This is a genomic window from Streptomyces sp. NPDC041124 (assembly GCF_055592385.1).
In genome coordinates, this window is record NZ_JBVIYR010000005.1 from 335,701 (window position 1) to 393,175 (window position 57,475).

Here is a 57,475-nt window from a genome sequence, read left to right on the forward strand (position 1 = left end):
CGCCACCCTCGGCAAGAGCATCGTGCAGGCCCAGCAGATGTGGGCCGACGAGGTCAACGCCGACGGCGGCATCTGCGACCGCAAGATCGAGATCGTCGTCAAGGACCACGGCTACGACGTGCAGAAGGCCGTCACCGCCTACGCCGACATCGCCCCCGACGTCGTCGCGCTGCCCCAGGTCATCGGCTCGCCGGTGGTCGCGGCGCTCCTCGACGACATCCAGCGGGACAAGGTGCTCACCTTCCCGCAGGCGTGGGCCGCCTCGCTGCTCGGCAAGGACGCCATCCAGGTGCTCGGCACCACCTACGACGTCGACATGATCGCCGCGGTCGAGTTCCTCACCCGCACCAAGGGCCTGAAGAAGGGCGACACCATCGGCCACGTCTACTTCGAGGGCGACTACGGCGCCAACGCCCTGGAGGGCTCCACCTGGGCGGCCGGGCAGGCCGGCCTGAAGGTGACCGGACAGAAGATCAAGGCGACGGACACCGACCTGTCCGCCCAGGTCTCGGCCCTGAGCAAGGAGGGTGTCAAGGCCGTCCTCATCAGCGCCGGGCCCGCCCAGACCGCCTCCCTGGTCGGCGTCGCCGCCTCCCGTGGACTGAAGGTCCCCGTCGTCAGCAGCGCCCCCGGCTTCGCGCCCCAGCTGATGAAGACGCCGGCCGCGCCCGCTCTCGCCGCGATGCTCAACGTCGTGAGCGCCGCGCCCGCCGTCAGTTCCGACCTGCCCGGGGTGCGGCGCATGGTGGCGTCGTACCAGAAGAAGTACCCGGGCTCGCCGGTCGACTCCGGCGTGCTGTCCGGATACAACGCCGCCCAGCTGATGGGCGCCGACCTGAAGAAGGCCTGCGAGTCGGGCGGCCTCACGCGGGAGGACGTCGTCAAGGCGCACCGTGCGCAGACGAACGCCGACACCGGGCTCGGCACCCCGCAGAACTTCTCCGACGTCGACCGTCCCGCCAGCGTCAGGACCTACGTCCTCAAGCCCGACGCCAAGGCGGTCGGCGGCGTGGTGAACGCCGAGGACGCGCACGAGGCGCCGGGAGTGGAGGACTACCTGTCCGGGCGGTGACGGACGGCCGCCCGGGCGGGCGGCCCCGGCGGGCCCTCCGGGGCGGGCCGCGGCCGCCTCCGGATCGGGGTCAGCCTCCGGCCGCTTCCGGATCACGGTCGGACGACGGCCAGACGTACGGCAGGTCGTCCGGCTCGCCCGGGAACCGCTCCGCGTACATGTCCGGGTCCTTGCGCAGCAGCGCCGAGCGGTGACTGCGGTGTACGGCCTCGTCCCCGAGCCAGGGCGGCAGCTCGCCCGCCCCGGCCAGCTCCCGCTGTTCGCGCACCGGCGCGCCGGGCCGCACACGCGCCAGGTCGGCCACCAGGGTGGCGGCGCAGCTGTCCTGGTGGCCCAGGTCGCGCCACACCCGGCAGATGTCCAGGCCGTAGCGGACCAGTGCCTCCTCGTACCCGGTCCACATGCGCACCGCGGGATGGCGGCGCCACCCGTACCCCGGCACGATCAGCCCGCGCAGCACCTGGATCGCCTCGACCCGCTGCTTGCCGAGCCTGCGCCGGTCGAGGACCAGCGCCGACTCCTGGAAGTCGGGGTACGGCAGAAAGGTCTGCATACGTCCGTCCCTACGGGCCGGGGACCGCCGCGCCGTCGGAACACGGCTCACCGCACCGCAGTTCCCCGTGCCCGGCGGCCCACACCCCGAGGGGATCGGACGGCTCAGCCCATCGTGCCCAGACGCGCCTCGCGCCACAGGTCGACGCCGCCCTCGGTGGCGTACGTGTCGATCTCGGCCAGCTCCTCGGCGGAGAAGTCGAGGTTCTCCAGCGCGGCCACGTTCTGTTCCAGCTGCTCGGTGCGGGAGGCACCCATCACCAGTGAGGTGACCCGCCGGTCCCGCAGCGCCCAGGCGAGCGCCATCTGCGCGAGGGTCTGCCCGCGCCGGGCCGCGATGGTGTTCAGGGCGCGCAGCCGGCCCAGCATCTCCTCGGTCAGCCACCCGCTGTCGAACGACGTGCCCGCCGCCGCCCGGGAGTCCCGCGGCACGCCGTCCAGGTAGCGCCCGGTCAGCAGTCCCTGCGCGAGCGCCGTGAACCCGATGACCCCGAAGCCCTCCTCCTGGGCCGCGTCCAGCAGACCGTCCGTCTCGATCCAGCGGTTCAGCATGCTGTACGACGGCTGGTGGATCAGCAGGGGGGTGCCGAGGTCGCGCAGGACGGCCGCGGCCTCCCGGGTGCGCTCGGCGTCGTACGAGGAGATGCCGACGTAGAGCGCCTTGCCCTGGCGGACCGCGGTGTCCAGGGCGCCCATGGTCTCCTCCAGGGGCGTGGTGGGGTCGAGGCGGTGCGAGTAGAAGATGTCGACGTACTCCAGGCCCATGCGCTTCAGCGACTGGTCCAGGGAGGCCAGCATGTACTTGCGGGAACCGCCGCCCTGGCCGTACGGGCCGGGCCACATGTCCCAGCCGGCCTTGGTGGAGATCACCAGTTCGTCCCGGTAGGGAGCGAGGTCCCGCCGCATCAGCCGGCCGAAGTTGATCTCGGCGGAGCCGTAGGGCGGACCGTAGTTGTTCGCCAGGTCGTGATGGGTGATGCCGAGGTCGAAGGCGCGCAGGGCGATCTCGCGCTGCGTCTCGAAGGACCGGTCGTCGCCGAAGTTGTGCCAGTAGCCCAGCGACAGCAGGGGGAGGTCGAGTCCCGAGCGGCCGGTGCGCCGGTAGCGCATGGTGCCGTCGTAGCGCTCGGGGCGGGCGACGTGGTTCATCGGCTGGTCTCCGGTGGTGCGAGTGGGTGCGTCCCGTGGGATGGTGTTGATCCTCGCCCACACTGCCCCCGCGTGATCCGGAAGTCCAACCGATCCCTTCCATGGAATTCAGCAGTGCCGATTCTGAATCCCAGGAGGTCTTCCATGCGCGTCCGTACCCTGACCGGCGCCCTGGCCGCGGCACTGCTGATGTCCGGCCCCGTGCTGACCGCACCCACCGCGGCCGTCCCCTCTCCCCGCGCCGCCCAGCCCCTGGACGCCGACCGGGTGCTCACCTACGACGCGAGGGCCGCCGCGGAGTTCAGGGCCGCCGTCGACCGCGGCGCGGCGATCTGGAACGCGAGCGTGGACGGCGTCGAGCTGCGCCCGGCCGCGGCCGGACAGCGCGCCGACATCCACATCGTGGCGGACGGCGGATGGCCGCGCTCCCTGCCCGACTCCCTGGGCCGGGGCACCGTCTACATCGGGCGCCAGGCCATCGAGCAGGGCCACTCCGCGGTCCGCGTCATGGCTCACGAACTCGGGCACATGCTGGGCCTGCCGGACCGCAAGCCCGGCCCCTGCTCCGATCTGATGTCGGGTGCGAGTGCCGGGACCTCCTGCGCGAACGCGTACCCGAGCGCCGCGGAGAAGGCGCAGGTGGAGACGAACTTCGCGGGAGCCCGCACGGGGGTGTCGCTGTAACCGATGTGACAACTGAGGCGATCGCCGCTACGGTTGTCACAGGTCAGGGCGAGAGAAACCTCCCACCCCGACCGTGCGTTGGTGGTCCAAGGAAAGACGCCCCGCTTCCTGCGGGGAGATGCAGGTGCAAGGCCTGCCCGGCGCTCTGTCCGCGAGCCCCGTCCCGAAGCTTCGGGACGGGGCTCGCCGCGTTGTCACCGGGCTCAGCGCTGCATCGGCATGGTCCAGCAGTTGGAGCGCGTGGGCTCGCCCTCGAGCCGGTCGGTCAGCCACTCCACGGCGTCGCCCTGGTCGGTGAGGAGCGGCGCCAGGTGGTTGGTGAGGATCTTGTCGCCGAGGTTGGGCAGCTGGACGGCCTTGTAGGTCACGTCGCCGCCCTTCTTGCACCAGTCCACGGCCAGCCGGCGCGCCTGCTCGTGGGGGACGATGTCGTCCTGGACGCCGGTGACGAGGCGGACCGGCCCGGTGGGCCTCATCGTGCCGATGCGCTGCTTGTCGAGGGCGGTCTGGGCGGCGGGCTCCGCGGCGATGATCTCGGCGAGGGACTTCCCGCTCGTGGTCCACTTGGTGCTCTTGGTGAAGCCGTAGCCGAGGATCGCGTCACCGACGCAGGTGGTGGAGATGTCCTTCAGCGCGGCGCGTCCGGTGGCGTTGACGTTCGCCTCGACGACCCGGCGCAGTGCGGGTTCGGCCTGCGCGAAGCCGTTGATCGACCAGCCCAGAGCGCCGGCCAGCGCGCTGCCGTCGATGCCCTTCATGACGGCCGTCAGATCGGCGGGGGGCGCCCCGCTGTAGGTGCCGACGAGCGGCACGTCGGGCGCGTAGGTGCTCTGGAGCTCGGCCGCGGACGCGCTCGCCCCGCCGCCCTGGCTGTAGCCGTACATGCCCACGCGGGAGGCGGCCGTGACCGATGCGCCCGGGACGGAGCGCGCGACGCGGGCGGCGTCCAGCATGGCGTGTCCCTCGTCGACGCGGTTGACGTAGGTGTGCAGCCGGTCCGTCGCGCCGAGGCCGACGTAGTCGGTGACGACGACGGCCGCACCGGTGGCGAGCAGCCGGTAGACGGCCAGCGTCTCGTACCCGAACGACACGGTCTCGCCGTTGAGCGTCAGCGGGTTCTGGAGGGCCAGCGAGGGGGCGCACTGGTCGCCCTGGCCCATGGTCCCGGAGCCGACGACCACCAGGGGCCGGGGTCCGGCGCCCTTCCAGGCGGCGGACGGCTCGATGTAGGCCCCGGTGACGGCCACCGGCCGCCCGGCCGAGTCGGTGGAGGTGTACATGAGCCGCGTCGCGGTGCCCGGCAGGGTGCGGCCGTCCAGACCGGGCAGGCTCAGGCCGAGGCGCAGCGGTTCGTGACGGACCAGGACGCCGTTGCCCGCGGGGAGTCCGGCGGGCGGGGTGTAGAAGGCGGGGATGGTGACGCCTCGCGAGACCACGGGGTCGCTCGCGGCGGCGGGCGGTGCGCTCACGCACACACAGGCCGTCGTGGCGACGACGGTGGTCAGCACGCTGCTGATACGGCTCACGGCTCACTCCTCGCTCTGCTTCAGAAGGTGAAACGTGAAACTAACAGCGCTTACTTACCGTCGGTAACCCGTCAGTAAGTTACGGCACGGTAACTTTTGGTCGAGTCGACGCGGCGCGCACGGGAGCGGGCCCCGCCGGTCGCCCGGCGGGGCCCGCTCGTCGTCTGTCGGTCGGTCAGGCCGTGTGCAGCGTCAGCCCGTAACGGTTCAGTATCTCGTTGACCGGCTGGAACCAGGTCTCGCCCCCGCCGGAGCAGTTGCCCCAGCCGCCGGAGGTGACGCCCTGCGCCTGGTCGCCGCTGATGAACGAGCCGCCCGAGTCGCCGCCTTCGGCGCACACGCTCGTCTTCGTCATCTGGTGCACCGCGCCCTGGCTGTAGTTGACGGTCTCGTTCTTGGCCAGGACCCGGCCGCAGTGCCAGCGGGTGGTGGAGCCCGAGCGGCAGATCGAGGCCCCGACCGGAGCCTCCGCCGAACCGCGCACGAGCTGGTCCGACACCGTCCCCCAGCCGAGCACCACCGGTACCGTCCACCAGCCGCTGCCCACGTTCACCCAGGCGTAGTCGTTGCCCGGGAACGAGGAGCCCTGGAAGTTGCCGATGTAGGAGCCGTCCCAGCCCCTGACCTGCTGGCCCACCCCGCCGCAGTGCCCTGCCGTGACGAAGCCGCCGTGCACCGAGAAGCCGATGGAGCAGCGGACGTTGCCGGTGTAGTAGGGGTCGCCGCCCACGGTTCCGGCGGCGAACGTCTCGGCCTGCGCGGGGACGGTCCGCACGGTGACCGGGCCGGCCTCCCGGGCCTTGCCGACGAAGGCCCGGACATCGTTGTCGGACCGCTCGCCGTCGACGACGTTCACGACGACCGTGTTGGCGGCCGGGTCGACGGACCAGCTGCTGACGCCCGACGGCGCGTCGAGGCGGTCGATGCGGGCCTTGGTCGCGTCCAGTTGCCTGGCGGTGTGCTCGACGGTGCGCACCGTGGCGCCGGACGCGCGCAGCGCCTCGATCGTGGCGGCCCGGGCGTCCGCGGTGACGGCGACCGTCAGTTTCTCGCTCCCCGCGTCGAACCAGGCGCCGCCGTAGGCCGGTCCGGCGGTCTTGCGCGCCTCGGGCGCGAGGTCGGTGGCCCGGCGTTCGGCGGCCAGCCGGTCCTCCGCCTCGGCGCGGGTCAGGCCGAAGTCCCGCTGCATCGCGTCCAGCAGGGCGGTGGATGCGGGCGCGGAGCCGGTGGCGCGGGCGGCGGGGGAGCCGGGCGCGTCCTGCGCCGAGGCGGACGGGGTGCCGGCCGCGGTCCAGCTGCCGATCAGGAGCAGGGCGGCCACGCCGGCACGGGTGAGTCCGATACGTCTCATGGAGGGTTGCCCTTCGTCGTTCCAGCAAGGTGGGGGCGGAACAACCGCGCGTGAGAGCGCTCTCACCGCGAGGTGAGCAGAGCGTAGCGATTCAGTGGGTGTCAGGTCTATGCCAATGCACCGTCCACATTCGGCCAACGAGCCGTCCGTCACGCGACCCCGCTGCCCAGCCGTCGGCGAGTCGTCTCAACCGGCCTGCCCGGCCGCCCCGTTCAGCGCGCGTCCTGCTCGGCCCGCCCGGCCTCCGCGGTGGCCTCGTCCGCTTCCCGCCGGGCCCGGGCCAGCGAGCCCGCGGCCGCCCGGACCCGCTTCTCCGCCTCCCGCTGCTCCCGTTCGGCCCGCTCCATGGCCGCGCGTTCCTCCCGGAGCTGCTCCTCCAGCGCCGACACCCGCTCCCCGGCCTCCCGGCGGCGCTCGCGCGCCGCCTCCAGCGAGGCCTCGGCGTCCTCCTGCTCCACACGCCGGGCACGCAGCCCCTCCTCGGCGGCCCGGGCCGTCTCCCGTGCGCGGGCGAGCCGTTTCGCCCGCTGCTCAGCCAGCCGGTCCTTCCTCCCTTCCGGTACCGACGGGGCGCGAGGCGCCTTCCGCGCCGGCGCCTTCCTGCCGGGCGCCCCCGCCGGGAAATCCGACGGCGGGGTGAGCACACTCTCCACGCGCCCCTCCGCCCACACGCCGGCCGCCTCGGGATCGGCGAGCACGGCACGCAGGGTCGTCTCGACGTCCCGCCGCACCGACTCCGACAGCGGATGGCCGGTCTCCCGCGCCAGCTCCGCCGCCTGCCGGGACAACTCGGAGACGACGCGCCGCCGCTGGGCCGACAACTCCTTCAGCCCGCTCGGATCCAGCGTGGCGTGGGCCTCGCGCAGCGCCCGTCCCAGTTCCAGGAACCGCTCCGCCTCGTCGGGCCGGGAGCGCCGGAGCAGATTGGCCGCCCAGGCCGCGAGGGTGGGGCGGCGGGCGGCGTGGATGCGACGGGCGTCACCGGCCCGTCCGGCCGTCCGGGCGGCCGCGGCCCGCTCCTCGCGCCGGGCGACGAAACCGGACGGCGGCAGCGCGTAGAGCTCGTCGAGGACGGCCTCCACGTCGTCGTCCCCACCGTCCCTCACGCCCTCGCGCCGCATGATCCCCAGACTCCACCGAACCCGGCACCCGCGCATGCGGGACGGTGCCCCAGGGGCACGGCCCGGACCGGGCCCGACGGCGAAGGACGCCTCATGTCACGGCCCGGCGGAGTCACCCCGCCCTCCGAGGCCCGGCAGCCGAACACGCCGGGGACCCGCCGCCGACCGGAGCGCCGCCCGCGGCGGCCCGCGCGGGCGACGACGCACCCGTCTGCCGCACCCGTCAGGATTGAATGCCACGTCAGCGGGCACTATGGGCCGGCGACCGGGGTACACCCCCACGACCGAGCGGGCCGCTGCCGACGGCCGGGTTCCACGAAGGAGTTGGTGTGGTGCTGTTCCTGCTTGCCGCCCATGCGGGAGTCGCGGCGGCGATCCCCTGGTGGCAGCGGCGGCTCGGCCGTGCCGTGTGGATCGTGGCGGCCCTGGTGCCGCTGGCGACGGTGGTCTGGGCGAGTACGCGGGCGGCGGCCGTCCTGGACGGCGGGGACTACCAGGAGGCACTGTCCTGGGCTCCGTCACTCGGGCTGACGATCGACCTGAGGCTGGACGCCCTGTCCCTGCTGATGCTGTGGATCGTCGCCGGCGTCGGAGCCCTGGTCCTGCTGTACTGCCGGTACTACGTCGAACGGGACGCGGGCCGCCAGGCCGCCCTGCTGCTGGCCTTCGCCGGGACGATGGCGGGACTCGTGCTGGCCGACAACCTCTTCCTCCTGTACGTCTTCTGGGAACTGACCACGGTCGCGTCCTTCCTGCTCATCGAGGGCCGCGGTGAGCAGGAGGAGGAGCGCCGCGCCGCCCGGCAGGCGCTGCTGGTGACCACGGCCGGCGGCCTGGTCATGCTGCTCGGATTCATCATGCTCGGACACTCCGCGGGCACCTACCGCGTCTCGGAGATCCTGGCCGACCCGCCGCGCGGCGCCGCGGTGTCCGCCGCGGTGGTGCTCGTCCTGATCGGCGCGTTCGCCAAGTCCGGGCAGATGCCGCTGCACGGCTGGCTGCCCGCCGCGATGGTGGCCCCCACACCGGTGAGCGCCTACCTGCACGCGGCCGCGATGGTCAAGGCCGGGGTCTACCTGGTGGCCCGGCTGGCACCCGCCCTGGCCGAGGTGCCCCCGTGGCGGCCGATGGTGCTGGCCGTGGGCCTGACGACGATGGTGCTGGCCGCCTGGCGCGCCCTGCGCGCGACCGACCTGAAGCTGCTCCTGGCCTACGGCACGATCAGCGAACTCGGCCTGCTGACGGCCCTGCTGGGAGCCGGCACGCGGACCGCCGCGCTCGCCGGCACGGTGATGCTGCTCGCCCACGCGATGTTCAAGGCGGCGCTGTTCCTCACGGTCGGCATCCTGGACCACCAGGCGGGGACGCGGGACGTCCGGGAGCTGTCGGGGGCGGGACGCCGCATGCCGGCGCTGTGCGCGGTCGGCGTACTCGCCGCCGCCTCGATGGCCGGTCTCCCGCCGCTGGTGGGATTCGTCGGCAAGGAAGCCGCCCTGGAGGCGTTCTGGAACGGCACCGGCATCGGCGGCCACGAACTGCTGGGGGTGGCCCTGGTCATCGGCTCCGCCCTGACCGTGGCGTACGCCGCGCGGTTCGTGTCGGGCGCCTTCGGGGGACGTCCGAACGCCGTGGTGGACCGGGCGGAGCGGCCCGCGACGGGATTCCTCGCACCGGTGGCCGTCCTGTCGGCCGCGGGCCTGGTGTTCGGTGTGGGCCACGCGGCCACCGCGGCCGTCGCCACCGCCTACGCGGACGTGTATCCGCCGGGACCGCACGGCCCGTACGAACTCTCCCTGTGGCACGGCTTCACACCCGTGCTCGGCCTGTCGGCGCTGACCCTGCTTCTCGGCGCTCTCGTGCACGCGGTGGGCCGCGACAGGTGGGCGGTGCCCCGGCTGCCGGACGTACAGCGCGCCTTCGACCGCGCGACCGCGGGACTGGACCGGCTGGCCACGGTCGTCACCGGGCACACCCAGGTCGGGTCGCTGCCGGTCTACCTGACCGTGCTGCTGGCCACCCTGGTGGCGGTGCCGGGCGTCGCGCTGGCGGCCGCGGCGCCCTCGCCGGGCACCCCGCCGCTGTGGTGGTCCCCGGTCGAACCGTTCCTCGCGGTGGTGATCCTCGGGGCCGCCGCGGCCGTCGTCGCCGCCCGGCACCGGCTGACCGGAGTGCTCCTCGCCGGTGCCGTCGGCTACGGGGTGGCGGCGGTGTTCGTGGTGCGGGGCGCGCCCGACCTGGCACTCACCCAGTTCCTCGTGGAGACCATGACGTTGGTCATGGTGGTGTTCGTACTGCGCCGGATGCCGCCCCGGTTCAGCCCGGGCCGGGTCCGGCGGCGCGCGCGCCTCGTGCGGGCCGGGGTGGCCGGCGCCGTCGGTGTCCTCGTCACCTGCTTCGCCCTGGTCGCGTCCGCCGCCCGCACGGCCCCGGCGATCTCGGCGGAGTACGCGGGGCGGGCCGCGGAGGCGGGCGCCAAGAACATCGTCAACGCGATCATCGTCGACTTCCGCGCACTGGACACCGTGGGGGAGATCTCGGTGCTGCTGGTGACGGCGGTCGGTGTCATCAGCCTGGTACGGGTGCACGGGGCGAAGCAGCGGATCCCGGGCGGCGGCGCGGGCGGCACGTTCCCGACCGCGCACTGGGACGAACCGGTGCGGACCTGGCTGCCGGGCGCCGACGAACGGTCCGGCGGTGAACGGTCGGTGCTGCTGGAGGTGGCCACCCGTCTGCTGTTCCCCTCGATCCTGCTGCTGTCGCTGTTCCTGCTGTTCTCCGGCCACTACCGCCCGGGCGGCGGCTTCTCCGGCGGCCTGGTGGCGGGCCTCGCCTTCGTGCTGCGGTACCTGGTGGGCGGACGGGCCGACCTCGGGGCGGCCGCACGGGTATCCGCGGGCGTGGTCGCCGGCACGGGACTGCTGCTCGCGTCCGCAGTCGGCCTCGTCCCGCTCGCGTTCGGCGGCGTGCCGCTGGAGAGCGCACTGGTGACGGTCCGTCCGCCGGTGCTGGGCACGGTCGAGATCGCCACCAGCCTGTTCTTCGACATCGGGGTCTACCTGCTCGTCGTGGGAGTCGTGCTCAAACTGCTGTCGGGGGTGGGCGTCTCGCTCGAACACGACGGCACCCCGGCGGACGGGACGAGGGAGGGAAGCACCCGGTGAACTCGGTCGACGTGACGATGGCCCTGGTGGTCGGCGGCCTGTTCACGGCAGGTTTCCACCTCATGCTCCAGCGGTCGCTGATGCGGATCGTCTTCGGCTTCATCCTCCTCGGTCACGGCACCAACCTGTTGCTGCTGGTCGCCGGCGGCAGCCCCGGACGGCCGCCCGTACTGACGGGGGAGGAGGGCGCGGCGACGGCCGACCCGCTGCCGCAGGCCATGGCGCTCACCGCGATCGTGATCACCTTCGGGCTCACCGTCTTCCTCGTGGCCCTGGCCTACCGGTCCTGGCGCCTGTCCGGGCATGACGAGGTGCGCGACGACGTGGAGGACCGGCGGATCGGCACCGCCCGGGAACGCGCCGGGAACGACCCCCGGCCGGAGCACGGCGCGGACGGCACGACGAACGGGGGAGACCGATGACGGGGGCACTGCCGGCCCTTCCCGTCCTGCTGCCGATCCTGGGCGCGGGCCTGACCCTGCTCCCCCTGCCCCACGCCGTGGTGCGCGCCCTCAGCACGGGCGTGCTGACCGTCGTCCTGGTCTGCGAGGCCGCGCTCCTCGTCCTGGCCGACACCCGCGGACCGCAGGCGCTGCACGTGGGCGGCTGGCCCGCGCCCCTGGGCATCACCCTCGTGGCCGACCGGCTGTCGGCCCTGCTGCTCACCGTGTCGACACTGGTCGCCCTGGCCGTGCTGGTCTTCGCCATCGGCCAGGGCTCCGCCGGGGACCGCCCCCGCTCGGCGGGCATCTTCCACCTGGCCTACCTGCTGCTCGTCACGGGCGTCAGCCTGGCGTTCCTCTCCGGCGACCTGTTCAACCTCTTCGTCGCCTTCGAGGTGATGCTCGCCGCGTCCTACGTCCTCATCACCCTGGACGCCGACGAGAGCCGCACCCGCGCGGGGATGACGTACACGATCGTCAGCCTGACGTCCTCCCTGCTGTTCCTCTCCCTGATCGCCCTGGTGTACGCGGCCACCGGCACCGTCACGCTGGCCCAGCTCGGCCCGCGGCTCGCCGAGCTCCCGGACGGGCTGCGCGGCGCGTTCGCCCTGCTGCTCCTGACGGTCCTCGGCATCAAGACGGCCATCATCCCGATGCACTTCTGGCTGCCCGACAGCTACCCCACCGCGCCCGCGCCGATCACCGCCGTGCTCGCCGCACTGCTGACCAAGGTCGGCGTGTACGCGCTCCTGCGCACCCAGACACTGCTCTTCCCCCGCACCGACGTGTGGACCCTGCTGGCCTGCGCCGCGATCATCACCATGATCGTGGGGATCCTCGGCGCCATCGCCCAGGACGACCTCAACCGGCTGCTGTCCTTCACCCTCGTCAGCCACATCGGCTTCATGCTGTTCGGGCTGGCCCTCTTCGACACCCGGGGCCTGACCGGTTCCATCCTCTACGTCGTCCACCACATCGTCGTCCAGGCGGCCCTCTTCCTCGCCGCCGGTCTCGTCGTGGGCCGCACCGGCACCTCGGCGCTGCACCGCATGACGCGACGGCCGCCGCCGGGCGTCCTGGTCGTCGCGCTGTTCGCGGTCCCGGCCATGAGCCTGTCGGGGATCCCGCCGTTCTCCGGCTTCATCGCCAAACTGGCCCTCCTCCAGGCCGGAGTCGCGCAGGGCGGCCCGGCGGCGTACGCCCTCGCCGCAGCGGCGCTCCTCACCAGCCTGCTGACGCTGTACGCCATGACCCGGGTGTGGACCGCGGCCTTCACCGCGCGGGCGCCCGACCACGATGAGGCGCCGCCGCCGAAGCCGGACATCCGCACCGCCCGCACGAGCGGGACGGGGCGGCTCATGCCCGCCGCCGCGGCCGGCATGACGGTGGCCGGGCTCGCGATCGCCGTGTGCGCGGGCCCCCTCGCCGGCCTCGGCGAACGAGCGGCCGAGGACCTGCTGCACCCGCACGCCTACCGCTCCGCCGTCCTGGGGGGAGCCCGGTGACCACCAGCCCGTCGAACGCTGCGGGACGTGCCCGCCGGGCAGTGCGCCATCTGCCGCTGATCGCCTGGCTGTGGATCCTGTGGATCCTGCTGTGGGGATCCACGGGGCCGGTGGTCCTCGTGGGCGGCCTGCTCATGGCCGTCGCCGTGGTCCTGTCCTTCCCCCTGCCTCCCCTCCAGCCGGGAGCGGTGCCCCGGCCGCTGCGGATCGCGCGACTGGTGGCCCACGTGCTCACGGACATCGTCGGAGCCGGAGCAGCCGTCGCCTGGCAGGCCCTGCGCCACGGCGAGCACACCTCCACCGCGATCATCGAGATCCCGCTGCGCGTCGACACCGACCTGCTGATCACCCTGGTGGCCGAGGTCGTCACCATCAGCCCGGGCACCGTGGTCACGGAGATCGACCGCCGCCGCGGGGTGCTGTACGTGCACGCGCTGCCGACACGCGACGAACGGGACGTCGCCCGCCGCCGCGAGGAGGTGCGGGCCGTGGAACGCCGGGTCGCGCGCGCGGTCGGCCACCGTCACCGTACCGACGCCCAGGAGCCCCCCTCCGGCCGACCGGACGGGCCGGAGGAACAGCCCCGGGAGGAGGAACGATGACCGTGCTCTACGGGATCACGCTGACCGTGCTGGCGGTGGCCGGCCTGCTGACACTGGTGCGCCTGGTCCGCGGCCCGGCCGCACTCGACCGCATCATGGCACTCGACGTCCTGGTGACCATGGTCCTCGCCGGGACAGCCGTGGGCATGGTCGCGCGGGACGACACGACGTCCACGCCGGTGCTCGTCGTCGTCGCCCTCCTCGTGTTCATCGGGTCGGTGACGGCGGCCCACCTGATCGAGAAGCGGAAGGGAATGCGATGACCGTCGTACGGGACGCGGTCACGGCGGTACTCCTCCCGGCCGGGGCCGTCTTCTGCCTGCTGGGGGCGCTGGGACTGCACCGTTTCCCCGACACCGTGAGCCGTCTGCACGCCGCCGCCAAGGCCCAGACGCTGGGAGTGCTGCTCATCCTGGTCGGCGCGGCCGCGCAGATGTCCCTGCGCCACGCTCCGGTGCTGCTGCTCGTCGCCCTCTTCCAGCTGTTCACCGTCCCGATCACCAGCCAGATCATCGCCCGCACCGCCTACCGCACCCACGGACTCGACCGTGACCGACTGCTGTGCGACGAACTCGCGGACCGACTCGCCCGGGACGGCACCCCCGTGGACGCGGAGGACGGCGCCGGACGGGACGACGACGCGGAGCGCTGACCGTGTGCCCGGGCCACCGGGGGTGCGGCTGCCTCGCCGAGACGCGTGCGGCCCCGGCCGGCGGTCACCGGGCCCCGCCCGTGTCCGATCACGGGCGGGGCCCGGCGTCACCTCACAGGGTGCGCTCCAGGCGGTCCGCCATCTGCTGCACGAAGCGCGCCGGGTCCTTCGGCCGGCCGCCCTCCGCCAGCACGGCCAGCGTGTGGAGCAGTTCGGCGGTCTCGGTGAGTTCCGCGCGGTCCCCGCGCTCCCCGTACGCCTCGTTCAGGCCCTTCACCAGGGCGTGGTCCGGGTTGAGTTCGAGGATGCGCCGGGCGCGCGGCACCTCCTGGCCCATGGCCCGGTACATGCTCTCCAGCGCCGGCGTCAGATCGTTCGCGTCGGCCACGAGACAGGCCGGCGACACCGTCAGCCGCGTCGACAGCCGCACCTCCTTGACGTCCTCCTCCAACTGCCCCCGCATCCAGCCGAGCAGGCCCGCGTACGCCTCCGCCTGCTTCTCCCGCTCGTCCTCGCCGCGGTCGTCCTCCCGGGCGGCGAGGTCGATCTCGCCCTTGGCGACCGACCGCAGCCGCTTGCCCTCGAACTCGCCCACCGCGTCGGCCCACACCTCGTCGACCGGGTCGGTGAGCAGCAGCACCTCGATACCGCGCTCCCGGAAGGCCTCCATGTGCGGGGAGCTGTCGACGCTCTCCCGGGACTCGCCGGTGATGTAGTAGATGTCGTCCTGCCCGTCCGGCATCCGCTCCACGTACTGCTTCAGCGTGACCGTCCCCCCGTCCCCGTGGGTGGTCTCGAACGACGCCACCGCGAGCAGCGCGTCACGGTTGTCGGGGTCGGTGACCAGCCCTTCCTTCAGCACCGGGCCGAACTCCCGCCAGAACGTGGCGTACCGCTCGGCGTCACCGGTCAGCATGCTCTTGACCGACGCCAGCACCTTCTTCGTCAGCCGGCGCTGCATCATCCGGATGTGCCGGTCCTGCTGGAGGATCTCGCGGGACACGTTCAGCGAGAGGTCCTGGGCGTCGACCACTCCCTTGACGAAGCGCAGGTACGGCGGCAGCAGCGCCTCGCAGTCGTCCATGATGAACACGCGCTTCACGTACAGCTGCAGCCCGTGCCGGAAGTTCTGGTGGAACAGGTCGTGCGGGGCGTGCGAGGGCAGGAACAGCAGGGCCTGGTACTCGAAGGTGCCCTCGGCCTGCAGCTGGATGGTCTCCAGGGGTTCGCGCCAGTCGTGGCCGATGTGCTTGTACAGCTCGTGGTACTCCTCCTCGGACACCTCCTCGCGAGAGCGCGCCCACAGCGCCTTCATCGAGTTCAGCGTCTCGGGCTCCGCCGCACCGCCGTCCTCGTCCTTCTCGCCGACCAGCTTCACCGGCCAGGTGATGAAGTCCGAGTAGCGCTTGACGATCTCCTTGACCTTCCACACCGAGGTGTAGTCGTGGAGCTGGTTGTCGGGGTCGGCCGGCTTGAGGTGCAGGACGACCGAGGTGCCCTGCGGCGCGTCGTCGACCCGTTCCAGGGTGTACGTGCCCTCACCGCGGGACGTCCAGCGGGTGCCCTGCGGCTCCCCGGCCCGGCGGGTGAGCAGGGTGACCTCGTCCGCGACCATGAAGCCCGAGTAGAAACCGACGCCGAACTGGCCGATCAGTCCCTCCGCCCCGGCCGCGTCCTGCGCCTCCTTCAGCTCCCGCAGGAACTCGGCGGTGCCCGAGTTGGCGATGGTGCCGATGAGCTGCCCGACCTCGTCGTACGACATCCCGATGCCGTTGTCCCGCACGGTGAGGGTGCGGGCGTCCCGGTCGATCTCGAGCTCGATGTGCAGGTCGGAGACGTCGGCGTCGAGCGAGTCGTCCCGCAGCGCGGCCAGACGCAGCTTGTCGAGCGCGTCGGAGGCGTTGGAGACGAGTTCACGCAGGAAGACGTCCTTGTTCGAGTAGACCGAGTGGATCATCAGCTGGAGCAGCTGACGGGCCTCTACCTGGAACTCAAACGTTTCGGTCGGCATGGTTCGCGATTACCTCACTGGTCCATGAATCGCCGGATACGGGCGCGCCCACTCTAATCAACGCGCCGTTCCCTTCCGGCTGGACGTCCCGGCTCGCGCTCACGAACCGGGCTCATGAGCGCGCCGAGGGGAGCGGCGCGCCCGGCGGGCGACGCCCCGGTCCGTCGGGGCCCGGGCAGCCTGCGCGTCCCCTGCCGGTCCGTCTCCGCGAACACCCCGCCGGGCGCCGGCCCGGGCAGCGCGGCCAGGAAGGATCACTGGCGCGGCGTGCGAGCATGGGCGGATGAGCATCCACCGCAGGAACAACATCCGCGTGACCGGGCGCACGTCCGGCCGCACGGTGGTGCTGGTGCACGGCTTCGGCTGCGACCAGAACATGTGGCGCCTCGTGGAGCCGGCCCTGGCCGAGGACTATCGCGTGGTCCTCTTCGACTACGTGGGCGCGGGCGGCTCCGACGCGTCGGCCTGGCGGGAGGAGCGCTACTCGGCCCTGGACGGCTACGCCCGTGATTTGGTGGAGGTGTGCGAGGAACTCGACCTGCGCGACGCCGTCGTGGTCGGGCACTCCGTGAGCGCGATGGCCGGTGTGCTGGCCCTGGCCATGGCCCCGGACCGCATCGGCTCCCTGGTCATGGTGTGCCCCTCACCGTGCTACATCGACGAGGCCGGTTACCGCGGCGGCTTCACCGCGGAGGACATCGACGAACTCCTCGAGTCGCTCGAATCCAACTACCTGGGCTGGTCGGCGGCCATGGCTCCGGTGATCATGGGCAACCCGGACCGGCCCGAGCTGGGCGAGGAGCTCACCAACAGCTTCTGCGCCACCGACCCCCGGATCGCCCGGGTCTTCGCGCGCACCACGTTCCTGTCCGACAGCCGCGAGGACCTCGGCGACGTCACCGTCCCGACGCTGATCCTGGACTGCGAGCAGGACGTCATCGCACCGCCGGAGGTCGGCGCCTACGTCCACGCCGCGATACCCGGCAGCGAGCTGGTCACCCTGCCCGCCACCGGCCACTGCCCTCAGCTCAGCGCCCCGGAGGCCACCGCGGCCGCGATCCGGTCGTTCGTGTCGGCCCTGGGACGATGAACCGCACCGGGAGCGGGCCGGAGGAGCCCGGCGCGGGCGTCCCCGGCACGCACGCCGCCTTCAGCGCCCTACTGGAGGACTCGGTGGAAGAGCTCTACGACTCGGCTCCGTGCGGCTACCTGTCCACCCTGCTGGACGGCACCATCGCCAAGATCAACGCGACCCTGCTGGACTGGCTCGGCCTCACCCGCGGCGAGGTGGTGGGCCGGATGCGCTTCAGCGATCTGCTCACCGTCGGCGGCAAGCTCTACCACGAGACGCACTTCGCCCCCCTGCTGCGCATGCAGGGACACCTCAACGGCGTCGCGCTGGAGCTGAAGACCGCGACCGGCTCCCGGCTGCCGGTACTCCTCACCTCGACCCTCAAGAAGAGCCACGACGGCGAGCCGCTGCTGATCCGCACCACCGTCTTCGACGCCACGGACCGGCGCGCCTACGAGCAGGAACTGCTACGGGCCCGCCGCGCCGCCGAAGAGGCGCACCGGCAGGCGGAGGCCGACCGCGAGCGGCTGTGCGAAGCGCTGGCCGTGCTGCAGCACAGTCTGCTGCCCGAGACCCTGCCCGACATACCCGGCGTGCTGGCCGCCTGCCACTACCACACGGCCTCCACCCTGCAGCTGGGCGGCGACTTCTACGACCTCTTCGCGCTCGACGACACACGGACCGCCTTCTTCCTCGGCGACGTCTGCGGCAAGGGACCGCAGGCCGCCGCAGTGACCTCCCTCACCCGCTACACCCTGCGGACCGCCCTGCTCCACGACGTCGATCCCGTCGCCAACCTGAACGTGCTGAACACGGTCCTGCTCGACCGGTACACCGGCGACGACCCCCGCTACTGCACCGCCGTGGTCGGTGTCATGGACCGCGTCGGCGACACGCTGGAGGTCCGCCTGGCCTCCGGCGGCCACCCTCCCGCACTGGTGCTGCGCGCGGACGGCCGGGTGGAGACCCTCGCCACCCGCGGCGGCATGCTCGTCGGCGCCTTCCCCACGGCGCACTTCGTCCCGGCCCGCACCACCCTGCGACCGGGTGACACCCTGCTGCTGTACACCGACGGCCTCACCGAGGCCCGCGTCGGCCCCCACCAGGAGCTGTACGGTGACGAGGCCCTGGAGTCCTTCGCCGCAGGGCTCGCTCCCACCGGCCCGCACCACCTGGTCGACGCCCTCGAGGACCTGCTGCGGGGATTCGGGGACGGACTGGACGACGACACCGCGCTCCTCGCCCTCGGCCTCCCCGCCCGCACCGACACCGGATCCAGAAGCACGAGATGACACCCCTGACGATCACAGAGTCACCGACGTCCGCCGGCCTCGACCTGGAGGTCGCCGGCGACCTCGATCACACCAGCGCCCCACGGCTGCGCCAGGCCGCGCACACCGTGGCCCTGTCCGCCGGACGGCGGCTGACCGTGGACCTCGGCAGGCTGGAGTTCTGCGACTCCAGCGGCATCACCGCGCTGATCGCCGTGCGCAACCACGCCGTCTCGGCCGGTGCCGAGGTCGTCCTGGTCGCCGTTCCCGCCCATCTCCGGCGCCTGCTGACCCTCACGGGACTTGACCAGGTGTTCGACATGCGCGACCGCCTCTAGGCAGGCCCCGGACGGCCCTGCCGCCCCGAGCGGCGCGCGGGCTGCGCCCCGCTCATCCGAGCGGGAGAGGGCCGTCACCCGATTGCGCCCGCCGCTATCGGGGCACCCGGGACGTGCCGCATCCACCGCCGGTGACCTCGGGGCCCGAGCGGGGACGGCTCGGACTACGGGCAAGGGGACCAGCAGTGACGGTGCGCATCGGAGCAGAGGAAGAATTCCACGTGGTGGACGTGGAGAGCGGCCGGCTCGTACCGCGGGCCGACACGCTGCTCGGACGGCTCGAGGGATCAGGGTTCAGCCGTGAGCTGCAGCAGACGACCGTCGAGACCAACAGCGGCGTCCACGACACCCTGGACGCCCTCTTCACGGACCTGTCCGCCACCCGGCGCCGGCTGGACGCCGCCGCCTCCTCGGCCGGCCTGGCCGTCGTGGCCGCCGGTACCGTCCCGCTGGCCCGTGTCACCTCCCACGACGTCACCGCGGACTCCCGTTTCCGGCGCATGGCCGACGACTACCGCCGGCTCGCCGACGAACAGCTGATCTGCAGCGCACAGATACACGTCGACATACCCGACCGGGACACCGCGGTGCGCGCCATGTGCCTGGTCTCGCCCTGGCTGCCGCCGCTGCTCGCCCTGTCGGCCAGCTCACCGTTCTGGCTCGGCTCCGACACCGGCTACGCCAGCTGGCGCACCATGCTGTGGCAGCGGTGGCCGACCGCCGGACCCGCCGGCTGCTACCGGAACGCCGCCGAGTACGACGCCGCCATGGAGGAGCTGATCGGCGCGGGCGTCATCAGCGACCCCGGAATGCTCTACCAGGACGTACGGCCGTCGGCCCACCAGCCCACGCTGGAACTGCGCGTCTGCGACGCCTGCCCGCGCACCGAGACCGTCGCGCTGGTCGCCGGACTCTTCCGCGCCCTGGTGATCGACGCCCTGCACCGTCTGGAGAGCGGGGAGTACACCGGATGCGACGGACACCACGAGTGGCTGCGCGCCGCCACCTGGCGGGCCGCGCGCTCCGGCCTCGAAGGCCCGCTCGTCGACCCGGCCACCCGGCGCGCGGCCCCCGCCCCCGCGGTGCTGCGCGCCATGCTGCGCAGGCTGCGCCCCGCCCTGGAGCAGTCCGGCGACTTCGCCACCGTGCGCGCCCTCCTCGAAGAGGCCCTCGCGGCCGGCAGCGCGGCGCACCGGCTGCGCCGGACGGCGGAGGACGAGGACCTGCTCGCCGGCGTCGACCTGCTGGTCGCCGAGACCCGCGGCGACCCCCTCACGGCCGGCACCCCTGGCGGCCGCCGCCGGCGGCGCCCGGCCGGCCGGCGCGGCACGGGCCGGACTCCGGCCCACGTCCACTCGGCCCCGGTCCCGGGCGCCCCCGGCTGATCCGGACGGGCCACCCGACCCCGGGTTCACCCTCATGCACGACCACACCACCCCTGACCAAGGAGAGTGTCACAGCGCCATGCCCAGGAGCACGCACGCTTCCCCGCCCCGGGAGCGGAACCAGGACCAGGACCGGGACCACGACAAGGGCCTTGATCCGGCCCCGAGGGACAGGAGGACCCACTGATGTGCGGCCTCAGCGGGGAGATACGGTTCGACGGCGGGCGGCCGGACATCGCGGCGGTGGAGCGCATGACCGACCGGCTCGCGGCCCGCGGTCCTGACGGACGCGGCCTGTGGTCCCAGGGGCCGGCGGCCCTGGGACACCGCCGGCTCAAGATCATCGACCTGTCGGAGAGCGGCGCCCAGCCCATGACCGACCCCGGGGCCCGCCTCGCCGGAGTCTTCAACGGCTGTGTCTACAACTACCGCGAGCTGCGCGACGAACTGCACGCCCTCGGCCACCGCTTCTTCTCGCACTCCGACACCGAGGTGGTGCTCAGGGCCTACCAGCAGTGGGGCACGGCCTGTGTCGAGCACTTCCACGGCATGTTCGCCTTCGTGATCGTCGAGCAGGACACCGGCCGCGTGGTCCTGGCCCGCGACCGGCTCGGCATCAAGCCGCTCTACCTCTCCGCCACGCCCGAACGCCTCAGGTTCGCCTCCTCCCTGCCCGCGCTGCTCGCGGCCGGCGGCGTCGACACCTCGCTGGACCCCGTGGCGCTGCACCAGTACTTCTCCTGGCACGCCACCGTCGCCGCGCCCCGTACCGTCCTCAGCGGCGTGCGCAAGCTGCCCCCGGCCACCGTGCGGGTCGTCCAGCCCGACGGCAGCCACCACGACCGCCTCTACTGGAACCCCGTCCACACCCGCCGCCCCGAGTACGCCGGCCTCGGCGCCGACGACTGGACCGACGCCGTCCTCGACGCCCTGCGCACCGCCGTACGCCGCCGCATGGTCGCCGACGTGCCGGTCGGCGTGCTGCTCTCGGGCGGCCTCGACTCCAGCCTGATCGTGGCGCTGCTGGCCGAGCAGGGCCAGGACGACCTCGCGACGTTCAGCGTCGGATTCGAGTCGGAGGGGGACGAGGAGGGCGACGAGTTCCACTACTCCGACCTCGTCGCCCGGCACTTCGACACCCGCCACCACCAGCTGATGGTCCCCTCCGACCGGGTCGCCGGGGCCCTCGACGGGGCGGTCCGCGCCATGAGCGAGCCGATGATGAGCCACGACGTGGTGGCCTTCCACCTGCTGTCGGAACAGGTGGCGAAGGAGGTCAAGGTCGTGCAGAGCGGCCAGGGTGCCGACGAGGTGTTCGCCGGGTACGACTGGTATCCGCGGATGGCCGACGCGCCGCGCTCCCGCGCCGCCGAGGCGTACATCGACACCTACTTCGACCGCTCGCACGCCGACCTCGCGGCCATGCTCCACCCGGACCTGCTGCCCGCCCGGGACACCTCCGCCGACTTCGTGCGCACGCACATGGCGGCCGAGGGCGCCGAGACGGCACTCGACGCCGATCTCCGACTCGACACGCTCGTGATGATGGTCGACGACCCGGTCAAGCGGGTCGACAACATGACGATGGACTGGGGCCTGGAGGCCAGGGTGCCGTTCCTCGACCACGAACTCGTCGAACTGGCCGCCGCCTGCCCGCCCGAGCTGAAGCTCGCGGACGACGGCAAGGGCGTCCTGAAGGCCGCAGGCCGCCGGGTCCTGCCGCGCCAGGTCGTCGACCGGCCCAAGGGTTACTTCCCCGTCCCCGCGATCAAGCACATGGCCGGCCCCGTCCTCCAGCGGGTCCGCGAGACCCTGACCGCCCCCGAGGCCAGGGCCCGGGGCGTCTTCCGCGAGGAGTTCGTCGACGCACTCCTCGCCGCGCCCAACGAGCACCGCACCAGGCGAGGAGCGAACACCCTGTGGCAGACCGCGCTGCTGGAGACATGGCTGCAGGCGCACGGGATCCGCTGACGGTGAGGGAGACCCGTACCGACGCCACCACACGGGCGCTGCCCGCACCGGAACCCGTACCACTCGCCGACACCTCCACGCCGTACGACGTCCCGCCCCCCGCCGTCCACGGCTGCTGGTACCCCTCCGCCGACCCCGAAGGACGACACGTCGCCTTCATCTGCGACCGGGCCGGGGTGCCGCAGCTGTGGACCGCCCCGGTGGCAGGCGAGGAGGTGCGCCTGCTCGACGCCGGGCCCGATCCGGTCACGGAGGTGTCCTGGTCCCCGGACGGCCGCTGGATCGCCTACACCGTGGCGCCGGACGGCGGCGAACTCACCAGCGTCCTGTGCGTACGCCCCGACGGCACGGGACGGCATCTGCTGGCCGGCGGTGAACCGGGCACCTCCGCGCGCCTGGGCTGCTGGCAGCACGACGGTTCGGCGGTCGCGGTGACCGTCACCGACTCCGCCCCGGCCGGGCAGCCGTTCACCCCGCACCCCGGGGCGAACGGCGCCTCCCACCCCGCCCGCGCGGGGTGGGACCCCCGGGCCGTGCTGCTGGAACCCGGCGCGGCGAGGCCGGGCCGGGGAGCGGAAGCCGACGGAGACCTGACGCTGTCCGCCGAGGAGCCGGAAGCCAGGGCCCTGTCCGCCTACCTGGTCGACCCCGAGGGCATGGCGGCGCCCGTGCTGCTGGCGAGCGAACGCGGCGCGGCCAACCAGCGCGTCTGCGACCTCAGCCGGGACGGCGGGCTGGCCCTGGTGTACCGGGGCCCCCGCGGACACCGCGAGGCCCTCGTCGTCCGCACCGGCGACCGGGTGGTGACCTGCGCGCTGCCGGTGGCCGACGGCGACCCCTGGATCGGCGGCTTCTCACCGGACGCCGGCACGGTGTGGCTGCGCAGCGACGGCGGCCGCGAGCACGCCGCCCTTCTCGCCGCGCGCCTCGATCCGCTGGGACACCTGCTCGACACCACGGTGGTCGCCGAGCGCCCCGACTGCGGCCTGGAACTGCTGGCCCTGGGCCGGGACGGGCGGAGCGCGGTCCTGGCGTGGAACGTGCGCGGAGTCAGTGAGCTGGAGGTGACCGAGCTGACCGCGGCCCGGTCGCCCCGCCTGTCGGCCGGACTCGCGTCGTCCCGGCCCGCCTCCGCCGGCCCCGCACGGACCGTCGACCTGCCCCACGAGGTGGTCACGCGCATCGCGCCGACCCCTGATCCCGACATCACCGTCGTCGCGCTGTCCGGCTCCCGGCGGCATCCAGGTGTGTGGTGGCTGCCGCACGGTCTGCCCCTGCTCACCCCCTGGTCCTCACGCGACGAGGACGCCCTCCCGGCCGGCCTCACGCCCGTACGGCCGATGCCCATGAGCCCCAGGGCCCGCGACGGACTCACCCTCGGCGGCTGGTACTACCGGGCGCCGGGCCGCTCACCCGGTGAACCGGCACCGTGCGTCCTGCACCTGCACGGCGGACCGGAGGAACAGGAACGTCCGGTGCTCGAACCGCTCTACCTCGAACTGCTCGGCAGGGGACTGGACGTGTTCGCGCCCGACGTGCGCGGGTCGTCCGGGCACGGCCGTTCCTTCGTCGACGCCGACCTGGGCACGGGACGTTTCGACGCCATCAACGACGTCGCCGACTGCGCGGCGCACGTGATGGTGCGCGGCCTGGCGGATCCGCGCCGGATGGCGGTGATGGGCCGCTCGTACGGCGGCTACCTGGTGATGGCGTCCCTGGTGTGGCACCCGGACCTGTTCCGCACCGGTGTGGCGGTCTGCGGCATGTCGGACTTCGCCACCTTCTTCGCCGGGACCGAACCGTGGATCGCGCAGTCCGCCGCCCACAAGTACGGGCACCCGGACCACGACCGGGAACTGCTGCGCTCGCTGTCGCCGATGAGCCGCATCGACGCTCTTCGCGCCCCGGTCCTCGCCGTGCACGGCGAGCATGACAGCAACGTGCCGCCGGGCGAGTCCGAGCAGTTCGTGCGGGCCGCGAGAGAGCGCGGACTGGAGGCCGAACTGCTCCTGCTGCGTCACGAGGGCCACGACTTCCGGCGCGCCGACAACCGCCGCCGGTTCCGCCGGACCGCCGCCGACTGGATGGAACGGCACCTGGCCGGCTGAGTTGTCCGAGGTACCTGTCACACTTCTGTGGCGTGCGGGGGAGCGATGCGGGTAGTCGCGCGGTGTGATCGGTGAGTAAAGGCGGACCGGATGGAACCAGTTCCTGTCGACGAGGGGGGCACGGTGCCCCGGGCACCCGGGAGGCGGGCTTCCTACGCCCTGGAGGGGGACGGCGCCTGGATAGCCCAGGCCCGCCATCTCGCGGCCGCGTTCCTCACCCGGGCCCGGGCGGAGGACGGCCTGCCGGTGTCGACCCGGGCGGTCGAGATCACCCAGCTCGTCGTGAGCGAGTTGGTCACCAACGCCCGCAAGTACGCGCCGGGCCCCGTCGGACTGGACCTGCGGCTCTCCGACGACGCCGTCGAGGTGGTCGTCCACGACGGCAACCCCGAGGCGCCCGTGGCGCGCCGCGCCGATCCCGACCGGGTGGGCCAGCACGGACTGGAGATCGTGATGGCCGTCGCCCAGGCCCTGGACGTACGCCAGGGAGAAGCCGGCAAGAGCATCACCGCCCGCATCTCCCTCCTCGCGTGATCCCTCCTCCGGAGCGGGCCCCGCGCGTTCAGCCGTACCGTTCGAGCAGGGCCTCCAGGTAGTCCTCCAGCCGCTGCGTCAGGACGCCGGGCGTCAGATCGGTGCGGCCCAGTTCCCGCCAGGCAGCGGCGACCTTCTCCGCGTCGGGAGCGAAGGCCAGGGCGTCGAGCAGCCGCCAGTGGAGGTGCGCGCCGGGATCCTCCTCCAGCGTGCCGCCCCCGGCGGCGTACAGGTCCGCGAAACGCATGCCCTCGGGGACTCCGTGCAGCAGCGCGAGGGCCGTGGCACAGTGGGCGACGTCCAGGTCGGCCGGTCCCCAGGAGGTCTCCACCCAGTCGACGACCCCGCTGATCCGCGGCCCCGCGCCGTCCCCGGAGAACAGCACGTTGCCGGGGTGGAAGTCACGGTGCAGGAAACACCCCCGGTACGGCGGCGGCTCCCGGCGGATGACGTCGACGGCGCGCCGCCACAGCTCCGGGCGCCGGGTGTTCACCGGCGGACTCACCCGCTCGGGGGAGGTCCAGGCCTGGTAGGCGCGGGGCCGGCGCCGTTCGGGCACGGGTACGCGGTGGATGCGCGTCAACTGCCGGGCGAGCAGTGCGGCACGTGCACCGGCGGCCTGGTCGTCCACCCGTACCGTCCCGGGCAGCAGCGACATCAGCAGCGAGGGCCGGTCGCAGTGCCGGGCGGTCGCGTCCACCGCGACGAGCGCGGCGGCGGGCACGTCCGTGTCCCCGAGCAGGGTCAGTACGGCGGCCTCACGGTTCAGCAGCCCCTCCGCATGCCGTACGAAGAACGGCTTGACGAACGACCGCAGCACCAGCGACCGCCGCCCCGCGGGCCCGCGCAGATCCAGTCTGCGCATCTCCGACGTCCAGCCCCCGCGCAGCGGTACCACCCCCTCCACGCGTTCACCCGTCGACAGCTGCCTCTCCACCCAGGTCCGCGTGTTGGTCAGCACGGGGGCAGAGTAGCCAGCCCGCCCCACGGCCGTCCGCGGAAGCCCGGAACAATGGGGCCGACGACGGGGTTCCCACTGAGGAACGTCGCAGGACACCTGGGAGAAGGGCGGGACGAGATGACGAGGACCGAGGAGAGGGCACTGCTCGCGGGCGGCTGCTTCTGGGGCATGCAGGAGCTGATCCGCACCTTCCCCGGCGTGCTGAGCACGCGCGTCGGATACAGCGGCGGTGACGTGCCCGACGCGACCTACCGCAACCACGGCACCCACGCCGAGTCGATCGAGATCACCTTCGACCCGGCGGTGACCGACTACCGCAGGATCCTGGAGTACTTCTTCCAGATCCACGACCCGAGCACCAGGAACCGCCAGGGCAACGACATCGGCACGAGCTACCGCTCCGCCATCTTCTACTTCGACGACGAGCAGAAGCGCGTGGCCGAGGAAACGATCGCCGACGTCGACGCCTCGGGGCTGTGGCCGGGCAAGGTGGTGACCGAGGTCGCGGCGGCCGGGCCCTTCTGGGAGGCCGAGCCGGAGCACCAGGACTACCTGCAGCGCTACCCCGAGGGGTACACCTGCCACTTCGTACGCCCGGACTGGCGTCTGCCCAAGCGCGCGGAGTCCTGAGCCGGCGGCACGGACCACAAGGGGCGCACTCGCCGAGTGCGCCCCTTCGTCATGGGCGGGCGTCGTCTCAGCCGAACTGGCCGGGCCGGTAGTCGCCGGCCGGCTGCCGGTTGATGACGTTGATGCGGTTGTAGGCGTTGATGACGGCGATCAGTGAGATCAGCGCGGCGAGCTGGTCCTCGTCGTAGTGCTGGGCGGCGTTCGCCCACGCCTCGTCCGTGACACCGCCGGCGGCGTCCGCGATGCGGGTGCCCTGCTCGGCGAGCTCCAGTGCCGCGCGCTCGGCGTCGGTGAACACCGTGGCCTCGCGCCACGCCGCCACCAGATTGAGGCGCAGGGGAGTCTCCCCGGCCGCGGTGGCGTCCTTGGTGTGCATGTCGGTGCAGAATCCGCATCCGTTGATCTGGCTGGCGCGGATCTTCACCAGTTCCTGGGTGGCGTGCGGCAGACCGGAGTCCGTCACCGCCCTGCCCGCCGAGTTGATGTGCCGCAGCACCTTGGCGGCGAGGGAGTTGCCGAAGAAGTCGAGGCGCGGGTCCATGAGGTCTCCTGTGTCGAACGCGTGGTTGCACCCCACTGACGGACCGGGTCCCGGTGGTGTGACGGAACGCGGATGTGACCTGCGTCTCTTGATCGCGCGTCACCGTGCGGCTCCTCGTCCGCGGGGCACCGTACGGCCGATAGCCTGGCCGGGTGGACGGGGAGCGGAGCGCCGGTGAGTGAGCGTCGGGAACGCGACTGGACGGACATGACGCCCGGGGACTTCGACCGCGACGCCCCCCTGTGCCTCAACGTGGGCACGGGGCCCGTCGTGGTACCGGCCGAGCCCGACGAGTACGGCACCGAGCCGCTGTTCGGTGAACAGGCCCCGGTGCGGCAGCCCGCCCCGCCCCGCCCGCAGCGCCGCGCCACCCCCGCCGAGCAGGGGCACCTTTTCTGACCCTCCGGCGGACGCCGCGCCGAATCTCCATGCCTTGACTCCGCGCCCAGGGGTACGCGGGCTGGGCGGTCGATCCGGTGGAGAAGGGGGAGGGCCCGGGGTGCGGGTGGTGCGGGCGGGGGTTCACTCCGTCGCTCCGCGCCCGCTGCGGGGTGCACCTCACCGTGAGAGGTTGACGGAACCCGATGCCCTTTTCGAGTGCTTTGCGCCGTCGGATCGCCCGCAATCGGCAACCGAACACACGGCCACCGTCCTTCCGTGGCCGGTCCCGAGCGGAGGAGTGTCACCCCCCATGAGCGAGGCCAACCCCGTCAAGCGGGCAGCGAAGAAGATTACCGAGACCCTTCAGGGCGACGCCTCGGCCCCGGCCGACGGGATCCCCGGCCGGCCGAACTCCGAGCCGCCCACCGTGGCCGAACCGACCGAGCCCCGCGAGCCGCTGCCGCCGAAGCCCGACCAGAGCGGCCCGGACACGGTGTCGCCCACCGGCTCGCCGACCGGGGCCGACCAGGCCAGGATGGCCCAGTCCGGCAGCTACCTGACGAACGCGCAGGGCACACGGCTGTACGACACCGACCACTCGCTCAAGGCGGGCCCGCGCGGCCCCGTCCTGCTCCAGGACCACCACCTGCGCGAGAAGATCATGCACTTCGACCACGAGCGCATCCCCGAGCGCGTGGTCCACGCCCGCGGCGCGGGCGCGCACGGCGTCTTCCAGAGCTACGGCACCGCGGCCTCCGTCACCAAGGCGGGCTTCCTCGCGCCCGACGTCGAAACACCGGTGTTCGTCCGGTTCTCCACGGTGGTCGGCTCGCGCGGCTCCGCCGACACGGTGCGCGACACCCGGGGGTTCGCGACGAAGTTCTACACCAGCGAGGGCGTCTTCGACCTGGTCGGCAACAACATCCCGGTCTTCTTCATCCAGGACGCCATCAAGTTCCCCGACGTGGTGCACGCCGCCAAGCCGCACCCCGACCGGGAGATCCCGCAGGCGCAGAGCGCGCACGACACCTTCTGGGACTTCGTCTCGCTGCACACCGAGGCCACCCACCACACCCTCTTCTTCATGGGCGACCGCGGCATCCCGCGTTCCTACCGGATGATGGAGGGCTTCGGCGTCCACACCTTCCGCCTGGTGAACGCCGAGGGCGGCACGACCCTGGTGAAGTTCCACTGGAAGCCCAAGCTGGGCGTGCACTCCCTGGTGTGGGACGAGGCCCAGCTCATCAACGGCAACGACCCCGACTTCCACCGCCGGGACCTCGCCGACGCCATCGAGACGGGCGCGTACCCGCAGTGGGAACTGGGCATCCAGACCTTCCCCGACACCCCCGACCAGACCTTCGAGGGCATCGACCTGCTGGACCCGACGAACATCGTCCCGGAAGAGCTCGCGCCGGTGCAGCCCATCGGGCTGATGACCCTCAACCGCAACCCCTCCAACTTCTTCGCCGAGACCGAGCAGGTCGCCTTCCACGTCGGGCACCTCGTGCCGGGCATCGACGTCACCGACGACCCGCTGCTCGCCGGCCGGCTCTTCTCGTACCTGGACACCCAGATCACCCGCCTCGGCGGCCCCAACTTCCCGCAGCTGCCCATCAACCGCCCCCACGCGCCGGTGAACGACATGCTGCGCGACGGCATGCACCAGACCGCCGTGCACCGGGGGGTGGCCCCGTACCGGCCCAACTCCCTCGACGGCGGATGCCCGTTCACCGCGGGCGCGGACATGAGCGCCTTCATCGAGACGCCGGTGACCGTCCCGGAGGGGCGGAAGGTGCGCGAGGCGCCGGAGTCCTTCGCCGACCACTTCAGCCAGCCCCGCCGGTTCTGGCTGAGCATGAGCCCGGTGGAGCGCGAACACATCATCGGCGCCTACACCTTCGAACTGGGCAAGTGCTACGAGGAAGCCATCAGGGTCCGGACCCTGCAGGTCCTGGCCAACATCGACCCCGAGCTGTGCGCCGGCGTCGCCGAGGGGCTCGGGCTGCCGGCGCCGGAACCCACCGTGCCGCTCGCCGACGTCGAGCCGAGCCCGGCGCTCTCGCAGATCGGACGGACCTGGCCGCTGGACGGCCGCGTCATCGGCATCCTCACCGCCCCGGACGGCGACCTCGACGGGGTGCACGCGGTGCGCGACGCGGTGCTCGAGGCCGGCATGGTTCCGCTGGTCGTCGCGCCGAACGGCGGCACGCTGGGAACGGGCGACGGCACGCTCACGGCCCAGCGCAGCTACGTCACCGCGCGCTCCATCGAGTTCGACGCCGTCCTGGTGGCGGGCCCGCCGGCCGTCAGCGGCGACGCGCCCGGCGTGCGCGACGGCAAGGGCGCGCCCGCAACGCCCCGGCCGTCGAGCGACCCGCGGGTCGACCAGTTGCTGGCGGAGGCGTTCCGGCACGGCAAGGCGATCGGCGCGTGGGCGGGCGGTGAGACGGCCCTCACCGCGGCCGGCGTCCCCGCCGACGCCCCCGGCGTCGTCGTCGCCGACTCCGGTGCCACCGTCCTCGCTCAGGTCCGTGAGCTGCTGGGCTCGCACCGCGTCTGGGAGCGCTTCACCACCGGGGGCTGACCTCCCCGGTCCCTGCGGGGACGGGACGCGGACGAACGGCCGCCGGTGCCCCCGGCGGCCGTTCGGCGTGGACGGCGACGGGCAGGCGCCGCGCGGGCGCGGATGCCGCCGGCGACGCACGGCGGACCGACCTCCGCCGGCAGGGCGGCCCGGCCCCCCCCGGCGCGTCCAGGACGGACGTTGACCGGTCCACGCGCCCGTGGCGGCCCCGCACCGTGGATCGCCGGCCACCCGGGCCGCACCCCGCCACGCGGTGACGTGGGCGCCGGTCGCGCGGCCTGTCACCCGCCCCGGTCGCATGACCATGTACGCGCCGGTCGCACGGCCCTTCACCCGCCCGCCCGGGGGGAGTCGCGAGCGGCCGGTCGAGCCGGTGACGGCGGGAAGCCGGGCGACGGGCCCCGCCCGGTGGGCGCACGGACCGCCGTCACCCCGGTGACCTGCGGTGCCGTCGGCGGCGCCGGGTGGCCCGGCGCCGTACAGTGGGCAGGGAGACCGGGTTCCACCCGGCGGCGGACACTCCGTACCGTCACCCCGTCCGAGCAGCCGGTCAGGACATGAGCCACCACTCCTCCTCCTCCTCCTCCCACGGCCCCCAGGAGCCGCTCTTCGGACTCGACGAGCTGGCTCCGGGGCCCGCGACCGGTCAGGAAGAACCCACCACCCCCGCCTTCCGGGACTCCGCGCAGGCGCGCCGACTCCTGGCGATCCGGGAGATCCACGCCGAACCGGCCGCCGCCGTCTCACCCCGCGGCCGGGAGATCCTCGCCCGGTTCCCCCGGGCCCGGCTGATCGAGGTGGCTTCCCACTGGCGCATCCCCGAACTGCACGGCAACGAGGGAAGCGCGGACCGCTGGATGCGGATCAAACGCGAGACCCTCGTGCTGGGCGTGAAGAAGACCCTCACCACACGCCCCAACGGCCGCTCCGCCGACTGGATCGCCCCCGGCCCCTCCAACGGCTGCGCGCTGTCCTGCGTGTACTGCTACGTGCCCCGCCGCAAGGGCTTCGCCAATCCGATCACCCTCTTCACCAACATCGACCGGATCATCGCCCACCTCGGACGCCATGTCGCCGCGCAGGGCCCCAAACCGGAACCCAACCAGTGCGACCCCGAGGCGTGGGTGTACGACATCGGGGAGAACGGCGACTGCTCCGTCGACGCCCTCGTCTGCGACAACACCGCCGACCTGGTGCGTGCCTTCCGCGACTGGCCCACCGCCAAGGCGTCCTTCGCGACGAAGTTCGTCAACCCCGACCTGCTGGACCTCGACCCGCGCGGCCGTACCCGTATCCGCTTCTCGGTGATGCCGGCGGGGGACTCCCGCCTGCTGGACCTGCGCACCAGCCCGGTGGACCGGCGGATCGCCGCCGCCGCGGACTTCCTCGACGCCGGCTACGAGGTGCACTTCAACCTCTCGCCCGTCGTCGTCCGCCCCGGCTGGCAGGAGTCCTGGGCGGAGCTGCTGCGGCACATGGACGACGTACTGCCGCAGCGCGTCAAACGGCAGGCGCTCGCCGAGGTCATCATGCTCACCCACAACGCGGACCTGCACGAGGTCAACCTCCGCTGGCACCCGCGCGGCGAGGACCTGCTGTGGCGGCCCGCCGAGCAGGAGACCAAACGCTCGCAGAACGGCGCCCTCAACCTCCGCTACCGCGCGGACATCAAACGCCGCGCCCTCGCGGACCTGCGTGAACTCCTCGCCCGCCACGCGCCGTGGCTCGGTGTGCGCTACGCCTTCTGACAGCCCGCCATCACCGCCCGGCCCCGGCGCGGGTCACCCCGCGATCACGTTAGTTAAGGGTAGGCTAACCTTGGTTCGTGATTCCTGGTGAAGAGGCGGCCCTGGGCCCGCGTGGTCACGAACTGTCGGCCACCGATGTGACCGTCGCGTACGACGGCACGGACGTCGTGCACGACGCGGCGCTGACCCTGCGGCCCGGCGAAGTGACAGCCCTGGTGGGCCCGAACGGCAGCGGCAAGTCGACCCTGCTGCGCACGGTCGCCCGGCTGCAGCGGCCCCGCAGCGCCGCGCTCACGCTCGACACCGCCACCGACGCACTCGCCCTCAGCCCGCGGGAGTTCTCCCGCCGCGTCGCCCTGCTGCTGCAGGGACGCCCCACCCCCAGCGGACTGACCGTGCGCGACGTCGTCGAGTTCGGCCGCTATCCGCACCGCGGCCGGTGGGGCGGCACGGACCCCGGCGGACGCGCGGCCGTGGACCGGGCACTCGCCCTGACCGGCGTCTCGGAACTCGCCGGGCGCGGAGCCGAACACCTCTCCGGAGGACAGCTCCAGCGCGTGTGGCTGGCCGGCTGCCTCGCCCAGGAGACCGGCGTCCTCCTCCTCGACGAACCCACCACCTACCTCGACCTGCGCTACCAGGTCGAACTCCTCGACCTCATGCGCGACCTCGCCGAGGACCACGGCATCGCGGTCGGTGTCGTCCTGCACGACCTCGACCAGGCGGCCTCCGTCGCCGACCGGATCGTGCTGCTCGCCTCTGGCCGCGTCGTCGCCGAGGGACTGCCCGAGGAGGTCCTCACCCCGGAGCGCCTGACCGAGGTCTACGGCATCCGGATCGACGTCGACACCGACCCCCTGACCGGCCGGCTGCGCACCCGCGCCATCGGCCGCCACCACACCCGAAGCGAAAGGCTCCGTACCACCTCATGAGACGCCTCCTGCGCACCGCGCCCCTGGCCGCCGCCGCCCTCCTGCTCGCCGCCTGCGGGACCACCGAACCCGCCGCCGACGACGCCAAGGAGTCCACCGAGGCGATCACCCTCACCGACGCCTCCGGCGCGAAGGTCGCACTGGACGGCCCCGCCAAGAAGGTCGTCGGCACCGAGTGGAACGTGGTCGAGCACCTGGTCTCGCTCGGTGTCGACCCGGTCGGCGTGGCCGACGTCAAGGGTTACCAGGCCTGGGACTCCGCCGTCCCGCTCAAGAACGAGCCCAAGGACATCGGCACCCGCGGCGAACCCAGCATGGACACCATCGCCTCCCTCGAGCCCGACCTCATCGTCGCCACCAGCGACCTCCAGCCGGCCGCGGTCGAGCAGCTGCGCAAGGTCGCCCCGGTCGTCACCGTGAAGTCCGCCGACGCCGCCGACCCCATCGGGCAGATGCTGAAGAACCTCGACCTCATCGCCGAGGCCACCGGCACCACCGAGCGCGCCGCGACGATCAAGAAGGACTTCGACGCCAAGCTCGCCGAGGGCAAGAAGGCCCTCGCCGACGCCGGACTGAACGGCGCGGAGATCGCCTTCGCCGACGGCTACGTCACCTCCAACCAGGTCTCCGTCCGCCCCTACACCTCCGGTTCGCTCGTCGGCGGGGTCAACGAGCGTCTCGGACTGAAGAACGCCTGGAAGCTGAAGGGCGACGAGGCCTACGGCCTGGCCGCCACCGACGTGGAGGGCCTGACCGGCCTCGGCGAGGTGCAGTTCGTCTACATCGGCAACGAGGGCGACGCCAACAGCGACCCCTTCGGCAAGGAACTCGCCGGCAACTCCGTATGGAAGTCCCTGCCGTTCGTGAAGTCCGGTGACGTGCACCGGCTGTCCGACGGCATCTGGATGTTCGGCGGCACCGGCTCGATGGAGGCGTACACCGACGCCCTCGTCGCCTCGCTGACGAAGTAGCGCGATGGCCGTCACCGCCACCCCTCCCACCGCCCGTCCGGCGACGGCGTCGTCCCGGACGGGCGCGGCCGCGGTGACGACCGCGCTCGTGCTCCTGGTCGCCGCGCTCGCCGTCGTCGACATCACCCAGGGCACGGCCGCGGTCGGCCCGGCCGAGGTCCTCAAGGCCCTCACCGGCCGGGCCGACCCGGCCGACGCGTCCGTCGTCATCGCCTCGCGGCTGCCCAGGATGACCGCCGGGCTCCTCGTCGGCGCGGCCCTCGGCATGGCCGGCGTCGCCCTGCAGGCCGTCAGCCGCAACGTCCTGGCCTCACCGGACACCCTCGCCGTCAACGCCGGCTCCTACCTCGCCCTCGGCATCGCAGCCGTCACCGGCGTGTCGCTGCCGCTGGTCGCCTCCTCCGGCATCGCCTTCGCCGGCGGGCTCGCGGCGGCCGCCGTCGTCCTCGGACTGTCGGGCCTCGGCGCGGGCACCGTACGCCTCGTCCTCGCCGGGACCGCGCTCGCCCTCGGACTGACCGCCGTCACCGAGGGGCTGCTCCTGCTGTTCCCGGAGGAGACCGAGGGCCTCTACCAGTGGAACCAGGGCAGCATCGGCCAGAACGGCTTCGACGGCGTGCTGCGGATGCTGCCCGTCGCCGTCGTCGGCTTCGCCGGACTGATGCTCATCGCCCGTCGGGTCGACGCACTGGCGCTCGGTGACGACTCCGCCCGCGGGCTCGGCGTCCCGGTGCGGGCCACCCGGATCACCGCCGTGGTGCTCGCCACGCTGCTCTCGGCGGCGGCCGTCACCCTCGCCGGACCCATCGGCTTCGTCGGCCTGTGCGCCCCGGCCCTCGTCCGCCCGCTCGCCCGCTGGGTCCGGGGAATCACCAAGTTGCGGACCGGGGTGCCGCTCGCGGGCCTGGTCGGCGCCGCGCTGGTCCTCGGGGCGGACGTGCTGCTGCGCGCGCTCATCGACTCCGACACCGCGGTGGCCGTCCCGACCGGAGTGGTCACCAGCCTCGTCGGCGCGGTGTTCCTGGTCGTGATGGCGGCCCGGCTCCGAGACGGCGCCCAAGCCGCCGCGCCGGACCGGCTGCGCATCCGCAGCCGCGCCGTGTTCGTCACCACCCTCACCGTGCTCTCGCTCGCCCTGGTCGGCATCACCGTCGCCGCCGTCCTCGTCGGCGACAGCAAACTGCTGCTCGGCGACGTGGCCAACTGGCTGCAGGGCAGGGCCGGCCGCACCGTCTCCTTCGTGCTGGAGACCCGCACTCCCCGGGTGTTCGCCGCGCTCCTCGCCGGTGCCGCGCTCGCGCTGGCCGGCACCCTGGTGCAGGCCGTCACCCGCAACCCGCTGGCGGAACCCGCCGTCCTGGGAGTGTCCGGCGGCGGCGCGCTCGGCGCCGTGATCCTCGTCACCAGCGTCCCCGTCGCCGGCGCGTGGGGCGTCGCAGGGGCTGCCTTCGCGGGGTCCGCCGTCACCGCGGTCGTGGTGTTCGGCCTCGCCGCGCGCGGAGGCTTCCAGCAGAACCGGCTGGTGCTCGTCGGTGTCGGTGCGGCGGCCGGTACGACGGCCCTGATCAGCCTGCTGATCGTGCTCACCGACCCGTTCAACGCCACCAAGGCCCTCACCTGGCTCTCCGGTTCCACCTACGGCCGGACCCTCCCCGACGTCCTGCCGCTGGCCGGGGTGCTCGCCGCCGCCGTCGTGGTGGCCGGCGTGAGGCACCGGGAACTCGACCTCGTCTCCCTCGACGAGGACACCCCCCGGCTCCTCGGACTCGACCTGACGCGGGGCAGGCTGGGCTTCCTGGTGGTCAGCGTGCTGCTCACCGCCACCGCCGTGGCCGCGGCCGGCACCATCGGCTTCGTCGGCCTGGTCGCCCCGCACGCGGCACGCGCCCTCGTCGGACGACGGCACACCCGGGTCCTCCCGGTCGCGCTGCTGCTGGGCGCCGTACTGGTGTGCACGGCGGACCTGCTGGGCCGCACCGTCATCGCCCCCGCCCAGCTGGGCGCCGGCCTCATGACGGCCGTGATCGGAACCCCGTACTTCCTGTACGTGCTGGTCCGCAGCCGCCGCTGACGGACCGGCCCGACCAGCCGCGGGCCCCGCCGCGAGAGCCACCACCGCTCCGCCGCGCGGCCCGCGGCGCTGTGGTGAAGGACACACACCGGTGCGCCCCGGCGCCCTGCCCCGCCGGCCCCGGGAGCGGCCCGGGCGAGGCATCCCGTTGTACGGGTCCGAACGCCCCGTGCTACTGTCGATCTCGGTTGTAGTCGTGGTGATCATCGCAGTCGCGGTGATCGGAAAGCCGCAGGCCGGAAACACCGCCCGTGCGCCCTACCGACGTCTACGTCGCAACTGGGGCCGGCACCAGAAGGTGCGGGTTCCGGTTCGCTTTTCAGGGGTCTCGTCTCATGAACCGGGCGGAACAGCCGACGTGACCACTTCGATCCGGCTCGTTCTTGCAATTCCCTGCATTGTTCCACTGCGGCGGACATTCCTTGATACGTGCCACATCAGGGAAGGTTCCACTTGACACAGGCTCGTGCGAACAATCGAACGACCCGCGCCCGCTCCGGCGGACAGGGATTCACCAAGGGAGGCCGCCGCACGGGAGCCGCGGCCGACCGCGTCGGCGCGCAGCGGCGCCCCAAGGGCTCCGGCGGCCGGCGCACCCCGGTGACGGGCGAGTTCGCCCTCCCGGTGACGACCACCCCCGCGCTCCCCGCGGTGGACGCCTTCGCCGAACTGCCCCTGCCCGCCGAGATCCTGGCCACCCTCGGTCAGGAGGGTGTGACGCTGCCGTTCCCCATCCAGGCGGCCACGCTGCCGAACTCCCTGGCCGGCCGGGACGTGCTCGGCCGCGGCCGCACGGGTTCGGGCAAGACCCTCGCCTTCGGCCTGGCGCTGCTGGCCCGTACGGCGGGCCGGCGTGCCGAACCCCGCACGCCGCTCGCCCTGGTCCTCGTCCCCACCCGCGAACTGGCCGGGCAGGTCACCGACGCGCTGACGCCCTACGCCCGCTCGGTGCGGCTCCGGCTGGCCACCGTGGTCGGCGGGCTGTCGATCGGCAAGCAGGCGTCCGCGCTGCGGGCCGGCGCCGAGGTCGTCGTGGCGACGCCCGGGCGGCTCAAGGACCTGATCGAGCGCGGGGACTGCGTCCTCGACGAGGTCGGCATCACCGTCCTCGACGAGGCCGACCAGATGGCCGACATGGGCTTCATGCCGCAGGTCACCAGGCTCCTCGACCAGGTGCGTGCCGACGGCCAGCGGATGCTCTTCTCGGCCACCCTCGACCGCAACGTCGACCAGCTGGTACGGCGTTACCTGACCGACCCGGTGGTCCACTCCGTCGACCCGTCCGCGGGCGCGGTCACCACGATGGAACACCACGTCCTCCACGTCGACGACACGGACAAGCGCCGGACGACGACCGAGATCGCGGCGCGCGACGGCCGGGTGATCATGTTCCTGGACACCAAGCACGCGGTGGACCGGCTCACCAAGCACCTGCTGAACAACGGCGTGCGCGCGGCCGCGCTGCACGGCGGGAAGTCCCAGCCCCAGCGCACCCGGACCCTCACCCAGTTCAAGGACGGACAGGTGACGGTGCTGGTGGCGACGAACGTCGCGGCCCGGGGCATCCACGTCGACAACCTCGACCTGGTCGTCAACGTCGACCCGCCCAGCGACCCCAAGGACTATCTGCACCGTGGCGGACGCACCGCCCGCGCCGGCGAGTCCGGCAGCGTCATCACCCTGGTGACCCGCGACCAGCGGCGCGAATTCAGCCGGCTGATGACCCAGGCCGGCATCACACCGAGCATCACCGAGGTGCGGTCGGGCGACGCGGAACTGAACCGGATCACCGGCGCCCAGGCCCCCTCCGGTGTTCCCGTCGTCATCGCGGCGCCGGTCGTGGAGCGCCCCCGCCGTGCCGCGGCCTCCTCGTCCCGCAACCGCCGGGGCGGGCGCACCGCCCAGGGCCGTTCCGGGCAGGGCCGCAACACGCAGGCCCGCACGGCCGAGGGCCGCACCACCGACGGCCGCACTTCCGAGGAACGCCCGGCACAGGGCCGCAGGACACAGGCCGGCCGTACGGCACAGGACCGCCAGGAGCAGGGCCGCAACACCTCCGGGCGGCGCACGGGTGAGGCACCCCGCCGCAAGCCGCGGACGAAGCCGTCAGGGGAGCGCGCGGCCTAGCACGGCACCGCGTCCCACGACGTCATGACGACAAGGCGACATGACGACATGGCGGTACGGCCCCGCTCGTCATGTCGCCCCGCCGTCTCCTCCCCGACTCCAGCCCGCCGCCGGCCCCCGTCCACCCGGGGCCGGCCCGCTCCCTTCTCCCCATGTGAGGCACCATGCGCTGTGTCATCGCCCGCTACCCGTTCGACCTGACCAAGGCCGGCGTCCTGGAATCGATGAAGGGCATCACCCCCGAACCGGTCACGGGGGAGTCCGTGACCGTCGGCCGCCGCCGCTACCCCGTCAAGCAGGTGGGACAGGTCATCACCCGGCAGGACCGCCGAGACTTCACCAGCGGCGAGGTCGTCCGGGCCATGACCCGCCTCGGCTTCACCTGCCATCCGCACCCGGAGGCCGCGCCGCCCGCGCCCGCTCTCTCCCCGCTCGAAGCCGCGTCGGAACTGCTCGGCGGCCAGGTGACCCCGGCCGGCCAGGTCACCCCCGTCGGCCCGGCCGGCCCGCTGGCCTGAAGCACGCCACGGGCGCTCGCCGGAGCCCACCCTTCGGCAGCCGCCGAAGGGTCCACGGGCTAGCGTCCTCCCATGAACGCTTCCCCGCGCTCCCCCCGCCGCCCCCACGCATCACCGGACGGTGACCGGGCGACGGGGGGCGCGGCATGACGCCGGTGGAGATGCTCGGCGTCTTCGCGGCGGGTGCCGGCGCCGGCGCCCTGAACGCGGTCGTCGGCTCGGGGACCCTCGTGACCTTCCCCGTCCTGCTCGCCACCGGACTGTCACCCCTCACCGCCACCGTCTCCAACGCCCTCGGCCTCATTCCCGGCGCCGTCAGCGGAGCCATCGGCTACCGGCGGGAGCTCGCCGGCCAGGCCCGCCGCGTCCGCAGGCTCGGCATCGGTTCGGCCCTGGGCGGCATCGCGGGGGCGACCCTCCTGCTGGCCCTGCCCGCAGAGGCGTTCGAAACCATCGTCCCTACCCTCGTCGGACTCGCCCTCGTCCTCGTCGCGCTCCAGCCCCTCATCGGCAAGAAGGTGCGTCAGCGGCGCCGGCCGCAGGGCCGGCCGGACCGGCCCGACGGCGGATGGCCGCTCTTCACCGGCCTCACCCTGGCCAGTGTCTACGGCGGCTACTTCGCCGCCGCGCAGGGCATCGTCTACGTGTCCCTCATGGGCCTGCTCCTCGACGAGCCCCTGCAACGCCTCAACGCCGTCAAGAACGTGCTCGTCGCGATCGTCAACACCGTGGCCGCGACCTTCTTCCTCTTCGTCGCCGACTTCGACTGGACGGCCGTCGCGCTCATCGCAGCCGGCTCCGCCCTGGGCGGCCGGCTCGGCGCGGCGACCGGCCGCAGGTTCAGCCCCGCGGTGCTGCGCGCCGTCATCGTCGTCATCGGCACGGTCGCTCTCGCGCAGTTGCTGCTCCGCTGAAACGGGTGACGAGCGCGCTTGTCGTGCACCTTGCCATCCCGGGCGGGCTCTGGTTCCGTCAGGACAGGAAACTTTCCTAACCATCCCGTCCGGACGGAGCCCCCATGACACCGGCACGTCTCCCGTTACGTCCCGCCGTGGCCGCCGCGGCGCTCGCCAGTGCCCTCCTCCTCACCCTGACCACGGCCCCCGCAGCCCTCGCCGCGCCACCCCCCACGAGCGCGGACACCGCACGGGCGGACGCCCGGCTCACCGCCGAGATCACCCGCACCACCACCTGGGACACCGGATACGGCGCCGACGTGTCGATCACCAACGACGGTGACACCCCGGCCGACGGCTGGACCGTCGAGTTCGACCTGCCCGCCGGAACGACGGTCGGCAGTCACTGGTCCGCCACGAAGACCCAGCAGGGGCAGCACTACCGCTTCACCGACGTCTCGTACAACGCCACCGTCGCCCCCGGTGGCCGGCAGAGCTTCGGATTCAACGCCATCGGCACCGGAGCACCCCTCAACTGCAAGATCAACGGCGTCCCCTGCGAAGGTGGCGGCACCCCGGCCGACCCGCCCCCGGCCGGCACCCCCGTGGACGTCAACGGCCGACTCGAGGTCTGCGGCACCGCACTCTGCAACGAGGACGGCCACCCGGTCCAGCTGCGCGGCATGAGCACCCACGGCACCCAGTGGTACTCCCAGTGCCTGACCGGCGGATCGCTCGACGCCCTGGCCGAGGACTGGGGGGCCGACGTGCTGCGCGTGTCCACCTACGTCCAGGAGGGCGGATACGAGACCGACCCCGCGCACTTCACCGACCTTGCCGACTCCCTGATCCGGCAGGCGAGCGAGCGCGGCATGTACGTGATCGTCGACTGGCACATGCTCGACCCCGGCGACCCGATGGCGAACCTCGACGACGCGCGGACCTTCTTCACCGAGATCGCCCACCGCAACAAGGGCCGCGACAACATCCTCTACGAGATCGCCAACGAGCCCAGCGGCGTGAGCTGGTCGCGGATCAAGAGCTACGCCGAGCAGCTCATCCCCGTCATCCGCGCCGTCGACGCTGACGCCCCCATCCTCGTCGGCACCCGCGCCTGGTCCTCGTTCGGTGTGTCCGAGGGCGCCGACGAGTCGGAGGTCGTGAACGACCCGGTCGACGCCTCCAACATCATGTACACCTTCCACTTCTACGCCGACTCGCACCGCGACGCCTACCTGGCCACCCTCTCCCGTGCCGCCGACCGCATCCCGGTGTTCGTCACCGAGTTCGGCACCCAGAACTACTCCGGCGAGGGCGCGAACGACTTCACCATGTCGCAGCGCTACCTCGACCTGATGGCGGACAAGAAGATCAGCTGGGTCAACTGGAACTTCTCCGACGACCACCGCTCCGGTGCCGTCTTCCGCACCGGCACGTGCGACAACGGCGGCCCCTGGACCGGCACGTCGTCGCTGAAGCCCGCCGGCGTCTGGATCCGCGACCGGGTCAGGACCCCGGACACCTTCCCCGCCGGCTGACCCGCCCCGTCCCCGCCCGTCCGGTGCCCGCGCCGGACGGGCTGGGACGGCGGCACCTCCGCTCCCTCAGGGCAGGATCGAGTCGACGTAGCCGCCGTCCACGCGCAGCGCCCCGCCCGTCGTGGCGGACGCCTGGTCGGAACTGAGATAGACGACCATGTTCGCGATCTCCTCGGGCTCGATCAGCCGCTGCAGCAGCGACTGCGGCCGGTGCTCGCGCATGAAGGCGCGCTGCGCCTCCTCCCACGGGAGGTTCCGGTCCACCAGTTCGTGGACGAAGTCCTCCACCCCGCCGGTGTGCGTGGGCCCGGCGACGACCGAGTTCACCGTGACGCCCGTCCCCGCCGCCTGCTTGGCGAACCCCCGGCTCACCGCGAGCAGTGCCGTCTTGGACATCCCGTAGTGGATCATCTCCGCCGGAGTGACGATCGCCGAGTCGCTGGTGATGTACTGCACGCGCCCCCAGCCGCGCTCCGTCATGCCCGGCAGGAAGAGCCGCGTCAGCCGCACCGCGGCCAGGACGTTCACCTCGAAGTAGCGCCGCCACTCCTCGTCGGTGATCTCCAGCGGGTCGGCGGACCCGAAGACGCCCAGGTTGTTGACGAGGATGTCCACCCGCCGCCCCAGGGCCTCGGCCACCTGCTCGGCGCCCGCCTCGGTGGTCACGTCCGCGGCGACCGGCACCACATCGGCGCCGGGCACCTCGTGCTCGATCGCGGCGGCGCTCCTGCGCACGCGTCCGGTGGAGCGCCCGTTGACCGCGACCCGGGCGCCCGACCGGGCGAGCCCGACGGCGATCGCCGCCCCGATGCCCTGGGTGGAACCGGTGACCAGCGCCGTACGGCCCTTCAGATCGATCTGCACGTCCTGCGTCCCCTTTGCCCTGATCGCGGAGGAAGGCACTGCTCGCCCGTCGGCTGTCTACGCAACGTACCCGTCCGGGGACACTGCCGCTCCCGGGGCAAGTCCTCGGATTACCGCACCTGGTCTGCGGACATACGCTTGCCGTAGAGAACCGGAAGAGGCGGGAGACGACGTGACGGCCGAACACGCGGACACGCCGGAGGGCCGTACGGAAGCCGGGACACCGTCCGGCACGAGCGGCGACGATCTGCTCGAAGGGCTGGAGGTGGACACCCGGCGCCCGGAGCGCCCCGTGCTCCTCGACGCCGACGGCACCCCGATCGAGACCTGGCGGGAGAACCACCCCTACGACCGCAAGGTCCGCCGGGCGGAGTACGACCGGACGAAGCGCATCCTGCAGGTCGAGCTGCTGAAGATGCAGCGCTGGGTGAAGGACACCGGCCAGCGGATCGTGGTGGTCTGCGAGGGACGGGACGCGGCCGGCAAGGGCGGCACCATCCAGCGGTTCATCGAGCGCCTCAACCCCCGTGGCGCCCGCGTGGTCGCCCTGGAGAAGCCGACCGAGAGGGAGGCCGGGCAGTGGTACTTCCAGCGTTACGTGGCCCACCTTCCGGCCCGGGGCGAGATCGTCTTCTTCGACCGCTCCTGGTACAATCGTGCCGGGGTCGAGCGCGTCATGGGGTTCTGCTCGGACGAGGAGTACCACCAGTTCCTCCAGCAGACCCCGATGTTCGAGCAGCTGCTCACCGACGACGGCATCATGCTGGTGAAGTTCTGGTTCTCCGTGTCCCGGGCCGAGCAGCGGACCCGGTTCGCGATCCGCCAGGTCGATCCGCTGCGGCGCTGGAAACTGTCCCCGATGGACCTCGCCTCACTGGACCTGTGGGACGACTACACCAAGGCCAAGGTCGAGATGTTCCGGGCCACGGACACCACCCACGCGCCCTGGACCGTGGTGAAGAACAACGACAAGCGCCGGGGCCGGCTCGAGGCCATGCGCAGTCTCCTCGACCGCTGCGACTACCCCTCCAAGGACCACGGGGCGCTGGGCAAGCCCGACCCGCTGATCGTGGGCGCGGCGGACACCCTGCTGGAGGCCGGTGAGGAACCCGCGGTCCTCTCACCGACCCCCCTCGCCGGCCCCGGCCACGGCCCCGGCAGCCACCCGGGGGCCTGACCCGGTCAGCCCAGGGGCACCGTCACCTCGCCCGTGCCCCTCGCCTCGGCCCCGCCGGCGACCCGCACCGTGAACGGGCGGTCGGTCCCCGAGGCCGTGACCCGAAGGACGTCGTCGTCCCACCGGGCCCGGAACGTCGCGGCGGGCAGCCCCGCCCTGTCCGGCACGATCACCTCGGTCGTGCGGCCGGGCTCGGCCGGCGGGTGCGCGAGCAGCACCGGCTCGTCCAGCCAGTCGCCGTCCGGCCGGGAGTCGTCGGCGGCCAGGGGCAGCACGGCGCCCTCGCGGACGTACAGGGGGAGGCTGTCGCAGCCGTGCCGTTCGGTGCGCCAGCACGGGCCGGTGACCCGATCGCCGCTCAGCAGATGGGTCCAGGTCCCGTCCGGCAGGTACACCTCGACCTCGCCGTCCTCGCTGAACACCGGTGCGACCAGGAGGTCCGGGCCCAGCATGTACTGGCGGTCGAGGGGACGGCACGCCGGGTCGTGGGGGAACTCCAGCACCATCGGCCGCATCATCGGCACGCCCGTGCGGTGGGTCTCGGCCGCCGCCCCGTACAGGTAGGGCATCAGGCGGTGCTTGAGCCGGGTGAACCGGCGGGCGACCTCGACGGCCTCGTCACCGAACTCCCACGGCACCCGGTACGACGTGGAGCCGTGCAGCCGGCTGTGCGAGGACAGCAGACCGAACGCGAGCCAGCGCTTGAACACCTCGGGACTGGGCGTGCCCTCGAAGCCGCCGATGTCGTGGCTCCAGAAACCGAAGCCGCTCAGCGAGAGCGACAGGCCGCCCCGCAGCGATTCGGCCATCGCCTCGAAGGACGACCAGCAGTCGCCGCCCCAGTGCACCGGGTACTGCTGTCCGCCCGCCGTCGCGGAGCGGGCGAAGAGCACGGCCTCACCCTGTCCCCGCTCCTTCTCCAGCAGCTCGAAGACGGTCCGGTTGTACAGGTGCGTGTAGTAGTTGTGCATCCGCTCCGGGTCGGAGCCGTCCTGCCAGACGACGTCGGTCGGGATGCGCTCGCCGAAGTCGGTCTTGAAGCAGTCCACGCCCTGGTCGAGCAGCGGCCGGAGTTTCGACTGGAACCAGGCGCGGGCGTCCGGGCTGGTGAAGTCGACCAGGCCCATGCCGGCCTGCCACAGGTCCCACTGCCACACGTCGCCGTTCGCCCGGCGCACCAGGTGCCCGAGGGCGGCGGCCTCGTCGAACAGCGGGGACTTCTGCGCGATGTACGGGTTGATCCAGGCGCTGATGCGCAGGCCCCTGTCCTTGAGTCGGGCCAGCATGCCGTCCGGGTCGGGGAAGACGTCAGGGTCCCACTGGAAGTCGCACCACTGGTACTCGCGCATCCAGAAGCAGTCGAAGTGGAACACGGACAGCGGGATGCCGCGCTCGGCCATGCCGTCGACGAACGACGTCACCGTGGCCTCGTCGTAGGAGGTGGTGAAGGAGGTGCTGAGCCACAGGCCGAAGGACCAGGCGGGGGGCAGGGCCGGGCGCCCGGTGAGGGCGGTGTAGCGGCCGAGGACCTCCTTGGGCGTCGGCCCCGCGACGACGTAGTACTCCAGCGACTGGTCCTCGACGCTGAACTGCACCTCGCCGACGGACTCGGAACCGATCTCGAAGGAGACGGCACCCGGGTGGTTGACGAAGACGCCGTAGCCGCGTGAGGAGAGGTAGAACGGGATGTTCTTGTAGGCCTGTTCGCTGCTCGTGCCGCCGTCGGCCTGCCAGACGTCGACGGTCTGGCCGTTCTTGACGAACGGCGTGAAGCGTTCGCCCAGTCCGTAGACCTGCTCGCCGACGCCGAGCGACAGCCGGCTCAGCACGTGGTGCGCTCCCTCGCCGGTCGTGGCGAAGGCCGTGCTCTTGGGGCCGGAGCGGGTCACCTCCCGTCCGTCCGCGTCGAGGAACGTCAGCCCGAAGGGGCCGGCGCCGTCGAGCCGCACGGTCAGGGGACCACTGGTCAGCTCGGTGACCGTGCCGGCCCGGCGTACCGCACCCGCCCCGCCCGGCTCACCGGCCAGCGCGAAGTCGGGCCCCGGCCGGTGCTTGCCCGCGTGATGGGTGACCCGGACACCGATGACGCCCTCGGCGGGGGAGAAGCACTCGACCGTGATCAGCGGGGCGTTGAGGGTGTCGCCCCTGCGTGTCACCTTCTTCACGGAGGCGTATCCGGTGAAGCGCTTCGATTCGGAGCGCACGTCACGCACTTCGGTGGCATAGGTGATCTGGACGCCGTCGCGGATGCGCCAGAAGCCGTCAGTGAATTTCATGGTCTTCCTCGGAGGGTGAGGGCGGCGGAGGGGCGAGTGTCAGCCTCTGACCAGCAACTATGACAGGCGCTGTGGAGCCTGTCACGCCTTGGTGCGACCAGATCGTGCCGCCGGGGGGCTAGCGCGACCGGCTGCCGCTGGCGTATTAGTAATCAGGCCAAACAAATTACACCCGGTGCAGCGCCGAGCAACACCTCGGCGCGATCCGCTTCTCGTCGAAGCGCTTCACCAGACTCCCTGAAAGAGCCACCGGCTCGGCACCGCCGAACCGGTCCCACACAAGGGCCCCACCGTGACAGCACACCTCCCGGTTGCCGCACCCCACCTGCGCGAACGCCCGCGCGGCGCCGCCACCTCGCTGGCAGCCGTCTCCGTCCTCGTCCTCGGAGCCGCGCTGACCGGCTGCGCACAGCAGCGCGACGGCGACGTCTACACCGTGATGAACTCCTCGACCGACGAGACCTACCACCGCTGGGACGCCGAGGCGATGGCCCGCTGCGGCGAGCGGCTGGGGGTCACCATCGAGCAGCAGAGCGTCCCCGCGTCCCAGGTGATGACGAAGGCACTGCGCATGGCCTCCTCCAAGTCCCTGCCGGACATCGTGCAGTTCGACGCCTCCGAGATGCCGACCTTCGCCGAGGCCGGTGGACTGGTCGACCTGCGCTCCCTGGGTCTGGGAACGGAGGGCATCCCCGAGGGCATCGTCGACTTCGGCTCGTACAAAGGCACTTACTACGGCGCGGCCCGTTCCGTGAACACCCTCGCGCTCTTCTACGACAAGGATGTCCTGGACGAGGCGGGCGTCGACGTGCCGACCACCTGGGACGAGTTGCGGCAGACGGCGAAGGAGCTGACCCGGGGCAAGCGGTACGGCCTGGCCCTCAGCGCGGGCGGCGCGGAGGACGGCGTCTTCCAGTTCACCCCCTTCATGTGGTCCAACGGCGGGGACGAGAGGGACCTCGACAGCCCGGAGGTGGTCGAGGCGCTCGACTACTGGAAGACGCTGCTCGAGGACGGGTCCCTCTCCAAGTCCACGGTCAACTGGACCCAGGCCGACGTGAACGACCAGTTCATGGCGGGCAACGCGGCCATGATGATCAACGGACCGTGGCAGGTGGAGACCCTCAACACCAAGAAGTCGCTGAACTGGGAGATCGCACGGATCCCCGTCCCCGAGCCGGGCGCCGACTCGGTGGGACCCCTCGGCGGCGCCGTGCTCACCGTGCCGGACACCGGCGACCCCGAGCGCCAGAAGACGGCCGGCCGCATCGTCGCCTGCCTGGCGGGCGAGGACGAACAGCTCACCTACGCACTGAACAGCTGGATGGTCCCTGCCCACGGGAAGGCCGCCGCCGCATGGCGCGCGCAGGTGCCCGAACTGGACGCGCTGGCCGACCAGGTCGCCGCCGCACGCTCCCGCACCGCCAAGCTCGGCGCCGGCTGGTCGGGCGTCTCGCTCGCCCTGCAGAGCGCCTTCCAGTCCGCCCTGACCGGCCAGTCCAGCGAGGCCGCCCTGCGACGCGCCCAGCAGCGCGCCACGAGCGGGAACTGAGGTACGCCCCCATGACCACCTCCACCGCCACCGCTCCGGCGTCCGCTAAGACGTCCCGCAAGGCCGCGGCGCCCGACCCGGCCCGCACCCGCCGGCGCCGCAGGCTCGCCCAGTGGGGCTTCGTCGCGCCCGCCGTCGTCTTCATGCTGCTGTTCTTCGGCTACCCGCTCGTCCGCAACGTCGTGATGAGCTTCCAGCACTACACCCCGAAGACGTTCTTCACCGGCGAGGCCCCGTTCAACGGCACCGACAACTGGGCGTCCGTCCTCCAGGACGTCCTCTTCGGCAAGGCGCTGTGGCACACCCTGGTCTTCACCGCCGGCTCCCTGCTCGGCCAGTTCTGCATCGGCCTCGCCCTCGCCGTCTTCTTCAACCGCAGGTTCCCCCTCGGCGGTGTCCTGCGGTCGCTGATCCTGCTGCCCTGGCTCGTGCCCATGGTGGTGTCCGGCATCGTCTGGCGACGCATCCTCGACCAGGACACCGGCGTACTGAACACCTTCCTCGACACCCTCGGCCTCGGCGGGAACACCCCGTGGCTGACCAGCCCCGACATGGCCCTGCTCTCGGTGATCCTGGTCAACATCTGGATCGGCATCCCGTTCAACATGGTCATCCTCTACGGCGGCCTCCAGGAGATCCCCAGGGAGCTGTACGAGGCGGCCTCCCTGGACGGCGCCTCCGCCTGGCGGACCTTCCGCTCCGTCACCCTGCCGATGCTCAAGCCCGTGATCACGGTCGTCCTCGTGCTGGGCTTCATGTCGACGGTCAAGATCCTCGACCTGATCCTCGCGCTCACCGACGGCGGCCCCGCCGACGCCACCCAGACCCTGGGCACGCTCACCTACCAGAACTCCTTCGTAGAGCTGGACTTCGGTGCCGGAGCGGTCGTCGGCAACGTACTCATCCTGATCTCCGCGGTGTTCGCGGTGTTCTACCTGCGGGCCAACCGCACCGAGGGGAAGTGACCGACATGGCCGCTCACGCACCCACCGCGTCCCGCCGCCGCTGGGGATCCACCGTCGCGGGGCTGCTCGTCCTCGCCGTGATGCTGTTCCCGCTGTACTGGATGCTCAACACCGCGCTCCAGCCGGACTCCGGCCTGCTCCAGGTCGATCCGGTGCCCGCCGGCCTCGACCTATCCGGGTTCTCCAAGGCCCTCGGCGACCAGGGCGGTCACCTGCTGACCTCGCTGGTCGTCTCGTTCGGCGCCGTCGCCATCTGCCTGGCCGTCTCCGCCCCGGCGGCGTACGGACTGGCCCGCTTCGGCCTGCGCGGGTCACGCACCATCGTCTTCGGCACCCTCATCACGCAGATGGTGCCGGGCATCGTCATCGCCAACGCCCTCTACAGCTCCTACGTCGACCTGGGCCTGGTCAACTCCTACTTCGGCCTGATGCTGGCGGACGCCTCGCTCGGCATCCCGTTCGCCATCGTGCTGATGCGCTCCTTCATGGTGTCCATCCCGGGCGAGGTCGTCGAGGCCGCCGAGATCGACGGAGCCGGGCCGGTACGGGTCTTCCTGCGCGTGGTGCTCCCGATGAGCCGCAACGCGCTGATCACCTCCGGCCTGTTCGCGTTCCTGTTCGCGTGGAGCGACTTCATGTTCGCCCTCACCCTGAACACCACCGACGACGTCAAGCCGATCACGCTGGGCATCTACCAGTACATCGGGGCCCACGTCGGCGACTGGGGCTCGGTGATGGCCGCGTCCGTGCTCTCCGCCGTACCGGCCGCGATCCTGCTCGTCCTCGCCCAGAAGTACATCGCCGCCGGCATCACCGGCGGCTCCGTCAAGTGACCACCGCACACCCCGGGATGGACCCGAACCGCATGAGCGCATTCCCCCTTTTCCCGTCCGGCTTCGTCTTCGGCGCCGCGACCGCCTCGTACCAGATCGAGGGCGCGGCCCGCGAGGACGGCCGGGGCCCGTCGATCTGGGACACCTACAGCCACACCCCCGGCCAGGTCGCGAACGGCGACACCGGCGACGTGGCCTGCGACCACTACCACCGCTACCCCGAGGACGTGGCCCTGCTCCGCGACCTCGGCGTCGGCTCGTACCGCTTCTCGATCGCCTGGCCGCGCATCGTGCCCGACGGCTCCGGCCCGGTGAACCCCAAGGGCCTGGACTTCTACTCCCGTCTGGTCGACGAGCTGCTCGACGCCGGCATCGAGCCCGCCGCCACCCTCTACCACTGGGACCTCCCGCAGGCGCTCGAGGACCGCGGCGGCTGGCGGGTGCGGGAGACCGCCGAACGGTTCGCCGAGTACACGGCCGTCGTCGCCGGCCACCTGGCCGACCGGGTGCCGCGCTGGATCACCCTCAACGAACCCTGGTGCAGCGCCTTCCTCGGCTACTCCGTGGGACGCCACGCCCCGGGAGCCCGCGAGGGGCGGGGCGCCCTGGCCGCCGCCCACCACCTGCTGGTCGGTCACGGACTGGCCGTCCGGGCGCTCCGGGCCGCCGGGGTCCGCGAGGCCGGCATCACCCTCAACCTCGACCACCACCTCCCCGCCACCGACTCCGCCGCCGACCGGGAAGCCGTCGTACGCGCCGACACCCTGCACAACCTGGTGTGGACGGAGCCGATCCTCGCCGGGCGCTACCCGGACACCGAGGAGGACACCTGGGGTGAGCTGATCACCGCGCAGGACTTCCGCCGCGACGGCGACCTGGAGCTGATCGCGCAGCCGCTGGACTTCCTCGGCGTCAACTACTACCGGCCGATCGTCGTCGCCGACGCCCCGTACCGGGAGAGCGATCCCGCCCTGCGGGTGGCGACCGACAACCGCTACACCGAGACACCGATGCCGGGGGTCCGCCGCACCGCGATGGGCTGGCCGGTGGCCCCGGACACCCTCACCGGCCTCCTGGTGGACCTGAAGGAGCAGTACGGCGACGCCCTGCCGCCGGTCCACATCACCGAGAACGGCTCCGCCGAGGACGACGAGGCGGGCCCCGACGGCGCCGTGCACGACGCCGACCGCGTGACCTACCTGCGCGACCACCTCACCGCACTGAGGGCCGCCATCGACGCGGGGGTCGACGTGCGCGGGTACTACGTGTGGTCACTGCTCGACAACTTCGAATGGGCCTTCGGCTACGACAAGCGCTTCGGCATCGTCCGGGTCGACTACGGGACCCAGAAGCGCACCCCCAAGGACAGCTACCACTGGTACCGCCGCATGATCACCGCTCAGCGCAGCTGACGCGGGCCGCGCGTCAGGCCGCGCCCTCACGTTCGCCGGCGGCAGGCGTGGCACCGTGGGGGCGCGCCCCGGCGCCCGCGGGCCCCGCGCCCGCGGTCCCGGCGGCGAGCGGCTTGCGCGGCAGGAGCAGCGCCGCGTCGTCGTGCAGCCGGCCCCCCACGTGGTCCAGCAGCTCCCGGTGCACCGCGGCGAGCCGCGGGCCGGCTCGTCGCACAGATGCCGGGCGAGGCCCTCGGCCAGGGGGGAGAACTCTCGGCCGGCGTCGCGGGCCTCCGTGACCCCGTCGGTGTAGGGCAGCAGCTGGTCCCCCTCGCCGAATCGCCGCCTCCAGCAGCCGGAAGGCACGCTGCACGCAGGAGGTCAGCGTCGGGCTCGCACCCATGGGACCAGCCTGCGCCGCTCCTCCGCGCCAGGCCAGGGCTGCCCGCGCCGGGATCGTGTCCTTCCCCCGGCTGGTGGGCCGGGGGAGTGGCGCGGGCAGCGCGCCGGTCCGCGTCAGGGGGCGGGTACCTCGTCCACGAAGGACGTCCCGGCGCCGCGCAGCGCCTGGACCCTCGCGGCGACCTGGGCCGGCGTGAGCACCTGGTCCTTGACGTGCAGGACGTAGTCGACCTGCTGGTCGTAGGCGCGGGGCGTGGTCGACGTCTGGCCGTCGAGGTCGATCAGCCACTGGTTGAAGTTGATCGACATGGGACGCTCGGGCAGGTACGCGGCGTCGTGGGTGCCGAAGTGCCGTCCGTCGACGTAGTAGGTGATGGCGCTGTCGTCGATGGTGACGACGAGGTCGTGCCAGCCGGCGAAGCTCTGCCGGCTCTTGCTGTGCTGGTTGACCGCCTGCCAGGGGTCGGGGTCGTAGGTCTCCCAGGAGGTCGTGTACAGGATGTTGGACGGCTCGCCCCAGCCTCCGTTGGGCAGGTACTCGAAGTCGTACTCGGCGTAGTCGTCGGCCATGGGCGCCTTGAGGTCGTTGATGGTGAAGAAGGTCTGGACGACCCGGTCGCCGTCGGGCCCGTACGCGGGGGCGTCGGAGAACCGGACGCGGGCGGCGTAGGTGCCGTTCTTGAACTTCGTCGCGCGGGTGAGGACTTCGGTGTGGGTGGTGGAGGCGCCGGTACCGGCGGTGGAGGTCCGCAGGTTCATCACCGAGGTGCCGCCCGGGGAGGCGAAGGTGACCTGCGACGGGTCCCAGGTGGCGCCGGGCACTCCGGGACCACCGGAGTCGGCGCGCACGCTCCAGCCGTGCGCGGAGAGGGCCGGGTCGGTGTGCGAGGCGTAGGCGAAGTCGTCGAACAGGGTCTGGCCGCCCTCGCCCGGCGGATCGGTCGGGTCCGTGGGATCGGTGGGGTCGTCGCCCTCGGGGGCGGTGCCCCACACCGTGGCGCCGGCGAGCTGTGCGGTGACCTTGTGCCAGTCGGTGTACGAGGTCCGGTCGCCGCCGAAGGAGTAGTCGTCGCTCTGCCGGAGCGTCTGCCAGTCGGAGCGGTGGAAGCGCAGTTGCATGTCCCCGGTGTCGGTGCCCGGGGCCAGCGAACCGGCGGCCGGGGTGAAGCCGATCTCCAGATAGCGGTCGGCCGTGGCGGTGGGGTGGGCGAGCGTTCCGAAGGTGCCGGTGACGGAGGAACAGCCCCTGACCGCCCAGGAGCAGGCGAAGCGGTACGAGACACCCGGGGCGTCGGCCGTGAAGTAGTAGCGGATCTTCACCTGGCTCAGCTGCACGGGCGAGGAACCGGTGTTGCGGACCTTGAACCAGGGCTCGCTCTGATCGGCGGTGGCTCCGCCGGAGCCGGTGCGGTACTGCACGGTGACGGCGCCCTCGGCAGCGGCGGCGGGGGCCGCGGGAAGGCCGGCCAGAGCGGCGCTGCCCAGCAGGGCGGCCAGCGCGAGTGCCGCGCGGGTGCGGCGACCGGTGGGACGAGTACTCATCCGTGGTCCTTTCACGGTGGGGGTGGCGCACGGTGGGACGTCGGTGCGGCGCGCGTGGGGGCTGCCGTACGACGGGGAGTGCTGGGTGGCGGCCCGGCCCTCCGGATTGACCAGTTGGCCGCCGAGGCTTTACCAGTCGATGTCGAGAGAAGGTGGCATAGACCAATGGGGCCGTCAACCCTTGTGTCAAAGAGGGGAGTTGAGCAGCGCGTGGCTCCTCTCTCCGGCCACCGGACCAGTTATGGTCGGAGCCGTACCAGTGGCCCGACGGCCCGCCCGCGTCCGCCGACGAACGGGAGTCCCGCATGGAGATCGACCCCGCCGCCTCAGGCGCCGTGCTCAAGCGTGAACGGGTCCGCGACGCGATCCTGGAGCTCGTCGAGGCACGGCGCCCGGGCGACGCCATCCCCTCGGAGCGAGCCCTGTGTGCGCGACTGGGCGTGTCCCGCCCGACCTTGCGTGCCGCGGTGGACGAACTCGTGGTCGCGGGGCTGCTGGTGCGCGAGCACGGACGCGGCATGTTCGTGGCGGCCGAGAAGATCACCCAGGAACTGGTCTCCGAGCGGGACTCCCTCACGCTGCCCCGGGCCGGCGGGGTGTGGGCCGGCAGGATCCTGGAGTTCCGCACCCTGCCCGCGGGTGCCAGGGTGGGCCGGAGACTGCGCGTGTCGCCCGCGGCGCGCGTCCGTTATGTGGCGCGGCTCCGGCTGGTCGACGGCTCGCCCATGGCCATCGAGCACCTGCACGTCCCGGCGGACCTGGTGCCCGGTCTCACCCGGCAGGAGCTGGAACAGGGCGACCTGTACGAGCACTTCCGGGACCGGCACGGTGTGCGGGTCGGTGAGGCGGTGCAGTCCATCGAGCCCACCGTGGTGACCCGTGCCGAGGCGGACCTGCTCGACGTGCCCGAACTGTCGCCCGCCCTGCTGTTCGAGCGGCTCACCACCGACACCGGCGGGCGCCCGGTCGAGTACGCCCACTCCCTCTACCGCGGCGACCGCTACCGCATCGTGTCCCGGCTCGCACTCGGATCCGCCGCCGACGGGCCGGATCTGCCGGAGCCGCCGGAGGGGCATCATCCGGGCATCCCGCCGGGCGACTTCGCCGCCGGGGCCCCGGTGACCTCCTCGACCCGGGGCGTGGTGCAGGGCGACAGCTGATCCGGCCTCCGCCGTCCACACGCAGACCCGGAACCTCCGACTCCCGACTGTTGACAGGTTCATACCAGGGCGGGACGCTGCTGAGAGCGCTCTCAGGACGGTTCCCGGCCACGGTCGAACGGAGATGGAGCATGCTGCGCACACTCAAACGCCAGCTCATGGCGGTGGGATTGAGCATCGCCACGGCGCTCGGCGGATCATTGCTCGCCACCGGGGCGTCGTCTCCCGCCCACGCCGCGGTCCCCGACACCATCCCCTTGACGATCACCAACAACTCGGGCCGCGGCGAGCAGGTGTACCTCTACAACCTCGGCACCCAGCTGTCGACCGGCCGGCAGGGCTGGGCCGACGCCGACGGCACGTTCCACCCCTGGCCCGCCGGCGGCAACCCGCCCATCCCCGCACCCGACGCCTCGATCCCGGGCCCGGCGGCGGGGCAGACCAAGACCATCCGCGTCCCGAAGTTCTCCGGCCGCATCTACTTCTCCTACGGGCAGAAGATGGTCTTCAGGCTGACCACGGGCGGCCTGGTGCAGCCGGCCGTCCAGAACCCCACCGACCCCCACCGGAACATCCTCTTCAACTGGTCGGAGTACACGCTCAACAACGACGGTCTGTGGCTCAACAGCACCCAGGTCGACATGTTCTCCGCGCCCTACACGGTGGGCGTCCAGCGCGCGGACGGCAGCACGGTGACCGCCGGGCGGCTCAGGTCCGGCGGCTACAACGGAGTCTTCAACGCCCTCAGGAGCCAGCCCGGAGGCTGGGCCAACCTGATCCAGACCCGGCCCGACGGCACCGTACTGCGCGCGCTGTCCCCGCTGTACGGAGTGGAGACGGGCGCCCTGCCGGCGTCGATCATGGACGACTACATCAACCGGGTCTGGCAGAAGTACTCCGGCTCCACCCTGACCGTCACGCCCTTCGCCGACCGGCCCGACATCAGGTACCACGGCCGGGTCTCCGGCGGCGTCATGCGGTTCACCGACAGTTCGGGCGCCGTCGTCACCAGCTTCCACAAGCCCGACGCCTCGTCCGTCTTCGGGTGCCACCGCCTCCTCGACGCACCGAACGACCAGGTGCGCGGACCGATCTCACGCACCCTGTGCGCGGGGTTCCACCGCACCACCCTCCTCGCCAACCCCGACCAGCCCGACTCCGGCGCTGCCGGCTTCTACCGGGAGCCCGTCACCAACCACTACTCCCGGATCATCCACGCGCACATGGCCGACGGAAAGGCCTACGGCTTCGCCTTCGACGACGTCGGCCACCACGAGTCCCTCGTCCACGACGGCAACCCGCACCAGGCGTCCTTCACGCTCGACCCGTTCGACTGATCCCCCTCCGAGGCGGCCGCAGCACCGCCGGTCCGACCGGATCGGCGGTGCTGGCGATGCCGGTGCCAGTGCCTTACAGCTCCTGGAGTTCGTTGCCGATGATGTACGTGGCCACGTCACGTCCCAGCTTGAGTCCGTCGACGGCGTCCCAGCGGTAGTGGACGCCCAGGTACAGGCGGCTGAGCGCGTTTTCCTCGGCCGCGGCACTGAAGCTGTTGAACGTCCGGTTCCTGACCGGCGACTTGGGCTCGTCGGTGGTGGCGGTGAAGGAGATCTGGTCGGAGCCCAACGCCTCCCTCATCACGGTCTCCCACGCTCCGGCGAAGGTCGCGTGACCGGACGCCCAGGCGGGGAAACAGGGGGTGGACCCCAGCGGCTGCCAGGTCGGGTCGTTCAGGCCCACCTGAATCGCGGAGACGGGCCGCCAGAGGTCGATCGGCGTCTTGTACTTGACATCCCACTCGGCGATCGCACCGTCCGCCATCGCCAGCGACAGCAGCGCGAAGAGCCGTGCCGTCCGGTAGGTCTGCAGGTTCTGCTGGTCGGCGACGGTCGTGGTGATGGCAAGCAGCTGTCCCGGCGGCTTGTAGGTGCCGTCCGCGTCGTTGGCCCAGAACCAGGCCGCGGCCGCCTGGTCGGTGGTGCGCGCCGTCGAGGTCGCCGAGCCGAGCCTGCGCACCTCGTCCACCTGCGCCTGGTACGCCTGGCTCGCCAGGAGCACCTCGTACGTGCCGTAGGTCTCGGGCGTCGCGGGCCGGAACTGCGCTCCCGAGGACAGGACGAACGGCCGTACGAGCCCCCAGTCCGGGTCCACGGCGTCGCTCTCCAGGGCGCAGGTGCCGCCGGTCGGACGCCAGGCGCCCGGCTTGTCCTCCACGGTGTACGACTCGCCTTCGCTGGAGCCGTCGTCGTAACGGGCGTTCCAGATCCGGTCGGCGACCGGCTCGGCCACCAGCGGCTTGAGGACGTCGAAGCTGGTCCACTCGTTGCCGAAGCGCTCCTTGAAGCGGGTGTTGATGAACGTCGTCTGGGCGGGGAAGAGCCGGACCAGGAGGTTGCGCGCGGTGTGGCCGATGACGCGCTCTTCCTCGTCGGGTCCCTCCAGGAAGGGGGCCCCGGAGTACTTGGGCGCCTCCAGGAAGGGTTCGTACTTCAGGGAGTGCCAGGTCCGCTGGTAGGCGCTCTCCGCGTCGTAGATACCCGCGTTCATGATCGCCGCGGCCCTGGCGAGCGGGCCGGGGCCCACGTCCGTCTGCCGCCTGAAGACATCGATCAGTACGGAGTTCCAGAACTGCACCGGCCTGCCGTCGAACGCGGCCGCCTGGGCGGAGCCGGCCGCGGAGGAGGGTGCCGCGGTCGACGCGGTGGCGGTGGTGAGCGGCGCGAGAAGCGCCGCGAGTACGACGAACAGCACGAGCCCGGTTCTTCGGCTCGTGCCTCGCCACGGAATCGGTAGCCGTCTTGAGGGCGGTGAGGCCATGTGCCATCCCCTGTTCCACTGAACCGGCACCCGCTGCACCGGCGCGCGCTCAAGCTAGCGAGTGCCTGCGGCCCCCGGCGTCCCACAGGAGATGGATCGCCGGGTAAACCGGTGTGGTAGTCGGCACCGGTCGCTGCGACCCAGGCGGTAGTGATCCATGGATCGTCCGGTCGTCTCCGGAGGCGGGCAGGCGGCCGAGTTCCGTGATGACGCGGGGAAGGGTCCGGCCACCGACCGTCGAGTCACCCCGCTCGGGCGGGCTTCATGGGACGAACGGAGAGGCCAGGGCGCCTCAAGTGGTGGGGCGGGTGCCGGGGGTGTGGCCGAAGGTGCGGCGGAAGACGTCGATGAAGGGGCTGGCGGATGACCAGCCGCAGTGGTGGGCGACTGCGGTGACGGGGGTGTCGCCGGCCAGGAGGATCAGGGCATGGTGGAGCCTGATCCGGGTGCGCCACTGCGCAGCACGCGTAGGGCCGCCGGACGGACGAGGACGTGCCGAGCATGGTTCCTGCCGCCCGCCGGGGCGAGCCGGGGATACGGCGTGGGATCGGATGGCGCCCTCAGCGGACAGGCACGGCTGCACCTTCCTCGACACCGGCAGGCAGACCAGGCAGCGTGCCGGGCGGTGGCCCGGGCAGGCTCCCGGGTGATCACAGCGGCCCCGGGGCACCGTAAGGTGCCTCCATGTCTGCGACGTTGAACGCGGGGAAGACCCGTTCCGCACTGCGCACCTCGGCGCGCGTCTCCGGTGAACTGCTGCTGGTCCTGGTGGCCGTCGCGGTGGTGCTGTGGATGCTGGGCCGGATGTGGTCGGTGGTCTGGCCCCTCGTGGTCGGTCTGCTCCTCACCACGCTGACCTGGCCCCCGGCCCGCTACCTGCGCCGGCGGGGCATGCCCTCCGCGCTCGCCGCGTCCCTGGTGACCGTGCTGTTCCTGCTGGTGGCCGCGGGCACCGTGGCGCTGATCGCGGTACCCGTGGCGTCGGAGTCCGGCAAGCTGGGCGAGGGCGTCGTCGAAGGCGTCCAGAGGCTGCGGGAATGGGCCGCGGGACCGCCGCTGAACATCGACGACGCTCAGATCTCGGACGCGTTCGACGCCGCGACCGCCCGCATCCAGGACAGCGCCGGTTCCATCGCCACCACCGCCGTCACCGGTGTGAGCACCGTGGTCAGCGGTGTGGTCACGGCCGTACTGGCGCTCTTCCTGATGTTCTTCTTCCTCAAGGACGGCCCGCGCTTCCTGCCGTGGCTGCGCCGCCAGCTCCCCGGCCGCCTCGCGACCGACGTCCCGATCGTGATCGAGCGGTGCTGGCTCACCCTGGGCTCGTTCGTGCGGTCCCAGGCGCTCGTCGGCCTGTTCGACGCCGTCCTCATCGGCCTGGGCCTGTGGATCCTCGACGTACCGCTGGTGCTTCCGCTGGCGGTGCTCACGTTCGTGTCGGCGTTCGTGCCCATCATCGGCGCCCTGTTCGCCGGTCTGGTCGCGGTACTGATCGCGCTGGTGTCCAACGGACTGACGGACGCGCTGCTGGTGCTGGCGATCATCATCGTGGTGCAGCAACTCGAGGGCAACGTGTTCCAGCCCGTGATCCAGAGCCGCGGTCTCGGGCTGCACGCCGCCGTCGTGCTGCTGGCGGTCACCCTGGGCGGCAGCCTCGCCGGCATCGTCGGCAGCCTGCTCGCGGTACCCGTCGCCGCTCTGATCGCGGTCGTCTGGAACTATCTGCGCGAGCAGCTCACCGACCCGCCGCGGGAACCGGCGGCCGACGGCTCACCCAGCTGACCGGCACTCCGCCCGCACCGAGAGGAAGCCCCACGTGACGTACGACCTCACCGCCCTGCGCGCCCAGGTGCCCGCGCTGGCCGCCGGCACCGCGCACTTCGACGGCCCCGGCGGCACCCAGACGCCGCGGCCCGTCATCGACGCCATCAGCGCCGCGCTCTCCGGGCCCCTCTCCAACCGCGGCGGACTCCTGCCCGGCGAGCGCAACGCCGACACGGTGGTCACCGAGGCCCGCCGCGCCATGGCCGACCTGCTCGGCGCCGACCCGGCGGGCATCGTCTTCGGCCGCAGTGCCACCCAGCTCA

General features: G+C 72.3%; 47 protein-coding genes and 2 pseudogenes (2 of these 49 running past the window's edge). 35 read left to right on the top strand and 14 right to left on the bottom strand.

Annotated features, from left to right (window positions below):
- On the top strand, window positions 1–1,072 hold the 3' portion of the coding sequence (locus ACZ6A9_RS16405) for an ABC transporter substrate-binding protein (RefSeq protein ID WP_468985298.1). The gene continues 215 nt to the left of window position 1, outside the view; 1,072 of the gene's 1,287 nt are visible here — the last part of the coding sequence; the start codon falls outside the window, past its left edge; it ends in the stop codon at window positions 1,070–1,072.
- A 70-nt stretch (window positions 1,073–1,142) separates the two neighbouring features.
- Here ACZ6A9_RS16405 and ACZ6A9_RS16410 read toward each other — a convergent pair whose 3' ends face one another.
- Both ACZ6A9_RS16410 and mgrA read right to left on the bottom strand, forming a co-directional pair.
- Entirely contained in the window at window positions 1,143–1,625 is a 483-nt protein-coding gene (locus ACZ6A9_RS16410; RefSeq protein ID WP_468985301.1) for an MSMEG_6728 family protein, read from the bottom strand.
- A gap of 104 nt (window positions 1,626–1,729) precedes the next feature.
- Entirely contained in the window at window positions 1,730–2,773 is a 1,044-nt protein-coding gene (mgrA, locus tag ACZ6A9_RS16415; RefSeq protein WP_468985303.1) for an L-glyceraldehyde 3-phosphate reductase, read from the bottom strand.
- 144 nt (window positions 2,774–2,917) lie between these two features.
- Here mgrA and ACZ6A9_RS16420 point away from each other — a divergent pair, with 144 nt between their 5' ends.
- The gene (locus ACZ6A9_RS16420; protein ID WP_468985306.1) at window positions 2,918–3,457 is read left to right on the top strand and encodes a snapalysin family zinc-dependent metalloprotease; all 540 of its coding nucleotides are present in this window, start codon (window positions 2,918–2,920) and stop codon (window positions 3,455–3,457) included.
- 203 nt (window positions 3,458–3,660) lie between these two features.
- On the opposite strand, the gene ACZ6A9_RS16425 is transcribed toward ACZ6A9_RS16420, so the two are convergent.
- From ACZ6A9_RS16425 to ACZ6A9_RS16435, 3 genes are all read right to left on the bottom strand, one after another.
- A complete protein-coding gene (locus tag ACZ6A9_RS16425; protein WP_468985308.1) occupies window positions 3,661–4,983 on the bottom strand; it encodes a lipase family protein in 1,323 nt (440 codons plus the stop codon).
- Window positions 4,984–5,158: 175 nt separating this feature from the next.
- Window positions 5,159–6,334, bottom strand: coding sequence for a S1 family peptidase (locus ACZ6A9_RS16430; protein WP_468985311.1), 1,176 nt, complete (start codon window positions 6,332–6,334; stop codon window positions 5,159–5,161).
- Window positions 6,335–6,546: 212 nt separating this feature from the next.
- Entirely contained in the window at window positions 6,547–7,455 is a 909-nt protein-coding gene (locus ACZ6A9_RS16435; RefSeq protein WP_468985313.1) for a hypothetical protein, read from the bottom strand.
- Between the two features lie 332 nt (window positions 7,456–7,787).
- Between ACZ6A9_RS16435 and ACZ6A9_RS16440 the strand changes: the two genes are divergently transcribed.
- From ACZ6A9_RS16440 to mnhG, 6 genes are read left to right on the top strand one after another with little or no spacing between them, the layout of a single operon-like run.
- Window positions 7,788–10,616: a Na+/H+ antiporter subunit A gene (locus ACZ6A9_RS16440; protein ID WP_468985316.1), complete on the top strand. Its 2,829-nt coding sequence runs from the start codon at window positions 7,788–7,790 to the stop codon at window positions 10,614–10,616.
- Window positions 10,613–11,038, top strand: a complete 426-nt coding sequence (locus ACZ6A9_RS16445) for a Na(+)/H(+) antiporter subunit C (RefSeq protein ID WP_468985318.1) — start codon at window positions 10,613–10,615, stop codon at window positions 11,036–11,038. The genes ACZ6A9_RS16440 and ACZ6A9_RS16445 overlap by 4 nt, the downstream gene beginning before the upstream one ends.
- Window positions 11,035–12,564 (top strand): Na+/H+ antiporter subunit D, encoded by a 1,530-nt coding sequence (locus ACZ6A9_RS16450; protein WP_468985321.1) that lies wholly within the window; start codon window positions 11,035–11,037, stop codon window positions 12,562–12,564. The genes ACZ6A9_RS16445 and ACZ6A9_RS16450 overlap by 4 nt, the downstream gene beginning before the upstream one ends.
- A complete protein-coding gene (locus ACZ6A9_RS16455; protein WP_468985323.1) occupies window positions 12,561–13,166 on the top strand; it encodes a Na+/H+ antiporter subunit E in 606 nt (201 codons plus the stop codon). The genes ACZ6A9_RS16450 and ACZ6A9_RS16455 overlap by 4 nt, the downstream gene beginning before the upstream one ends.
- Window positions 13,163–13,429 (top strand): MrpF/PhaF family protein, encoded by a 267-nt coding sequence (locus ACZ6A9_RS16460; protein WP_468985325.1) that lies wholly within the window; start codon window positions 13,163–13,165, stop codon window positions 13,427–13,429. Before ACZ6A9_RS16455 ends, ACZ6A9_RS16460 begins: the two co-directional genes overlap by 4 nt.
- On the top strand, window positions 13,426–13,818 hold the full coding sequence (mnhG, locus tag ACZ6A9_RS16465) for a monovalent cation/H(+) antiporter subunit G (RefSeq protein ID WP_468985327.1): 393 nt from the start codon (window positions 13,426–13,428) through the stop codon (window positions 13,816–13,818). The genes ACZ6A9_RS16460 and mnhG overlap by 4 nt, the downstream gene beginning before the upstream one ends.
- A gap of 112 nt (window positions 13,819–13,930) precedes the next feature.
- On the opposite strand, the gene htpG is transcribed toward mnhG, so the two are convergent.
- Window positions 13,931–15,829, bottom strand: coding sequence for a molecular chaperone HtpG (htpG, locus tag ACZ6A9_RS16470; RefSeq protein WP_468985330.1), 1,899 nt, complete (start codon window positions 15,827–15,829; stop codon window positions 13,931–13,933).
- 283 nt (window positions 15,830–16,112) lie between these two features.
- Here htpG and ACZ6A9_RS16475 point away from each other — a divergent pair, with 283 nt between their 5' ends.
- From ACZ6A9_RS16475 to ACZ6A9_RS16505, 7 genes are all read left to right on the top strand, one after another.
- On the top strand, window positions 16,113–16,919 hold the full coding sequence (locus tag ACZ6A9_RS16475) for an alpha/beta fold hydrolase (RefSeq protein WP_468985333.1): 807 nt from the start codon (window positions 16,113–16,115) through the stop codon (window positions 16,917–16,919).
- Window positions 16,916–18,193, top strand: a complete 1,278-nt coding sequence (locus ACZ6A9_RS16480) for a PP2C family protein-serine/threonine phosphatase (RefSeq protein WP_468985336.1) — start codon at window positions 16,916–16,918, stop codon at window positions 18,191–18,193. Before ACZ6A9_RS16475 ends, ACZ6A9_RS16480 begins: the two co-directional genes overlap by 4 nt.
- The gene (locus ACZ6A9_RS16485) at window positions 18,190–18,510 is read left to right on the top strand and encodes an STAS domain-containing protein (protein WP_468985338.1); all 321 of its coding nucleotides are present in this window, start codon (window positions 18,190–18,192) and stop codon (window positions 18,508–18,510) included. Before ACZ6A9_RS16480 ends, ACZ6A9_RS16485 begins: the two co-directional genes overlap by 4 nt.
- A gap of 185 nt (window positions 18,511–18,695) precedes the next feature.
- Window positions 18,696–19,895 (top strand): carboxylate-amine ligase, encoded by a 1,200-nt coding sequence (locus ACZ6A9_RS16490; RefSeq protein WP_468985343.1) that lies wholly within the window; start codon window positions 18,696–18,698, stop codon window positions 19,893–19,895.
- Window positions 19,896–20,081: 186 nt separating this feature from the next.
- Complete coding sequence (locus ACZ6A9_RS16495; RefSeq protein ID WP_468985345.1) at window positions 20,082–21,866, top strand: N-acetylglutaminylglutamine amidotransferase; 1,785 nt, start codon at window positions 20,082–20,084, stop codon at window positions 21,864–21,866.
- On the top strand, window positions 21,839–23,974 hold the full coding sequence (locus tag ACZ6A9_RS16500) for a S9 family peptidase (RefSeq protein ID WP_468985348.1): 2,136 nt from the start codon (window positions 21,839–21,841) through the stop codon (window positions 23,972–23,974). Before ACZ6A9_RS16495 ends, ACZ6A9_RS16500 begins: the two co-directional genes overlap by 28 nt.
- Before the next feature lie 90 nt (window positions 23,975–24,064).
- Window positions 24,065–24,508: an ATP-binding protein gene (locus ACZ6A9_RS16505; RefSeq protein WP_468985350.1), complete on the top strand. Its 444-nt coding sequence runs from the start codon at window positions 24,065–24,067 to the stop codon at window positions 24,506–24,508.
- Window positions 24,509–24,536: 28 nt separating this feature from the next.
- Here ACZ6A9_RS16505 and ACZ6A9_RS16510 read toward each other — a convergent pair whose 3' ends face one another.
- On the bottom strand, window positions 24,537–25,469 hold the full coding sequence (locus ACZ6A9_RS16510) for a phosphotransferase family protein (RefSeq protein WP_468985352.1): 933 nt from the start codon (window positions 25,467–25,469) through the stop codon (window positions 24,537–24,539).
- A gap of 117 nt (window positions 25,470–25,586) precedes the next feature.
- Between ACZ6A9_RS16510 and msrA the strand changes: the two genes are divergently transcribed.
- On the top strand, window positions 25,587–26,099 hold the full coding sequence (gene msrA, locus ACZ6A9_RS16515) for a peptide-methionine (S)-S-oxide reductase MsrA (protein ID WP_468985354.1): 513 nt from the start codon (window positions 25,587–25,589) through the stop codon (window positions 26,097–26,099).
- A gap of 67 nt (window positions 26,100–26,166) precedes the next feature.
- Here the strand turns inward: msrA and ACZ6A9_RS16520 are convergent, their stop codons facing one another.
- Complete coding sequence (locus tag ACZ6A9_RS16520; protein ID WP_468985356.1) at window positions 26,167–26,640, bottom strand: carboxymuconolactone decarboxylase family protein; 474 nt, start codon at window positions 26,638–26,640, stop codon at window positions 26,167–26,169.
- A 174-nt stretch (window positions 26,641–26,814) separates the two neighbouring features.
- On the opposite strand from ACZ6A9_RS16520, the gene ACZ6A9_RS16525 reads away from it, so the two are divergent.
- From ACZ6A9_RS16525 to ACZ6A9_RS16570, 10 genes are all read left to right on the top strand, one after another.
- Window positions 26,815–27,039 (top strand): hypothetical protein, encoded by a 225-nt coding sequence (locus tag ACZ6A9_RS16525; RefSeq protein WP_468985358.1) that lies wholly within the window; start codon window positions 26,815–26,817, stop codon window positions 27,037–27,039.
- Between the two features lie 292 nt (window positions 27,040–27,331).
- On the top strand, window positions 27,332–29,608 hold the full coding sequence (locus ACZ6A9_RS16530) for a catalase (RefSeq protein WP_468985360.1): 2,277 nt from the start codon (window positions 27,332–27,334) through the stop codon (window positions 29,606–29,608).
- Between the two features lie 557 nt (window positions 29,609–30,165).
- Window positions 30,166–31,356: a spore photoproduct lyase family protein gene (locus ACZ6A9_RS16535; RefSeq protein ID WP_468985364.1), complete on the top strand. Its 1,191-nt coding sequence runs from the start codon at window positions 30,166–30,168 to the stop codon at window positions 31,354–31,356.
- Between the two features lie 77 nt (window positions 31,357–31,433).
- On the top strand, window positions 31,434–32,288 hold the full coding sequence (locus tag ACZ6A9_RS16540) for an ABC transporter ATP-binding protein (protein WP_468985366.1): 855 nt from the start codon (window positions 31,434–31,436) through the stop codon (window positions 32,286–32,288).
- On the top strand, window positions 32,285–33,259 hold the full coding sequence (locus tag ACZ6A9_RS16545) for an ABC transporter substrate-binding protein (RefSeq protein WP_468985368.1): 975 nt from the start codon (window positions 32,285–32,287) through the stop codon (window positions 33,257–33,259). Before ACZ6A9_RS16540 ends, ACZ6A9_RS16545 begins: the two co-directional genes overlap by 4 nt.
- A gap of 4 nt (window positions 33,260–33,263) precedes the next feature.
- Window positions 33,264–35,330 (top strand): iron ABC transporter permease, encoded by a 2,067-nt coding sequence (locus tag ACZ6A9_RS16550; RefSeq protein ID WP_468985370.1) that lies wholly within the window; start codon window positions 33,264–33,266, stop codon window positions 35,328–35,330.
- A 453-nt stretch (window positions 35,331–35,783) separates the two neighbouring features.
- Window positions 35,784–37,457, top strand: a complete 1,674-nt coding sequence (locus ACZ6A9_RS16555; protein ID WP_468985372.1) for a DEAD/DEAH box helicase — start codon at window positions 35,784–35,786, stop codon at window positions 37,455–37,457.
- Between the two features lie 164 nt (window positions 37,458–37,621).
- Window positions 37,622–37,975, top strand: a complete 354-nt coding sequence (locus ACZ6A9_RS16560) for an SCO5918 family protein (protein WP_468985374.1) — start codon at window positions 37,622–37,624, stop codon at window positions 37,973–37,975.
- Between the two features lie 146 nt (window positions 37,976–38,121).
- Window positions 38,122–38,889 carry a sulfite exporter TauE/SafE family protein gene (locus ACZ6A9_RS16565; protein WP_468985377.1) on the top strand — a complete coding sequence of 256 codons (768 nt, stop codon included), beginning with the start codon at window positions 38,122–38,124 and terminating at the stop codon, window positions 38,887–38,889.
- Window positions 38,890–38,993: 104 nt separating this feature from the next.
- Window positions 38,994–40,409: a cellulase family glycosylhydrolase gene (locus tag ACZ6A9_RS16570; RefSeq protein ID WP_468985381.1), complete on the top strand. Its 1,416-nt coding sequence runs from the start codon at window positions 38,994–38,996 to the stop codon at window positions 40,407–40,409.
- A gap of 66 nt (window positions 40,410–40,475) precedes the next feature.
- Here ACZ6A9_RS16570 and ACZ6A9_RS16575 read toward each other — a convergent pair whose 3' ends face one another.
- Entirely contained in the window at window positions 40,476–41,273 is a 798-nt protein-coding gene (locus tag ACZ6A9_RS16575; RefSeq protein ID WP_468985383.1) for an SDR family NAD(P)-dependent oxidoreductase, read from the bottom strand.
- Window positions 41,274–41,445: 172 nt separating this feature from the next.
- Here ACZ6A9_RS16575 and ppk2 point away from each other — a divergent pair, with 172 nt between their 5' ends.
- Window positions 41,446–42,450: a polyphosphate kinase 2 gene (gene ppk2, locus ACZ6A9_RS16580; protein WP_468985385.1), complete on the top strand. Its 1,005-nt coding sequence runs from the start codon at window positions 41,446–41,448 to the stop codon at window positions 42,448–42,450.
- 5 nt (window positions 42,451–42,455) lie between these two features.
- On the opposite strand, the gene yicI is transcribed toward ppk2, so the two are convergent.
- Window positions 42,456–44,726, bottom strand: coding sequence for an alpha-xylosidase (yicI, locus tag ACZ6A9_RS16585; protein WP_468985387.1), 2,271 nt, complete (start codon window positions 44,724–44,726; stop codon window positions 42,456–42,458).
- A 292-nt stretch (window positions 44,727–45,018) separates the two neighbouring features.
- Between yicI and ACZ6A9_RS16590 the strand changes: the two genes are divergently transcribed.
- The 4 genes from ACZ6A9_RS16590 to ACZ6A9_RS16605 are packed head-to-tail and all read left to right on the top strand — an operon-like array spanning window position 45,019 to window position 49,488.
- Window positions 45,019–46,278 (top strand): ABC transporter substrate-binding protein, encoded by a 1,260-nt coding sequence (locus ACZ6A9_RS16590; RefSeq protein ID WP_468985390.1) that lies wholly within the window; start codon window positions 45,019–45,021, stop codon window positions 46,276–46,278.
- A gap of 11 nt (window positions 46,279–46,289) precedes the next feature.
- Window positions 46,290–47,243 (top strand): carbohydrate ABC transporter permease, encoded by a 954-nt coding sequence (locus ACZ6A9_RS16595; RefSeq protein WP_468985392.1) that lies wholly within the window; start codon window positions 46,290–46,292, stop codon window positions 47,241–47,243.
- A gap of 5 nt (window positions 47,244–47,248) precedes the next feature.
- Window positions 47,249–48,076, top strand: a complete 828-nt coding sequence (locus tag ACZ6A9_RS16600; protein ID WP_468985395.1) for a carbohydrate ABC transporter permease — start codon at window positions 47,249–47,251, stop codon at window positions 48,074–48,076.
- Between the two features lie 32 nt (window positions 48,077–48,108).
- The gene (locus tag ACZ6A9_RS16605) at window positions 48,109–49,488 is read left to right on the top strand and encodes a GH1 family beta-glucosidase (protein WP_468985398.1); all 1,380 of its coding nucleotides are present in this window, start codon (window positions 48,109–48,111) and stop codon (window positions 49,486–49,488) included.
- Between the two features lie 13 nt (window positions 49,489–49,501).
- On the opposite strand, the pseudogene ACZ6A9_RS16610 reads toward ACZ6A9_RS16605, so the two are convergent.
- A pseudogene (locus tag ACZ6A9_RS16610) lies at window positions 49,502–49,806 on the bottom strand (SpoIIE family protein phosphatase); the annotation flags it as partial.
- A 177-nt stretch (window positions 49,807–49,983) separates the two neighbouring features.
- Window positions 49,984–51,411 carry a cellulose binding domain-containing protein gene (locus ACZ6A9_RS16615; protein WP_468985401.1) on the bottom strand — a complete coding sequence of 476 codons (1,428 nt, stop codon included), beginning with the start codon at window positions 51,409–51,411 and terminating at the stop codon, window positions 49,984–49,986.
- A gap of 305 nt (window positions 51,412–51,716) precedes the next feature.
- Between ACZ6A9_RS16615 and ACZ6A9_RS16620 the strand changes: the two genes are divergently transcribed.
- Window positions 51,717–52,571, top strand: coding sequence for a GntR family transcriptional regulator (locus ACZ6A9_RS16620; protein WP_468985403.1), 855 nt, complete (start codon window positions 51,717–51,719; stop codon window positions 52,569–52,571).
- A 131-nt stretch (window positions 52,572–52,702) separates the two neighbouring features.
- Entirely contained in the window at window positions 52,703–53,908 is a 1,206-nt protein-coding gene (locus ACZ6A9_RS16625; RefSeq protein ID WP_468985405.1) for a glycoside hydrolase family 64 protein, read from the top strand.
- Between the two features lie 73 nt (window positions 53,909–53,981).
- Here the strand turns inward: ACZ6A9_RS16625 and ACZ6A9_RS16630 are convergent, their stop codons facing one another.
- Window positions 53,982–55,322: a vanadium-dependent haloperoxidase gene (locus ACZ6A9_RS16630; RefSeq protein ID WP_468985408.1), complete on the bottom strand. Its 1,341-nt coding sequence runs from the start codon at window positions 55,320–55,322 to the stop codon at window positions 53,982–53,984.
- A gap of 358 nt (window positions 55,323–55,680) precedes the next feature.
- Window positions 55,681–55,845, bottom strand: a pseudogene (locus tag ACZ6A9_RS16635) (helix-turn-helix domain-containing protein); the annotation flags it as partial.
- A gap of 227 nt (window positions 55,846–56,072) precedes the next feature.
- Here ACZ6A9_RS16635 and ACZ6A9_RS16640 point away from each other — a divergent pair.
- Both ACZ6A9_RS16640 and ACZ6A9_RS16645 read left to right on the top strand, forming a co-directional pair.
- Entirely contained in the window at window positions 56,073–57,170 is a 1,098-nt protein-coding gene (locus ACZ6A9_RS16640) for an AI-2E family transporter (RefSeq protein WP_468985410.1), read from the top strand.
- 34 nt (window positions 57,171–57,204) lie between these two features.
- Window positions 57,205–57,475, top strand: the 5' end (the start) of a protein-coding gene (locus ACZ6A9_RS16645; protein ID WP_468985412.1) for a cysteine desulfurase-like protein. 947 nt of this gene lie beyond the right edge of the window; 271 of the gene's 1,218 nt are visible here — the first part of the coding sequence; it begins with the start codon at window positions 57,205–57,207; the stop codon falls past the right edge of the window.

What these genes read in the sequence shown, in the direction of transcription:
- ACZ6A9_RS16410 (WP_468985301.1), bottom strand. Translation starts at nt 1,625, where the DNA reads ATGCAGACCTTTCTGCCGTACCCCGACTTCCAGGAGTCGGCGCTGGTC.
- mgrA (WP_468985303.1), bottom strand. Translation starts at nt 2,773, where the DNA reads ATGAACCACGTCGCCCGCCCCGAGCGCTACGACGGCACCATGCGCTAC.
- ACZ6A9_RS16420 (WP_468985306.1), top strand. Translation starts at nt 2,918, where the DNA reads ATGCGCGTCCGTACCCTGACCGGCGCCCTGGCCGCGGCACTGCTGATG.
- ACZ6A9_RS16430 (WP_468985311.1), bottom strand. Translation starts at nt 6,334, where the DNA reads ATGAGACGTATCGGACTCACCCGTGCCGGCGTGGCCGCCCTGCTCCTG.
- ACZ6A9_RS16435 (WP_468985313.1), bottom strand. Translation starts at nt 7,455, where the DNA reads ATGCGGCGCGAGGGCGTGAGGGACGGTGGGGACGACGACGTGGAGGCC.
- ACZ6A9_RS16450 (WP_468985321.1), top strand. Translation starts at nt 11,035, where the DNA reads ATGACGGGGGCACTGCCGGCCCTTCCCGTCCTGCTGCCGATCCTGGGC.
- ACZ6A9_RS16460 (WP_468985325.1), top strand. Translation starts at nt 13,163, where the DNA reads ATGACCGTGCTCTACGGGATCACGCTGACCGTGCTGGCGGTGGCCGGC.
- mnhG (WP_468985327.1), top strand. Translation starts at nt 13,426, where the DNA reads ATGACCGTCGTACGGGACGCGGTCACGGCGGTACTCCTCCCGGCCGGG.
- htpG (WP_468985330.1), bottom strand. Translation starts at nt 15,829, where the DNA reads ATGCCGACCGAAACGTTTGAGTTCCAGGTAGAGGCCCGTCAGCTGCTC.
- ACZ6A9_RS16475 (WP_468985333.1), top strand. Translation starts at nt 16,113, where the DNA reads ATGAGCATCCACCGCAGGAACAACATCCGCGTGACCGGGCGCACGTCC.
- ACZ6A9_RS16480 (WP_468985336.1), top strand. Translation starts at nt 16,916, where the DNA reads ATGAACCGCACCGGGAGCGGGCCGGAGGAGCCCGGCGCGGGCGTCCCC.
- ACZ6A9_RS16485 (WP_468985338.1), top strand. Translation starts at nt 18,190, where the DNA reads ATGACACCCCTGACGATCACAGAGTCACCGACGTCCGCCGGCCTCGAC.
- ACZ6A9_RS16495 (WP_468985345.1), top strand. Translation starts at nt 20,082, where the DNA reads ATGTGCGGCCTCAGCGGGGAGATACGGTTCGACGGCGGGCGGCCGGAC.
- ACZ6A9_RS16500 (WP_468985348.1), top strand. Translation starts at nt 21,839, where the DNA reads ATGGCTGCAGGCGCACGGGATCCGCTGACGGTGAGGGAGACCCGTACC.
- ACZ6A9_RS16505 (WP_468985350.1), top strand. Translation starts at nt 24,065, where the DNA reads ATGGAACCAGTTCCTGTCGACGAGGGGGGCACGGTGCCCCGGGCACCC.
- msrA (WP_468985354.1), top strand. Translation starts at nt 25,587, where the DNA reads ATGACGAGGACCGAGGAGAGGGCACTGCTCGCGGGCGGCTGCTTCTGG.
- ACZ6A9_RS16520 (WP_468985356.1), bottom strand. Translation starts at nt 26,640, where the DNA reads ATGGACCCGCGCCTCGACTTCTTCGGCAACTCCCTCGCCGCCAAGGTG.
- ACZ6A9_RS16530 (WP_468985360.1), top strand. Translation starts at nt 27,332, where the DNA reads ATGAGCGAGGCCAACCCCGTCAAGCGGGCAGCGAAGAAGATTACCGAG.
- ACZ6A9_RS16535 (WP_468985364.1), top strand. Translation starts at nt 30,166, where the DNA reads ATGAGCCACCACTCCTCCTCCTCCTCCTCCCACGGCCCCCAGGAGCCG.
- ACZ6A9_RS16545 (WP_468985368.1), top strand. Translation starts at nt 32,285, where the DNA reads ATGAGACGCCTCCTGCGCACCGCGCCCCTGGCCGCCGCCGCCCTCCTG.
- ACZ6A9_RS16550 (WP_468985370.1), top strand. Translation starts at nt 33,264, where the DNA reads ATGGCCGTCACCGCCACCCCTCCCACCGCCCGTCCGGCGACGGCGTCG.
- ACZ6A9_RS16560 (WP_468985374.1), top strand. Translation starts at nt 37,622, where the DNA reads ATGCGCTGTGTCATCGCCCGCTACCCGTTCGACCTGACCAAGGCCGGC.
- ACZ6A9_RS16565 (WP_468985377.1), top strand. Translation starts at nt 38,122, where the DNA reads ATGACGCCGGTGGAGATGCTCGGCGTCTTCGCGGCGGGTGCCGGCGCC.
- ACZ6A9_RS16570 (WP_468985381.1), top strand. Translation starts at nt 38,994, where the DNA reads ATGACACCGGCACGTCTCCCGTTACGTCCCGCCGTGGCCGCCGCGGCG.
- yicI (WP_468985387.1), bottom strand. Translation starts at nt 44,726, where the DNA reads ATGAAATTCACTGACGGCTTCTGGCGCATCCGCGACGGCGTCCAGATC.
- ACZ6A9_RS16595 (WP_468985392.1), top strand. Translation starts at nt 46,290, where the DNA reads ATGACCACCTCCACCGCCACCGCTCCGGCGTCCGCTAAGACGTCCCGC.
- ACZ6A9_RS16600 (WP_468985395.1), top strand. Translation starts at nt 47,249, where the DNA reads ATGGCCGCTCACGCACCCACCGCGTCCCGCCGCCGCTGGGGATCCACC.
- ACZ6A9_RS16605 (WP_468985398.1), top strand. Translation starts at nt 48,109, where the DNA reads ATGAGCGCATTCCCCCTTTTCCCGTCCGGCTTCGTCTTCGGCGCCGCG.
- ACZ6A9_RS16615 (WP_468985401.1), bottom strand. Translation starts at nt 51,411, where the DNA reads ATGAGTACTCGTCCCACCGGTCGCCGCACCCGCGCGGCACTCGCGCTG.
- ACZ6A9_RS16620 (WP_468985403.1), top strand. Translation starts at nt 51,717, where the DNA reads ATGGAGATCGACCCCGCCGCCTCAGGCGCCGTGCTCAAGCGTGAACGG.
- ACZ6A9_RS16625 (WP_468985405.1), top strand. Translation starts at nt 52,703, where the DNA reads ATGCTGCGCACACTCAAACGCCAGCTCATGGCGGTGGGATTGAGCATC.
- ACZ6A9_RS16640 (WP_468985410.1), top strand. Translation starts at nt 56,073, where the DNA reads ATGTCTGCGACGTTGAACGCGGGGAAGACCCGTTCCGCACTGCGCACC.